The organism is Comamonas composti DSM 21721 (genome assembly GCF_000429845.1).
GTDB lineage: Bacteria > Pseudomonadota > Gammaproteobacteria > Burkholderiales > Burkholderiaceae_C > Comamonas > Comamonas composti.
In genome coordinates this window covers 1-56,270 of sequence record NZ_KE386972.1, presented here as the reverse complement: position 1 = coordinate 56,270, position 56,270 = coordinate 1, and the positions used below count along the sequence as shown (strand labels likewise).

General features: G+C 63.5%; 52 protein-coding genes and 1 pseudogene (1 of these 53 running past the window's edge). 28 read left to right on the top strand and 25 right to left on the bottom strand.

All coding sequences use genetic code 11. The annotated features are described in order from the left end of the window. Positions 1-1,819: the 5' portion of a transketolase gene (gene tkt / locus G486_RS0118930; RefSeq protein WP_027016946.1), read on the bottom strand. It extends 230 nt beyond the left edge of the window; 1,819 of the gene's 2,049 nt are visible here — the first part of the coding sequence; the start codon lies at positions 1,817-1,819; its stop codon lies beyond the left edge, outside the window. A gap of 139 nt (positions 1,820-1,958) precedes the next feature. Between tkt and G486_RS0118925 the strand changes: the two genes are divergently transcribed. From G486_RS0118925 to pyk, 7 genes are all read left to right on the top strand, one after another. Next, positions 1,959-2,750 carry a nucleotidyltransferase family protein gene (locus tag G486_RS0118925; protein WP_027016945.1) on the top strand — a complete coding sequence of 264 codons (792 nt, stop codon included), beginning with the start codon at positions 1,959-1,961 and terminating at the stop codon, positions 2,748-2,750. Between the two features lie 145 nt (positions 2,751-2,895). Then, positions 2,896-3,690: a TSUP family transporter gene (locus tag G486_RS0118920; RefSeq protein WP_027016944.1), complete on the top strand. Its 795-nt coding sequence runs from the start codon at positions 2,896-2,898 to the stop codon at positions 3,688-3,690. 45 nt (positions 3,691-3,735) lie between these two features. After that, the gene (locus G486_RS0118915; protein ID WP_027016943.1) at positions 3,736-5,118 is read left to right on the top strand and encodes an aminopeptidase P N-terminal domain-containing protein; all 1,383 of its coding nucleotides are present in this window, start codon (positions 3,736-3,738) and stop codon (positions 5,116-5,118) included. Between the two features lie 388 nt (positions 5,119-5,506). Continuing rightward, positions 5,507-6,664, top strand: coding sequence for an RNA ligase RtcB family protein (locus G486_RS0118910; RefSeq protein ID WP_027016942.1), 1,158 nt, complete (start codon positions 5,507-5,509; stop codon positions 6,662-6,664). After that, the gene (gene prfH / locus G486_RS0118905; protein ID WP_027016941.1) at positions 6,655-7,263 is read left to right on the top strand and encodes a peptide chain release factor H; all 609 of its coding nucleotides are present in this window, start codon (positions 6,655-6,657) and stop codon (positions 7,261-7,263) included. Before G486_RS0118910 ends, prfH begins: the two co-directional genes overlap by 10 nt. Before the next feature lie 384 nt (positions 7,264-7,647). Continuing rightward, positions 7,648-8,424, top strand: coding sequence for a hypothetical protein (locus G486_RS0118900; RefSeq protein WP_051303677.1), 777 nt, complete (start codon positions 7,648-7,650; stop codon positions 8,422-8,424). Between the two features lie 207 nt (positions 8,425-8,631). Then, complete coding sequence (gene pyk / locus G486_RS0118895) at positions 8,632-10,077, top strand: pyruvate kinase (RefSeq protein ID WP_027016939.1); 1,446 nt, start codon at positions 8,632-8,634, stop codon at positions 10,075-10,077. An 86-nt stretch (positions 10,078-10,163) separates the two neighbouring features. Here the strand turns inward: pyk and G486_RS0118890 are convergent, their stop codons facing one another. Further along, on the bottom strand, positions 10,164-10,736 hold the full coding sequence (locus tag G486_RS0118890; protein ID WP_027016938.1) for a phosphatase PAP2 family protein: 573 nt from the start codon (positions 10,734-10,736) through the stop codon (positions 10,164-10,166). A 28-nt stretch (positions 10,737-10,764) separates the two neighbouring features. After that, the gene (locus tag G486_RS22835) at positions 10,765-11,541 is read right to left on the bottom strand and encodes a phosphatase PAP2 family protein (protein WP_084455445.1); all 777 of its coding nucleotides are present in this window, start codon (positions 11,539-11,541) and stop codon (positions 10,765-10,767) included. Positions 11,542-11,677: 136 nt separating this feature from the next. Between G486_RS22835 and G486_RS0118880 the strand changes: the two genes are divergently transcribed. From G486_RS0118880 to G486_RS0118860, 5 genes are all read left to right on the top strand, one after another. Then, on the top strand, positions 11,678-12,376 hold the full coding sequence (locus tag G486_RS0118880) for a response regulator transcription factor (protein WP_027016937.1): 699 nt from the start codon (positions 11,678-11,680) through the stop codon (positions 12,374-12,376). Between the two features lie 47 nt (positions 12,377-12,423). Further along, a complete protein-coding gene (locus G486_RS0118875; protein WP_051303693.1) occupies positions 12,424-13,737 on the top strand; it encodes a two-component sensor histidine kinase in 1,314 nt (437 codons plus the stop codon). 82 nt (positions 13,738-13,819) lie between these two features. Then, complete coding sequence (gene fba / locus G486_RS0118870) at positions 13,820-14,884, top strand: class II fructose-bisphosphate aldolase (RefSeq protein WP_027016935.1); 1,065 nt, start codon at positions 13,820-13,822, stop codon at positions 14,882-14,884. A gap of 191 nt (positions 14,885-15,075) precedes the next feature. Continuing rightward, complete coding sequence (locus tag G486_RS0118865; RefSeq protein ID WP_027016934.1) at positions 15,076-16,749, top strand: long-chain-fatty-acid--CoA ligase; 1,674 nt, start codon at positions 15,076-15,078, stop codon at positions 16,747-16,749. A 190-nt stretch (positions 16,750-16,939) separates the two neighbouring features. Next, on the top strand, positions 16,940-17,716 hold the full coding sequence (locus G486_RS0118860) for a 5'-methylthioadenosine/adenosylhomocysteine nucleosidase (protein ID WP_027016933.1): 777 nt from the start codon (positions 16,940-16,942) through the stop codon (positions 17,714-17,716). Positions 17,717-17,805: 89 nt separating this feature from the next. On the opposite strand, the gene corA is transcribed toward G486_RS0118860, so the two are convergent. From corA to tsaB, 4 genes are all read right to left on the bottom strand, one after another. Next, the gene (gene corA / locus G486_RS0118855) at positions 17,806-18,789 is read right to left on the bottom strand and encodes a magnesium/cobalt transporter CorA (RefSeq protein ID WP_027016932.1); all 984 of its coding nucleotides are present in this window, start codon (positions 18,787-18,789) and stop codon (positions 17,806-17,808) included. Positions 18,790-18,962: 173 nt separating this feature from the next. After that, a complete protein-coding gene (locus G486_RS0118850; RefSeq protein WP_342667347.1) occupies positions 18,963-19,718 on the bottom strand; it encodes a uracil-DNA glycosylase family protein in 756 nt (251 codons plus the stop codon). Between the two features lie 143 nt (positions 19,719-19,861). Next, positions 19,862-20,374 (bottom strand): ribosomal protein S18-alanine N-acetyltransferase, encoded by a 513-nt coding sequence (rimI, locus tag G486_RS0118845; protein ID WP_027016930.1) that lies wholly within the window; start codon positions 20,372-20,374, stop codon positions 19,862-19,864. A gap of 41 nt (positions 20,375-20,415) precedes the next feature. After that, the gene (gene tsaB, locus G486_RS0118840) at positions 20,416-21,102 is read right to left on the bottom strand and encodes a tRNA (adenosine(37)-N6)-threonylcarbamoyltransferase complex dimerization subunit type 1 TsaB (protein ID WP_027016929.1); all 687 of its coding nucleotides are present in this window, start codon (positions 21,100-21,102) and stop codon (positions 20,416-20,418) included. 172 nt (positions 21,103-21,274) lie between these two features. On the opposite strand from tsaB, the gene dacB reads away from it, so the two are divergent. From dacB to G486_RS0118825, 3 genes are all read left to right on the top strand, one after another. After that, positions 21,275-22,711: a D-alanyl-D-alanine carboxypeptidase/D-alanyl-D-alanine endopeptidase gene (dacB, locus tag G486_RS0118835; RefSeq protein WP_034388526.1), complete on the top strand. Its 1,437-nt coding sequence runs from the start codon at positions 21,275-21,277 to the stop codon at positions 22,709-22,711. Positions 22,712-23,007: 296 nt separating this feature from the next. Further along, positions 23,008-24,213, top strand: a complete 1,206-nt coding sequence (locus G486_RS0118830; RefSeq protein WP_027016927.1) for an SGNH/GDSL hydrolase family protein — start codon at positions 23,008-23,010, stop codon at positions 24,211-24,213. A gap of 13 nt (positions 24,214-24,226) precedes the next feature. Continuing rightward, complete coding sequence (locus G486_RS0118825) at positions 24,227-24,898, top strand: OmpW/AlkL family protein (RefSeq protein WP_027016926.1); 672 nt, start codon at positions 24,227-24,229, stop codon at positions 24,896-24,898. A gap of 67 nt (positions 24,899-24,965) precedes the next feature. On the opposite strand, the gene G486_RS0118820 is transcribed toward G486_RS0118825, so the two are convergent. The 5 genes from G486_RS0118820 to G486_RS0118800 form a co-directional block, all read right to left on the bottom strand. Next, positions 24,966-25,964, bottom strand: a complete 999-nt coding sequence (locus tag G486_RS0118820) for an L-threonylcarbamoyladenylate synthase (RefSeq protein WP_027016925.1) — start codon at positions 25,962-25,964, stop codon at positions 24,966-24,968. A 9-nt stretch (positions 25,965-25,973) separates the two neighbouring features. Continuing rightward, complete coding sequence (locus G486_RS0118815; protein ID WP_027016924.1) at positions 25,974-27,140, bottom strand: 5-(carboxyamino)imidazole ribonucleotide synthase; 1,167 nt, start codon at positions 27,138-27,140, stop codon at positions 25,974-25,976. Further along, the gene (gene purE / locus G486_RS0118810; protein WP_027016923.1) at positions 27,137-27,631 is read right to left on the bottom strand and encodes a 5-(carboxyamino)imidazole ribonucleotide mutase; all 495 of its coding nucleotides are present in this window, start codon (positions 27,629-27,631) and stop codon (positions 27,137-27,139) included. The genes G486_RS0118815 and purE overlap by 4 nt, the downstream gene beginning before the upstream one ends. A 112-nt stretch (positions 27,632-27,743) precedes the next feature. Beyond that, on the bottom strand, positions 27,744-29,108 hold the full coding sequence (locus tag G486_RS0118805) for a hypothetical protein (protein WP_027016922.1): 1,365 nt from the start codon (positions 29,106-29,108) through the stop codon (positions 27,744-27,746). After that, positions 29,105-30,082, bottom strand: coding sequence for an ABC transporter ATP-binding protein (locus G486_RS0118800; protein WP_027016921.1), 978 nt, complete (start codon positions 30,080-30,082; stop codon positions 29,105-29,107). Before G486_RS0118800 ends, G486_RS0118805 begins: the two co-directional genes overlap by 4 nt. Before the next feature lie 241 nt (positions 30,083-30,323). Between G486_RS0118800 and trxA the strand changes: the two genes are divergently transcribed. Beyond that, the gene (trxA, locus tag G486_RS0118795) at positions 30,324-31,280 is read left to right on the top strand and encodes a thioredoxin (protein WP_027016920.1); all 957 of its coding nucleotides are present in this window, start codon (positions 30,324-30,326) and stop codon (positions 31,278-31,280) included. A 60-nt stretch (positions 31,281-31,340) separates the two neighbouring features. Here trxA and G486_RS0118790 read toward each other — a convergent pair whose 3' ends face one another. Both G486_RS0118790 and G486_RS0118785 read right to left on the bottom strand, forming a co-directional pair. After that, entirely contained in the window at positions 31,341-31,928 is a 588-nt protein-coding gene (locus G486_RS0118790; RefSeq protein WP_027016919.1) for a DJ-1/PfpI family protein, read from the bottom strand. A gap of 217 nt (positions 31,929-32,145) precedes the next feature. Beyond that, positions 32,146-33,069, bottom strand: a complete 924-nt coding sequence (locus G486_RS0118785) for a phosphoribosylaminoimidazolesuccinocarboxamide synthase (RefSeq protein ID WP_027016918.1) — start codon at positions 33,067-33,069, stop codon at positions 32,146-32,148. 343 nt (positions 33,070-33,412) lie between these two features. Here G486_RS0118785 and hpf point away from each other — a divergent pair, with 343 nt between their 5' ends. From hpf to hprK, 3 genes are all read left to right on the top strand, one after another. Beyond that, the gene (gene hpf, locus G486_RS0118780) at positions 33,413-33,775 is read left to right on the top strand and encodes a ribosome hibernation-promoting factor, HPF/YfiA family (protein ID WP_027016917.1); all 363 of its coding nucleotides are present in this window, start codon (positions 33,413-33,415) and stop codon (positions 33,773-33,775) included. Positions 33,776-33,936: 161 nt separating this feature from the next. Then, the gene (locus tag G486_RS0118775) at positions 33,937-34,410 is read left to right on the top strand and encodes a PTS sugar transporter subunit IIA (RefSeq protein ID WP_027016916.1); all 474 of its coding nucleotides are present in this window, start codon (positions 33,937-33,939) and stop codon (positions 34,408-34,410) included. An 18-nt stretch (positions 34,411-34,428) separates the two neighbouring features. After that, complete coding sequence (gene hprK / locus G486_RS0118770; protein ID WP_027016915.1) at positions 34,429-35,385, top strand: HPr(Ser) kinase/phosphatase; 957 nt, start codon at positions 34,429-34,431, stop codon at positions 35,383-35,385. Here hprK and G486_RS0118765 read toward each other — a convergent pair. The 3 genes from G486_RS0118765 to fur all read right to left on the bottom strand — a co-directional run bounded on the left by G486_RS0118765 (position 35,382) and on the right by fur (position 38,757). Further along, on the bottom strand, positions 35,382-36,599 hold the full coding sequence (locus G486_RS0118765; RefSeq protein WP_027016914.1) for a DUF1501 domain-containing protein: 1,218 nt from the start codon (positions 36,597-36,599) through the stop codon (positions 35,382-35,384). The genes hprK and G486_RS0118765 overlap by 4 nt on opposite strands. 11 nt (positions 36,600-36,610) lie before the next feature. Continuing rightward, positions 36,611-38,173, bottom strand: coding sequence for a DUF1800 domain-containing protein (locus tag G486_RS0118760; protein ID WP_027016913.1), 1,563 nt, complete (start codon positions 38,171-38,173; stop codon positions 36,611-36,613). 158 nt (positions 38,174-38,331) lie between these two features. Beyond that, entirely contained in the window at positions 38,332-38,757 is a 426-nt protein-coding gene (gene fur, locus G486_RS0118755; RefSeq protein WP_027016912.1) for a ferric iron uptake transcriptional regulator, read from the bottom strand. A gap of 154 nt (positions 38,758-38,911) precedes the next feature. Between fur and G486_RS0118750 the strand changes: the two genes are divergently transcribed. The 6 genes from G486_RS0118750 to G486_RS23195 all read left to right on the top strand — a co-directional run bounded on the left by G486_RS0118750 (position 38,912) and on the right by G486_RS23195 (position 44,398). Beyond that, complete coding sequence (locus G486_RS0118750) at positions 38,912-39,457, top strand: outer membrane protein assembly factor BamE (RefSeq protein WP_027016911.1); 546 nt, start codon at positions 38,912-38,914, stop codon at positions 39,455-39,457. Positions 39,458-39,580: 123 nt separating this feature from the next. Then, a complete protein-coding gene (dapB, locus tag G486_RS0118745) occupies positions 39,581-40,423 on the top strand; it encodes a 4-hydroxy-tetrahydrodipicolinate reductase (RefSeq protein WP_027016910.1) in 843 nt (280 codons plus the stop codon). A gap of 15 nt (positions 40,424-40,438) precedes the next feature. Next, positions 40,439-41,116, top strand: coding sequence for a MotA/TolQ/ExbB proton channel family protein (locus G486_RS0118740; RefSeq protein ID WP_027016909.1), 678 nt, complete (start codon positions 40,439-40,441; stop codon positions 41,114-41,116). A gap of 20 nt (positions 41,117-41,136) precedes the next feature. Beyond that, positions 41,137-41,568: an ExbD/TolR family protein gene (locus G486_RS0118735; RefSeq protein WP_027016908.1), complete on the top strand. Its 432-nt coding sequence runs from the start codon at positions 41,137-41,139 to the stop codon at positions 41,566-41,568. Positions 41,569-41,750: 182 nt separating this feature from the next. After that, positions 41,751-42,746 carry a DUF2157 domain-containing protein gene (locus G486_RS23200; RefSeq protein ID WP_051303676.1) on the top strand — a complete coding sequence of 332 codons (996 nt, stop codon included), beginning with the start codon at positions 41,751-41,753 and terminating at the stop codon, positions 42,744-42,746. Then, the gene (locus tag G486_RS23195; protein ID WP_051303675.1) at positions 42,743-44,398 is read left to right on the top strand and encodes a GDYXXLXY domain-containing protein; all 1,656 of its coding nucleotides are present in this window, start codon (positions 42,743-42,745) and stop codon (positions 44,396-44,398) included. Before G486_RS23200 ends, G486_RS23195 begins: the two co-directional genes overlap by 4 nt. 77 nt (positions 44,399-44,475) lie before the next feature. Here G486_RS23195 and G486_RS0118720 read toward each other — a convergent pair whose 3' ends face one another. After that, entirely contained in the window at positions 44,476-45,666 is a 1,191-nt protein-coding gene (locus tag G486_RS0118720) for a mechanosensitive ion channel family protein (protein ID WP_034388459.1), read from the bottom strand. A 373-nt stretch (positions 45,667-46,039) separates the two neighbouring features. Here G486_RS0118720 and leuS point away from each other — a divergent pair, with 373 nt between their 5' ends. From leuS to holA, 3 genes are all read left to right on the top strand, one after another. Continuing rightward, a complete protein-coding gene (gene leuS, locus G486_RS0118715) occupies positions 46,040-48,748 on the top strand; it encodes a leucine--tRNA ligase (protein WP_027016905.1) in 2,709 nt (902 codons plus the stop codon). 189 nt (positions 48,749-48,937) lie between these two features. After that, complete coding sequence (locus G486_RS0118710; RefSeq protein ID WP_027016904.1) at positions 48,938-49,447, top strand: LPS-assembly lipoprotein LptE; 510 nt, start codon at positions 48,938-48,940, stop codon at positions 49,445-49,447. 195 nt (positions 49,448-49,642) lie between these two features. After that, a complete protein-coding gene (gene holA / locus G486_RS0118705) occupies positions 49,643-50,704 on the top strand; it encodes a DNA polymerase III subunit delta (protein WP_027016903.1) in 1,062 nt (353 codons plus the stop codon). 713 nt (positions 50,705-51,417) lie between these two features. Here the strand turns inward: holA and G486_RS24180 are convergent. The 7 genes and pseudogenes from G486_RS24180 to G486_RS23800 form a co-directional block, all read right to left on the bottom strand. Next, complete coding sequence (locus G486_RS24180) at positions 51,418-51,864, bottom strand: hypothetical protein (RefSeq protein WP_156920101.1); 447 nt, start codon at positions 51,862-51,864, stop codon at positions 51,418-51,420. 7 nt (positions 51,865-51,871) lie between these two features. Beyond that, entirely contained in the window at positions 51,872-52,357 is a 486-nt protein-coding gene (locus tag G486_RS23805; protein WP_281171923.1) for an RHS repeat domain-containing protein, read from the bottom strand. Positions 52,358-52,486: 129 nt separating this feature from the next. Next, on the bottom strand, positions 52,487-52,879 hold the full coding sequence (locus G486_RS24175; protein ID WP_156920100.1) for a hypothetical protein: 393 nt from the start codon (positions 52,877-52,879) through the stop codon (positions 52,487-52,489). Positions 52,880-53,157: 278 nt separating this feature from the next. Beyond that, on the bottom strand, positions 53,158-53,631 hold the full coding sequence (locus G486_RS0118690) for a hypothetical protein (RefSeq protein WP_211233815.1): 474 nt from the start codon (positions 53,629-53,631) through the stop codon (positions 53,158-53,160). A 178-nt stretch (positions 53,632-53,809) separates the two neighbouring features. After that, positions 53,810-54,897 (bottom strand): annotated as a pseudogene (locus G486_RS22820) (IS5 family transposase). 51 nt (positions 54,898-54,948) lie between these two features. Next, positions 54,949-55,401 (bottom strand): hypothetical protein, encoded by a 453-nt coding sequence (locus G486_RS24170; protein ID WP_156920099.1) that lies wholly within the window; start codon positions 55,399-55,401, stop codon positions 54,949-54,951. 6 nt (positions 55,402-55,407) lie between these two features. Then, positions 55,408-56,270, bottom strand: an 863-nt coding sequence (locus tag G486_RS23800; protein ID WP_211233814.1) for an RHS repeat domain-containing protein, incomplete at its 5' end; no start/stop codon positions are given.

Sequence of the window (56,270 nt, the reverse complement as noted above, 5' to 3'; positions counted from 1 at the left end):
CGAAGGTGGTGGTGCTGGGCATGGAGACCACGCGCACGGCAATCTTTTGCGTGGCCAACTGCTTTTGGGCGGCCAGGGCCAGTTGCACTTCCGAGCCGGTGGCGATGATCACGGCCTGGGCCTTCTTGCCCTTCAGGCCCACATCCTTGGGCTCGGACAGCACATAGGCGCCGCAGGCGATGTTGTCCAGCGCTTCCTCGCTTTTGGGCGAGTAGGCGAGGTTCTGGCGCGAGAGCAGCAGGGCTGCGGGCTTGTTCTTGCGGCTCAGGGCCACGGTCCAGGCGACGGCGGTCTCGGTGGTGTCGGCGGGGCGCCACACGTCCAGGCCGGGGATCATGCGCAGCGAAGCGGCATGCTCGATGGACTGGTGGGTGGGGCCGTCTTCGCCCAGGCCGATGGAGTCGTGGGTGAACACATGGATTACGCGCTGCTTCATCAGCGCCGCCATGCGTATCGCATTGCGGCTGTAGTCGCTGAAGGTCAGAAAGGTGCCTGCATAGGGGATGAATCCGCCGTGCAGCGCAATGCCGTTCATGATGGCGGCCATGCCGAATTCGCGCACGCCGTAGTTGATGTGGCGGCCGATCTTGCCGTCCTCGGTCTTGACCACGGCACCCTTGGCATCCACACGGAAGGCGGGCGTGCTCTTGGTGTTGGTCAGGTTGGAGCCGGTCAGGTCGGCCGAGCCGCCCAGCAGTTCGGGCAGGGCTGCCGTGAGGCCTTCCAGGGCCAGCTGGCTGGCCTTGCGGCTGGCCACGGTGGCTGCCTGGTCATGCGCGTCCGAGGCGATCTGGGCGGCGATCTCGCCGAAGTTGACGGGCAGCTCGCCGGCCATGCGGCGCTTGAATTCAGCCGCCTGCGCGGGGAAGGCCTTGGTGTAGGCCGCGAATTTCTTGTCCCAGGCGGCTTCGGCCTTCTTGCCCGCGGCCTTGGCATCCCAGTCGGCATAGACCTCGGCGGGGATTTCAAACGGGCCGTGCTCCCAGCCAAGGGCTGCGCGGGTGAGTGCGATTTCCTCGGCGCCCAGAGGCTCGCCGTGGGCCTTGGCCGTGCCTGCGCGGTTGGGCGAGCCCTTGCCTATGCTGGTCTTGCAGCAGATCAGCGTGGGCTTGCTGCTGCTTTTCTTGGCGGCGGCAATGGCCTTGTCCACGGCTTCCACGTCGTGGCCGTCCACGGCGCGGATCACGTTCCAGCCGTAGGCCTCGAAGCGTGCCGGCGTATCGTCGCCAAACCAGGGCGTGACCTGGCCGTCGATGGAGATGCCGTTGTCGTCCCACAGCGCGATCAGCTTATTTAATTTCCAGGCGCCAGCCAGGGCGCAGGCCTCGTGGCTGATGCCTTCCATCAGACAGCCGTCACCGAGGAACACGAACGTGTGGTGATCGACGATGGCATGGCGCGGCTGGTTGAACTCGGCGGCCAGCAGCTTTTCGGCCAGCGCAAACCCCACGGCATTGGTAATGCCCTGGCCCAGGGGGCCGGTGGTGGTTTCCACGCCAGGTGTGATGCCCACTTCAGGGTGGCCTGCGGTCTTGCTGTGCAACTGGCGAAAATCCTTGAGCTCCTGCAGGGGCAGGTCGTAGCCCGAGAGATGCAGCAGCGCGTAGATCAGCATGGAGCCGTGACCGTTGGAGAGGATGAAACGGTCGCGGTTGGCCCATTGGGGGTTGGCCGGGTTGTGCTGGAGGTGGCGGCTCCACAAGGCCACAGCCATATCGGCCATGCCCATGGGGGCGCCGGGGTGGCCGGAATTGGCTTGTTGAACAGCATCCATTGCGAGTGCGCGAATCGCATTCGCCATTTGTTGATTGTTGGCCATCGAGCGCTCCGTAAAGGAGGGTGTTGTCTGAGTAAGCCCGGCATTTTAAGGGAGGCCGTTTTTGAGTGCGCATTGCGCGGGCAATGGTCTACAGTCGTGCATCCTGTAAATGCCTATGGTTGACTTTTGCCTGCAGCGTATGAGCGTCTCTTTCACTTCTCTTGCCGTCCCTTCTGTCGAGTTGCGCCAGCAGCCTCCGGCCATGCTGCTGGCCGCCGGGCGGGGCCAGCGCATGCGGCCGCTGACCGATGCCATGCCCAAGCCTTTGCTGGCCGTGCACGGGCGCTCGCTGCTCGAGCACCAGTTCGAGGGCCTGAGCCGTGCCGGCGTGGCGCGCGCAGTGATCAACACAGGCTGGCTGGGCGAGCAGATTCCTGCACGCTTTGGCCATGAGTACGAGGCGCCAGGCCCGGATGGCCAGCCTTGCCGGCTCACGCTCGACTACTCGATCGAGCCTCAGCAGGCGCTGGAGACCGGCGGCGGCATTGCGCGTGCCCTGCCCATGCTGAGCCAGGTTTTCTGGCTGGCCGCAAGCGATGTCTATGCGCCCGATTTCGGCTTTCCCCTGGCGCGCGCCAAGGCCTTTGCGGCCAGCGGCAAGCTGGCGCACCTGTGGCTGGTTCCCCGGCCCGACTACCTGCCGCGTGGCGACTTCGGCCTCGGCGAAGACGGGCTGGCGCTGGACCTGCCTGCCGATACCTCGCAGACCCTCTACACCTACAGCACGCGCGCCCTGCTGCGGGCCGAGCTGTTTGCCCGTCCCTGGTGCGACATACCTGCAGGCAATCCCGATGGGATCATCACCTCGGTCGTGCCCCTGCTGCGCGCCGCCATGGCCCAGGGCCTGGTCAGTGCCGAGATCTACGGCGGCCGCTGGATGGATGTGGGCACCCCCGAGCGGCTGGCGCAGATCAACCGGAATGCGTTCTAGTGTTCTGAGTCGAGGGTTTGAGCGCAGAGCTTTTACTCCAGGGCACCTGGGGCGCTGCCAGCGGCCTTAACCCTGCCGCAAGTCCGCTCCCGGACAATGCGCCCACCTTCACCATTTCGCCTGCTGGGCGTCTGCGCGAGTTTTCATGACCGTTGTTCAGTACCTGCTGTTTCTGGCCCTGGTGGGCCTGGCCACGTTCTGCCAGAACCTTACAGGCTTTGCATTCGGCCTGATCTTTGTGGGCGTGGCCGGCGCCAGCGGGCTCATGAGCATTGCCGATGCGGCCAATGTGGCCTGTCTGCTGTCCATCGTGAACGGCGTGGCCTATCTGCGCGCCCATCAGGCCAAGGAGAACAATCCTCTGCTGCGGCCCATGCTGATCAGCAGCGTGGTCGGTGTGGTGGCTGGCGTCTTGCTGCTGCAGTGGCTCAGTGGCAATGCCTTGAACGTCTTGAGCATGTTGCTGGGCGTGGCCATCGTCGCCTGTGCCTTGCTGCTGTTGCTGCAGCAAAAGGTCAATGCCCAGGTCTCGGGCCCGCTGCCGCTGTGGATTGCCGGCCTGGCCTCGGGCCTGCTGGGCGGTCTGTTCGCGACACCGGGGCCGCCCATGGTCTACCACCTGTACCGCCAGCCTCTGGACAGAATGCTGGTGCGCCGCTGCCTGTTCGTGATGTTCGTCACCTGTGCCGTGTTGCGCCTGGTGCTGGTGGCACTGGACGGGCAGATCACAGGCCATGTGCTGCTGGCGGCGGCCCTGGCCTTTCCCGTGGTCACCGGTGTGACCTGGCTGCATGTGCGCCGCCCGCCGCAACTGCCCAAGCAGCTGGTGGAGTGGCTGGTGTGTCTGCTGCTGGTGCTCTCGGGTCTGAGCCTGCTGGCCTCGGGCTGGAATGCGGGCCGGGTTGCAGGCGGGCAGATGGCCGTTGGCAGCACTTTTTAGCCCCGGGACGTTCGGGGTGCGCGCCTGCGCATTACGATAGCCGGCATGACTTGCGTATATGCCCAACGCCGTGCGCTCCTGGCCGCCCAACTGGGCGCAGGTGGCGTCGCCATCATCCCTACTGCGCCCGAACGCGCGCGCAACCGGGACACCGGTTATCTCTACCGCCACGACAGCTATTTTTACTATCTCACGGGTTTTTCCGAGCCCAATGCCTGTCTGGTGCTGGGCGCGGACGGCACGAGCGTGCTGTTTTGCCAGCCCAAGGATCTGGAGCGCGAGATCTGGGATGGCATACGCCTGGGGCCCGAGGCCGCCGTGGCCGAGCTGGGCGTGAGCCAGGCGTACTCCTGCACCGAGCTCGATGCGCGCCTGCCGCGCCTGCTCGAAAACCGCGAGCGTGTCTGGTTTCCGTTCGCCACGCATGAAGGCCTGGCGGCACGCGTCGAGGCCTGGCTTGGCCAGGTCAAGGGCCGCGTGCGCTTCGGCGCCCAGTGTCCGGCCGAGCAGGCCGACCTGTGTGCGCTGCTCGACGAGATGCGCCTGGTCAAGGACGCGCACGAAATAGCCATTCTGCGCCGTGCAGCGGCCATCAGCGCCCGGGCGCACATGCGCGCCATGCAGCGCTCGGCACGCATGCTGCGTGCAGGCCAGGAGGTGCGCGAGTATCACCTTGATGCCGAGCTGTTGCACGAATTCCGCCAGCAGGGCTCGCAATATGTGGCCTATGGCTCCATCGTCGCGGCCGGCGCTAACGCCTGCGTGCTGCACTACCAGGCCGACAAGGCGCCCGTGCGCGCGGGCGAGCTGGTGCTCATCGATGCGGGCTGCGAGCTCGACGGCTATGCGAGCGACATCACGCGCACCTTCCCCGCCGACGGGCGTTTCACCGGGCCGCAGCGCACGCTCTACGATCTGGTGCTGGCCAGCCAGAAGGCGGCGGTGGCGACCACGCGGGCGGGCGCGCGCTTCGACGATGTGCACGACGCGGCCGTGGCCGTGCTGGCCCAGGGCATGCTGGATCTGGGTTTGCTGGACAGGTCCAAATACGGCAGCGCCCAGGACGTGATCGAGTCGCGCGCCTACTTCCAGTTCTACATGCACCGCACCGGCCACTGGATGGGCATGGATGTGCACGACTGCGGCAGCTATGTGGAGCCCGGCGAGCCGGGACCGGACAGCGAGCGCAGGGATCCGCTCTCGGGTGAGCTCATCATCCACCGGCCCAGCCGCATTCTGCGCCCCGGCATGGTGACCACCATCGAGCCCGGCATCTATGTGCGGCCCGCGCCCGGCGTGCCCGAGCCGTTCCACAACATAGGCATTCGCATCGAGGATGACGCCGTGGTCACGGAAACCGGCTGCGAGCTCATCACGCGCGGCGTGCCTGTGGAGGCCGACGAGATCGAGGCCTTGATGCGCGACTGAGGGCGCCAGGCCGCCGTGCGGCGCGGGCGCAACAGTTGCAGCCTGCCGGCGCTGCAAAACCTGGTCAGCTGCATCGGCTCTGGCTAGACTTGGCGCCTTCATCCCCAAGCCACCCGGCGCGCGCAAGCACCCGGGGCCGCGCTTGCAGAACATCTCTCACCCATGCAAAGGAGCAGCGCCATGACTGCACAACAGCCAATCCATTTCCTTTGCTGCAACACGCTGGCCGCGCTGGCCTGACTTTTCCCTGCCGGTCATGCGCCGGCTTTGCCCCAGGCCCTGTGCCTGAAGGCCTGACGAAAGAACCAGCGCAACAGCTTCGCAGCGCTTGTCCGGGCTCCCGCCAATGCCGGGTGCCCGGGGCTTTATTTCGCTTCAAGGTTTTTCAATGGGCCATTTTTCCCATCACGGCGAGGCGCGCGTCAGCGTCATCGCCAACCAGCGCGTGTGGATCGAGGATGCCGCGCTGGAGCAACTGCGCATCACGGCCAGGCTGCCCCATGTGCGTGCCGCTGTAGGTCTGCCGGATCTGCATCCGGGCCGGGGCTATCCCGTGGGCGCCGCGTTCTTCTCCACAGGCCACTTCTACCCGGCCCTGGTCGGCGGCGATATAGGCTGCGGCATGAGCCTGTGGCGCACGGACATGCGCGCGCATGCGACATCGGCCAGCAAGCTCGAAAAGCGGCTGGGCTGCATAGACGGACCCTTGCCCGAGGCCCTCATGCAGGAGGCCGCAGCCGAGCTGGCCCTGCTGCCCATGGCGCAACTGCCGGCCACGGCCGACATGCTGGCCCAGAGCCTGGGCACGATTGGCGGCGGCAACCACTTTGCCGAGCTGCAGGTCGTGGACACGGTCTACGGCGAGCAGCCGGGGCTGGATGCGAGGCAGGTCCATCTGCTGGTGCACAGCGGTTCGCGCGGCCTGGGCGGTGCCATCTTGCGCGAGCATGTGGATGCGCACGGTCATGCAGGCCTGGTCCAGGACTCGCCCGAGGCTCAGGCCTATCTGGCAAGACACGATGCGGCCCTTGCCTATGCGGTCCTGAACCGCCGCTGGATCGCGCAGCGCATTCTCCAGGCCTTGCGCTGCAAGGCCGAGTGCCTGCTCGATGTCAGCCACAACCATGTGCTGCCTGCACGCGTGGACGGCGAGGCCGGCTTCTTGCACCGCAAGGGAGCCACGCCGGCCGATCAGGGCCTGGTGATGATTCCGGGCTCGCGCGGGGATTACAGCTACCTGGTCCAGCCCTGTGCGGACCGCCATGAGGCCCTGGACTCCCTGGCCCATGGCGCGGGCCGCAAATGGGCGCGCAGCGACTGCATGGGCCGCCTGGCCCACAAGTTCCGTGCCGATGCGCTGCGCAAGACGCGCTTTGGCAGTGCCGTGATCTGTCACGACAAGGGCTTGCTGTTCGAGGAGGCGCCCCAGGCCTACAAGGATGTGGACTCCGTGGTCGCTTCCCTGGTCGAGGCCGGCCTGGTACAGCTGGTGGCGCGCTTCAAGCCCTTGCTGACCTACAAGAAAGGCCTTGCCGCATGCTGCTAGTTCAGATCACGGCGGCCCGCGGGCCTGCCGAATGCGAGCGCGCCGTGGTGCAGGTCTTGCAGGCCATGCAGGCCGATGCACGGGGGCAGGGAGTGAGGCTGGACGTGGTGCAGGAGCAGGCCACGCACGCCGGCTTCAAATCCCTGCTGCTCAAGCTGGAGCCCGAGGGTCCGGGCTCCAGTGCCTGGCTGACGGGCTGGCTGGGAAGCGTGCAATGCGTTTTTTCCAGCCCCTTCAGGCCAGGTCACCGGCGCAAGAACTGGTTCGTGGGTGTGCAGCGCTGCGAGCTGCCGCCGTCGCGCCTGCTGGCCGTGGAGGACGGCTCCATTGCCTATCAGGCCTGCCGCGCCTCGGGCAAGGGCGGCCAGCATGTGAACACCACGGACTCGGCCGTGCACGCCGTGCATGTGGCCAGCGGCATCAGCGTCAAGGTCATGTCCGAACGCAGCCAGCATGCGAACAAGCGCCTGGCCCGGATCCTGATCGCGCTGAAGCTGGCCGAGCTGGCCCAGGAGAGCGAGGGCCGGGCACGGCGCGCGCTCAATCTCCAGCACTGGTCCGTGGACCGCGGAAGCCCCTGTCGGGTGCTGCGAAATTAAGCAAATACATAGGAAAGTTTGATGTAATAGTTGAAACTAAATTCAATCAATCTGACAAGGTATTTCTCCGTGCTGCAAGCCTCGGGTCAAGGACGGCATGCTGGTTCCAAGGGCATTCACCTGCTGCGACGCGAAGGCCAAGGGCCGCAAAGGGCGCTGGTTTTCAGCGGCTAGCGCATAGACTCGGAGCCCTTGGCAACAGGTTTTGATGCGCTGCCGATTGACCCGCTTGGTCATGGGCATCCAACGTGGCTCCGTGCTTTGCACGGGGCGCGTTCAGGAGCAGGTTGCCGGCCCCATGTTTTCCCCATGTCCTGCAAGAAGATCCGCTGCGGTCCTGCCAGGGATGGGCCTTGTTTCACTTGCCAATCGACTGCGTTGCACATGACCGCTTCGCCGAGCACAACCCAGGCCTGTTGCGATCTGACCGACAGGGGCTGGCGCAGCTGTGTGCTGCTGTGGCTGCTGGGCTTGCCGGGGGCTTCGGCCCTGGCCTGGGGCATGCTGCCCGAATGGCTGGCCGATCTGGGGCTGGTCGGTGTTCCTGTTGATTTCTCGCTGCTGTGCATGGGGGGGCTGGCCGTGGTGCTCGCCATGTGTGTGGCGCTGGGCTGCCGGCTCGGCCCAGGTCTGGGCCTGAGGGCGCCTGTGCTCACGGCCTGGGCCTCGGGGCGGCCGGTTCGGCACTTGATGGCGCAGCAGGTACTACCGGGCATGGCGGGCGGCATTCTGGGCGCCGTGCTGCTGATCTCCCTGGCCCTGATCTGGCCCGAGAGCCTGCCGCTGATCGATCCCGTGTATGCCATGCCCTTGAGCGTCAAGCTGCTGTACGGCGGCATCACCATGGAACTGGTCACCCGCCTTGGCGGGCTCACGCTGGTGATGTGGCTGCTGTGGCGTCTGGCCGGCAGCCCGGAGCAGGCGCCGGACTGGCGGCTGGGCGCGGCGGCAGTACTGCTTTGCGCACTGCTCTGGGGCGCGGCAGAGCTGGCCCTGGCGCTGGCCCTGGCCGGCGACTGGCCCATGCACATGGGCTGGCCGCTGCTGCTGTGCGAGACCATTTATGGCGCGCTCGCAGGCTTTCTGTTCTGGCGTCATGGCCTGGAGTCGGCCATCTTTGCGCACCTGATCACCTATCTGTTGTCACACGGGCTGGGCTAAGAGCCTGTTCTCTCATAACGATAGCTGGTAGCGCTTGCTGCTGGCTGATTCCAGTATTGATGAGGCTTGAAATCAAGCAAAGGCAAGCGCTAGCAGCTCCTGAATTGATTGTGAAATACTCGGGCCTGGGTTTGTGCCTGGGGATCGATGTAACCGCATCCATGTAAGATCCGAAACTCGATTACCAACCCTCGAGAAAGGCACTGCATGCAAGTTCGTCGCGCCACCAAGATCGTCGCCACTCTGGGGCCGGCTTCCAGCGATCCGCAATTGCTGGAGCAAATGGTGAACGAGGGCGTGAACGTGGTGCGCCTGAACTTCAGCCATGGCAAGGCCGAGGACCATGTCGAGCGCGCGCGGCTGGTGCGCGAAGCGGCTCAGCGTGCGGGCCGCGAGGTGGCCATCATGGCCGATCTCCAGGGGCCCAAGATACGCGTGGGCAAGTTTGCCGAAGGCCGTGTCATGCTCGAGCCCGGAGCGCGCTTCGTGCTCGACGCCTCGCGCACCGAGCCCGGCGACATCCACGGTGTGGGGCTGGATTACAAGGAGCTGCCGCGCGATGTGAGGGCCGGCGACGTGCTGCTGCTCAACGACGGTCTGATCGTGCTCACCGTCGAAGCCGTGCGCGCCGAGGCCGTGCACACCGTGGTCAAGCTCGGCGGCGAGCTGTCCAACAACAAGGGCATCAACAAGCAGGGCGGCGGCCTGACGGCACCGGCGCTCACGGCCAAGGACATGGAGGACATCAAGACCGCCATGAGCTTTCAGGCCGACTATGTGGCGGTGAGCTTTCCCAAGAACGCCACCGACATGGAAATGGCGCGCCAGCTGTGCAATGTGGCGGCCGCCGAATATGGCCACCGGCCGGGGCTGATCGCCAAGATAGAGCGGGCCGAGGCGATTCCGCGGCTTGAGGAAATTCTTGGTGCCTCGGACGGCATCATGGTGGCGCGCGGCGATCTGGCCGTCGAGGTCGGCAATGCGGCCGTGCCCGCGCTGCAGAAAAAGATGATCCGTCTGGCGCGCGCCATGGACAAGGTGGTGATCACGGCCACGCAGATGATGGAGAGCATGATCACCCACCCCGTGCCCACGCGCGCTGAGGTCAGCGATGTGGCGAATGCCGTGCTCGACGGCACGGACGCGGTCATGCTCAGCGCCGAGACCGCAGCCGGCAAATACCCGCTGGAGACGGTGCAGGAAATGGCCAAGATCTGCGCAGCCGCCGAAGCGGCCGAGGCTGCGGAATGGACACAGCGCGATGCCGACTACAGCGACCGTCACTTCAAGCGCATAGACCAGTCGATCGCACTGGGCGCGCTGTTCACGGCCGAGCATCTGGGGGCCAAGGCCATCGTCGCCATGACCGACAGCGGATCGACGGCGCTGTGGATGAGCCGCCACCGCATCCACATACCGATTTACGCGCTCACGCCCAAGGTGAGCACCCAGCGCAAGATGGCCCTGTACCGCAACGTGCGGCCCCTGCTCATGGACACCAGTGCCGATCGCGACACGGCCCTGCTCCAGGCCGAAGGCCACTTGCGTGCGCGCTCCATCGTGCAAAGCGGCGACGTCTACGCCATCACCTGCGGCGAGCCCATGGGCCAGCCCGGTGGCACGAACATGCTCAAGATCTGCAAGGTGCAATAGACCGCATCAGACGGCGCCAGGGCCGTCCGACTGCGCTGTGGCAAGGCAGAGGCGCAGCCGCATATGGCCCGCACCCGCATCTCAGCCTATAGCGGCAAGCCCATGCGCAGGCCGTGGCGCTGGCGGTTGCTGCGCCGGCGCAGCCACAGCCAGGCATGCCAGACCATGCTCGCGCTTGCCATGCCGACCAGGGCGCCGGCCATCACATCCGAGGGAAAGTGCACGCCCAGGTGCACGCGGCTCCAGGCGATGGAGGCGGCCATGAACCAGGCGACACCTGTCATCCAGGGCCTGCGGCGCGTGCAGCCCAGGCTCAGGGCCTGGGCAAAGGCAAAGGCCCCGGTCGCATGCAGGCTTGGAAAGCTGGCGCGCAAGCCATGCTCTATCCATTGCAGGCCCATGCCGAGCTGGGCCGGCCGGGGCGCAGGAAAGCCCCAGCGGATCAGGCGCGCAACCACCCAGGCCAGCAGCATGGAGGTCAGCACCAGCACGATGCTGCGGCGCATGGCCCGCGTGCCCAGCAGCAGGCCCCAGGCAACGGGAGCGATGCACAACAGCGGCAGCCAGGCAGATGCGGCGCGCGCCACGGCGATGGAGACGGCAGGCGTTTGCGCATTGGCGTTGAGCCATGCATACAAGGCAGGGTCGATGGGCAGCATGGGTGTGGAAAAGAGCGGCAGGAAAGTTTCAGCGACCAGGGCGGCGCGAGCGTGAGCAGGCGTTACGTGCACGTGAGGCCCGGTGGTGCTCTTGTATGCGCGCTGTAGCAGCCGGCTTGCGCGGTGCAAGATGCGTGACGGCCAGATCGCAAGCCCAGGCCGTGAGCCAGCACAGCCAGCCGGTCCAGAGCGTGTGGCTCATGAAATGGGCACCGCGCATCTGCTGGGCCAGACCCATGGCCAGGCCCAGCACCAAGGCTGTGGCAAGCCAGATGCAGGCCGCGCGCGCCGCATGCCGGCGCAGCGCGAAATAGCCGCTGAGGAGGGCAAAGCCTGTGGTCGCATGGCCTGCAGGAAAGCAGTGGCCGCTGCCGCCATCGGCCTGGCCCAGCGCCCAGTGCGAGACATGGCGGGCCAGGCCGCCGAACTCCGCCAGATCCCAGGGACAGCTTGTATCGCTGATGTACTTGAGGGCGGAGATAACAATCAGCGACATAAAAATGCCGGCCACGAGCTGCTCCCGCCTCGCATGCGGCAGCCGGCGCAGCACGCCCACCGGGCGCCATACGCAGAGGGTGAGACCGAGCACGGCCAGCCAGGCCAGGCGGCGTGCTCCTTCATGCGCGATCTGGAGCAAAAACCAGTTGGAGCGCAGCGCAAACCCGTCGGCGCTGCCAGACCAGTGCGCGAGCGCCAGATCCAGGCCGCTGGCATCCCAGGCCAGAACCAGAAGCAGGCCGGCCAGAGTCCATCTCAGGGTGCGCATCGGACTGGATGCGGTCAGGGTCAAGGAACTAGCGGACATGGTGGCGGCAGCGGTGGTTTCCCATGCCCGCGCAGCCTAGGTGGCGCGACTTAAGTCGGTCTTAACGTGTACCGGCGCCGCAGGGCAGCGGGGGGAGCAGCGCGCACCAGCGTGTACCAGCGCGCACAATGGCCGCATGAGAATCCTGGTGGTCGAAGACAACGAAGGCATTGCCAAGGGCTTGCAGGTCAATCTGCAGCAGCGTGGCTATGCGGTGGACTGCTGCAGCTGTGTGGCCGATGCCTGGCACGCGCTGGAGCTGGAGCATTTCGACGCCGTGCTGCTCGATTTGGGCCTGCCCGATGGCGACGGCAGCGAAATCCTGCGCAGGCTGCGCGCGCAACGGCGCAGCCTGGCCGCGCGCAGCCTTCCGGATCCGGCGCTGCCGGTGCTGATCCTGACGGCGCGCGATCAGGTCAGTGAGCGCGTGGCCGGACTCAATCTCGGCGCCGATGACTATCTGAGCAAGCCTTTCGACATGGATGAGCTCGAGGCCCGGCTGCGCGCCCTGCTGCGCCGGGCCGGGGGGCAGGCCTCGCCCGTCATCCATTACCGCGGGCTTGAAATCGACCCGGCGGCGCGCAGCGTGCGCCAGAACGGACAGCCGGTGGAGATGTCGCCGCGCGAATTTTCCGTGCTCTGGGTGCTGCTTCAGGCGCGCGGGCGCGTGCTCTCGCGTTCGCAGATCGAGGAGCACCTCTACGACTGGGGCTCGGCCGTGGAGAGCAATGCGGTCGAGGTCCACATTCACCACCTGCGCAAGAAGCTGGGCAGCAGCTGCATCGTCACCATGCGCGGCGTGGGCTATTTCCTCGCGCCCGAGGACGCCGCGTGAACGCTCTGCCCCGGAGCCGCCGCAGGCCCTCGCTGCTCTGGCATCTGATGGCCTGGATGCTCGGGGCCCTGGTCCTGGTCTGGGGCAGCTTTGTCATCCTGGGCTACAAGACCGGCGTGCACGAGGCGGACGAGCTCACGGACGGGCAACTCGCCAGCGTGGCCTCGCTGCTTCTCAATGTGCGTGTTCAAGGCGGGGTGGGGCAGGAGCTGATCACGCCCCTGCATGAACCTCATGGCCTGCATGCCCATGATTACCAGCAATCGTTGAGCGTGGTGCTGTGGGACGAGGGCGGACAACTGGTCTTGCGTACCGGTGAGGCGTCCGTGCCCGACTTCGGAATAGGCCAGGGTTTTGCGACGCTGAGCCTGGGGCCGGACGGGCGGGCCTGGCGCAGCTTCACGCAATGGAGCCGGGACCGTACGCGCAAGATCTGCGTGATGCTGGAGCTGCAGCAGCGCGATGAACTGGCCAAGGACATCGCGGGGCAGATGATAGAGCCGGGACTGTGGCTGCTGCCGGTGGTGGCCCTGGCGCTGGGCCTGGCCATCCGCCGCGGCATGCGACCTTTGCACGAACTCTCGGACGAGGTGGAAAAGCTCGACCTTGGCCGGGACGAGCGCGTCTCCGGCCGGCATGCGCTGCAGGAGTTTCTGCCCGTGGTCCATTCCATCAATACCTTGCTCGATCGACAGCAGCAGGCACTGGAGCGCGAACGCAATCTGGCAAATGAAGTCGCGCATGAGCTGCGCACCCCCTTGTCCTCCATCGCATTGCAGGCCAAGGCCCTGGGCGGCGAGCTCGATGCCCAGGCCCGGCATCAGGCGCTGGAGCGCATAGGGCGCGATGCCTTGCACGCCGGCCATGTGCTGAGCCAGTTGCTGGCCCTGGCGCGTGCGGACCGCAGCATGCAGGCCGAAGCACCCGAGACGGTGGACCTTGCGGCGCTGGCGCGCCAGGTCGTGGCCGACCACGGGCAGGCCGCATGGAGGCGTGACTGCACGCTCGCGGTTCAGGCGCCCCGGCGGCTTCTGGTCCAGGGCAATGCCGTGCTGCTGGAGATGGCCGTGCGCAACCTCGTGGAAAACGCGATCAAGCACACGCCGTCGGGCACGCGCATCGAACTGCAGGCCGGCATGGGAGCCCAGGGTGGTGCCTGGGTACAGGTCTGCGATGACGGGCGCCGCGAGGAGCGGCCCGGCACGGCCAGTCCGGCCGACAGCCTGCATCTCGGCCATGAGATCGTGGCGCGGGTCATGCGCGCCCACTTCGGGCGCTTTTCCCAGCCTGCCGCTCCCGCAGGTTTTACAACCTGCTACAGGGTGGAGATCCCCGGGGGGGCTTTTGTATCCGCTGGTTAGAATCAAGACCTGTCTGCGCACGCCCCCGCGACCATTGCCGCGCCAGGACACCGCTTTTCAAACCTTAGAACGGACTCTAGACATGCCTCTTATCTCGATGCGTGAAATGCTCGACCATGCTGCTGAAAACGGCTATGGCATCCCCGCCTTCAACGTCAACAACCTGGAGCAGGTCCAGGCCGTGATGTCGGCGGCGGACGAAGTCGGCGCACCCGTGATCCTGCAGGCCAGCGCTGGCGCCCGCAAATACGCAGGCGAGCCCTTCATCAAGCATTTGATCCAGGCCGCCGCCGAGATGTACCCCCACATCCCCCTGGTGATGCACCAGGATCACGGCACCACGCCCGACATCTGCCAGGGTGCGCTGAACCTGGGCTTTGGCTCGGTGATGATGGACGGCTCGCTGATGAGCGACGGCAAGACCCCTTCGTCCTTCGACTACAACGTCGACGTGACCCAGCAGGTCGTGGCCATGGCCCACAAGATCGGTGCCACCGTGGAAGGCGAGCTGGGCTGCCTGGGCAACCTGGAAACCGGTGAAGCCGGCGAGGAAGACGGCATCGGCGCCGAAGGCAAGCTGGACCACAGCCAGATGCTGACCGACCCCGAGGAAGCTGCCCAGTTCGTGCAGGCCACGCAGCTGGACGCGCTGGCAATCGCCATCGGCACCAGCCATGGCGCCTACAAGTTCAGCCGTCCCCCCACAGGGGACATCCTGGCCATTTCCCGCGTCAAGGAAATCCACGCCCGCATCCCCAACACCCACCTGGTGATGCATGGCTCGTCTTCCGTGCCCCAGGAGCTGCTGGCCATCATCAACCAGTACGGCGGCAAGATGAAGGAAACCTATGGCGTGCCCGTCAAGGAAATCCAGGAAGCCATCAAGTTCGGCGTGCGCAAGATCAACATCGACACCGACATCCGCCTGGCCATGACCGGCGCGGTGCGCAAGTTCATGGCCGAGAACCCCGACAAGTTCGACGCCCGCGAATGGCTCAAGCCCGCGCGCGAAGCGGCCAAGCAAGTGTGCAAGGCCCGCTATCTGGAGTTCGGCTGCGAAGGCCAGGGCGGCAAGATCAAGGGCTATACGCTGGAGCAAATGGCCGCAAGGTATGCTTCAGGGGCACTCAAGCAGCTCGTGAACTAAGAAGACTTGGCAACCAGGGGCTGTTTGGGTCCCTGGTGGGTCAACCCGCCGGCCTTGCCTGCGGGTTTTTTTTTGCAGCAGCCACCTTCGCGACATGAACCTAGGGTAAACCTGGGTTTAGCCTAGTATCGAACGATCGTGCTTTTTATCAGAATCGCGGAATTCGTCAATGACATCCGGAGAGACCTTGTATGAGTGAACGTCCATGGTTGAGCGCTTATCCAGAGGGCGTGCCCGCCGATATCGATCCTTCGCAATACCCATCGCTGGTAGCGCTGATGGAGGAAGCCTTCGGCCGCTATGCCAACAGTCCTGCCTATTCCTTCATGGGGCAGGAATTCAGCTATTCCAGGGTGGATGAGCAAAGCCGCTTGTTGGGCGCCTATCTGCAAGGCCTGGGCCTGGAGCGCGGCGACCGTGTGGCGCTGATGATGCCCAACGTCGTGCAGTACCCGGTAGCCGTGGCGGCCGTGCTGCGGGCAGGCTTTGTCGTGGTGAACGTGAATCCGCTGTACACCTCGCGCGAGCTGGAGCACCAGCTCAAGGATTCGGGCGCCAAGGCTATTGTCATCATCGAAAACTTCGCGCACACGCTGCAGCAGTGCATTGCGCAAACCCAGGTCAAGCATGTGGTGCTGTGCTCCATGGGCGATCAGCTGGGCCTGCTCAAGGGTCTGATCGTCAATTACGTGGTGCGCAAGGTCAAGAAGCTGGTGCCGCCGTTCTCACTGCCTGGTGCGGTGCGCTACAACGACGCCTTGCGCAAGGGCGCAGGTCTGCGCTTTGCGGCGCCCCAGCTCCAGCCCGACGACATGGCCCTGCTCCAGTACACGGGCGGGACCACGGGCGTGAGCAAGGGCGCCGTGCTACTGCACCGCAACATCCTGGCCAATGTCCTGCAGGCCGAGGCCTGGAACGAGCCGGTGATGAAGAAGGTGCCCGCAGGCGAGCAGCCCACCAGCATTTGCGCGCTGCCGCTCTATCACATCTTCGCGTTCACCGTGAACATGATGCTGGGCATGCGCACGGGCGGGAAAACCATTCTGATTCCGAACCCGCGCGATCTCAAGGCCACGCTCAAGGATTTGTCCAAGCAGCGCTTTCACAGCTTCCCGGCGGTCAATACCCTGTTCAACGGCCTGGCCAACCACCCCGACTTCAATACCGTGGATTGGTCTCACCTCAAGGTCTCCGTGGGCGGCGGCATGGCCGTGCAAAGCGCGGTGGCCCAGCTGTGGCTCAAAAAGACCGGCTGTCCCATCTGCGAAGGCTACGGGCTCTCGGAAACCAGTCCCACGGTCAGCTGCAACCCCGTGACCTCGACCGAGTTCACGGGAACTATTGGCGTGCCCCTGCCCAGCACCTATGTGAAGCTTGTGGATGACGAAGGCCGTACCGTGACCGAGCTTGGCCAGCGCGGCGAGGTCTCGGTCAAGGGCCCCCAGGTCATGAGCGGCTACTGGCAGCGCCCGGACGAGACCGCCCAGGTCTTCACCGAAGACGGCTACTTTCGCACGGGCGACATAGGCACCATGGACGAGCACGGCTATATCAAGATCGTCGATCGCAAGAAGGACATGGTGCTGGTCAGCGGCTTCAACGTCTATCCGAACGAGGTCGAGGACGTGGTCGCCAATCTGCCCGGAGTGCTGGAATGTGCGGTGGTTGGCGTGCCTGACGACAAGACCGGTGAAGCCGTGAAGCTGGTCATCGTGCGCAAGGATGAAAGCCTGACCGAACAGGCCGTGCGCGACTACTGCCATGCGAATCTCACGGGCTACAAGCGGCCACGCATCATCGAGTTCCGCACCGAACTGCCCAAGACTCCCGTGGGCAAGATTCTCCGCCGGGAGCTGCGGGGGTGAAATAAAGCACTCCCTGGCCCGCCTCCGGCACCTTCCCGGGGCTGCTCAGGGGGGCGGAGTGGCCCTCCTCGGTGCCCCTGGCTGGGGGCACGCCAGCTTTTGGCGCCGTACCCTGGGATCCCCATATTGAAAGAGCGCCCTGGAGGCGCTCTTTCAATATGGGAAGCGACAGTTTTAGTTTGAGAAATTTATGAAGATTGCGATTTTGAGCGCCTTGGCCGAGGAGCAGAAAGGTCTGGTTCAGACCATGGCCGATGTTCGGAGCGTGGCCCATGCGGGACGCGTGTTCTGGCAGGGGCAGCTGCATGGGCACGACGTGGTCTGTGCGCTGTCCGGCATAGGCAAGGTCGCTGCGGCGACCACGGCCACGGCCTTGATCGAGCGCTTCGGCGTCAGGCGCATCGTCTTCACGGGCGTGGCCGGAGGCCTGGGTCAGGGCGTGCAGGTTGGCGACATCGTGATTGCCGATGCATATCTGCAGCATGACCTCGATGCCTCGCCCATTTTTCCGCGCTGGGAAATGCCGGGTTATGGGCGCACGAGTCTGGCCTGCGATGCGGATATGACGCCGCTCTTGCTGGCTGCTGCCCAGGCCTGCGTGGACGGCAGCACCGAGGACTTGCGCGCCCGCCATGCAAGCACGCCGCCGCGTGCCCATCTGGGCCTGATTGCGAGCGGCGACCAGTTCGTGAGCCAGGCCAGAGCCTCGCAAGCGCTGACGCAAGAGCTGCAGGCTGCAGGCCATGCCGTGCTGGCGGTGGAGATGGAGGGTGCAGCCGTGGCCCAGACCTGCCTGGATTACGGCATTCCCTTTGCGGCCATGCGCACCATTTCCGACCGGGCCGATGACAGCGCCCATGTGGACTTTGCCGAGTTCGTGCGCAGCGTGGCCAGTCGTTATGCACAGCGCGTGGTGCTCGATTTTCTGCAGCGCCTAGAGCGGCTCCCCAGCGTCGAGGCCCGTTGAGCCATTGCCGGATCTCGCGGCCTGGCGAGGCCAGGTGAGCCCGGGCAGCCTGCCTGCCAGGGCTCCCTCTGGAGCTCAGGAGGGCGGGGCTACTTCAGCCATCCGCGCTTGCGGAAGTACAGCATCGGACCCAGGGCGCTGGCAATCATCAGGATGACGACATACACATAGCCGTATTCCCAGTGGAGCTCGGGCATGTGCGCGAAGTTCATGCCGTACACGCTGGCGATCAGCGTGGGCGGCAGCAGGGCCACGCTGGCCACGGAGAAGATCTTGATGATCTTGTTCTGGTTGATGTTGATGAAGCCCACGGTGGCATCCATCAGGAAGTTGATCTTGTCGAACAGGAAGGCGGTGTGGCTGTCCAGCGACTCGATGTCGCGCAGGATCTGGCGCGCCTCCTCGAACTGCTCGGCATTGAGCATCTTGGAGCGCATCATGAAGCTCACCGCGCGGCGCGTGTCCATGACGTTGCGACGTATGCGGCCGTTCAAGTCCTCCTGGCGCGCAATGGCGCCCAGCACCTGGCGTGCGACTTCGTCGGTCACATCGCCCGAGAGCACGAGCTTGCTGGCTTTTTCGAGGTCGTCGTAAATGCCTTCCAGCGTGTCGGCCGAGTATTCGGCATCGGCGTCGAACAGGTTGAGCAGTACGTCCTTGGCTTCGTCGATGAGGCCGGGCGCGCGGCGTGCGCGCATGCGCAGCAGCCGGAACACGGGCACGTCCTCATCATGGATCGAGAACAGCACGCCGCAGCTGCGCAGGTTTTTGTTGTGTTCGTTGAGGATGAAGGCCACGCGCACCGAGCGCGGATTTTCGTCATCGATCAGAAAGTCGCTGCGGATGTGCAGCTCGCCATTATCTTCTTCGTAAAAGCGCGCCGACTCCTCGATGTCGTCGTCCATGGCGTCTTCGGGAATCGACAGCTCGTAGTGCTGTTTGATCCAGCGCTTTTCTTCCAGGGTCGGAGACTCGAGATCGACCCATATGGGCTGAAAGTGGGACAGCTCTTCCAGCGACTCTATTTCTTCTTGCACCAAGCGGCCATTGGCCAGCGTAAAGATGTTGAGCATAGGCTCACTCCCAGGATTTCTTCTCAGGCTTGCGGTGATTCAGGGCTGCTTTCAACCCCGCAGACTGGCTGGGAGTTGAAAGCTACCAACTGGGGTAGGTTTCCACGGAGCTCTCTCCTTGTTCAAAGCCCGCAATTATGCAGCGTTGCACTGCAGCATATGGTGTGTGGATGTCAATCTGCAGGCGTACCAGGGGGCATGTAGCTCTTTGTCACCAAATTGTGCGCCCGGCACAGATCGGCCCAGGCTCCGGCCTTGGCCTGGGGGGCTCGCAGCAGGTAATGCGGGTCGTAGCTGACCACGGTTGGAACCTGGCCCAGGCGGTGAGGCTCGGCGCGCAAACGGCCCAGGGCGTCGCTGCGCCCCAGCACGGCCCGCGCCACGGCCAGACCCAGAATGAGCACGCAGGCGGGTTGAAGCTCTTCAAGCATGTGCGCCAGGTCCGGGCCCAGGGCCTGGCCCGTGGCGCCCTGTTCCGGTGTGCTCGCACGCTGCAGGGCGGCGCTGAAAACACGCGGGTGTTCGTGCAGCCTGAGGGCCCGCAGCATATTGTCCAGAAGTCTGGCGGCATCGCCTTCGAGCACGGAGCGAGCGCACTCGAGGCCGGGGCGCTGGGCCGCAGACTGCGGCAAGGGGTGGGCCGAGGCATCGACCAGGATCAGCCAGCCTGCATCGGGCGCGGGCCGGCCTGCCGCTCCAGGGTAGACCAGTTGGGCCGCGCCCAGTTGCCAGCCCGAGGCCTGAATTGCCTGGCTGGCCGGGGCCTGGCGCTGAATCGCAGAGGGGGGGGGGGGTACTGGATGGGCCTTCGGGTGCTGGGCAGATGCCGGGGGCGGCTCCTGCAAGGGCGGATGCTCTGCCCTTGCCCGCTGCTGGTCATGGCTTTGCGGCGCGCCGGCACTGGCCTGGTCCAGGGACGGCTTTCGCATGCTGCCTTCTGGGGGCGGGAGTGCTTCTGCGTTGGCCGGCAGCCCGTGAGCGGCTGCCGTTTCTGCAAGCCGGGTCACGGGCCCGGGCTGCCAGACCGTGATGCCCATGGCTTTCAGCATGGCCTGCTGTCGGGCGTCCAGATTCAAGACCATAGTTCGAGACTCATGAGCACCGCATGCTCGCGCGGGCCGTCGTGCATGGGGTAGTAGTTCTTGCGCAGGCCCACTTCCTGAAAGCCGTGGGTGCTGTAGATTGCGCGCGCACGCAGATTGCTCTCGCGCACCTCCAGCCAGATCCAGCGGGCCTGACGCTGGCGGGCCCACAGGGCCAGGGCGTCGAGCAGGATCCTGGCCCATCCCTGGCGCTGGTATGCGGGGGCAACGGTGATGTTGAGCAAGTGGACTTCGTCGAGCACGACCATGGCGACAAAGTAGCCAACCAGCTCTCCCTGGTCGCTGACCAGCAGCTGGGTCTCGTTGCCGGCTGCCATGGCATCGATGAAGTTGCCGCGCGACCAGGGGTGGCTGTAGGCCTGGTGTTCCACGGGCAGCAAATGATCCAGCCACAGGGCATTGAGTGGCTCGAAGCGCACGCGCTCAGGGACCGATCCCTGGCGGTCGGCCGGTGTGGAGGATGTGCTGGGCGAGAAGGTCATGCGGCAAAGTGCGGTGCGAAGGAGCGGGAGAAAACGCCGGCTCAGGCCGCTGCCGCCTGGCGCGCAGCCGCTCTTTCGGCCGTGGTCTGTGCGACTTTATCGCGGATGTAGTGCGGCAGAGCCTGGTCGGCGGGGACGGCCAGGCCTTGTGCAAGCAGGGCCGGCGCCAGCCGCAGCATGGCCTCGGCCGTGGGCAGAGCCTGCAGGTGACGAGCCTGGGGCGCGAGCCTGCTGCCGTAGGCGGCCTGGGCGTTGCCCGCAACCACGGTGCCGGTCGGCAGGTCCAGGGCCTCGGGCGCGCAAAGACCGAAATCGGCCATGCTGCTCCATTTGCCTTGTCGCCAGTGAAAAGCCGCATGGTAGACCTCGTTCATGCGTGCATCGAGCACGGCAACCAGGGCCTCGCAGCCATGCTGGGCGCGCGCCTGCTCGGCCACGGCCAGCAGGCTGTCCACGGGGAGAACGGGAATGCGGGCCGCAAAGGCCAGGCCCTGGGCCACGGCGCAGGCCGTGCGCAGGCCCGTGAAGGAGCCTGGGCCCCGGCCGAAGGCAATTGCCTGCAGCTCTGAAAATCCCAGGCCCGCCTGGGCCATGAGCGCCTTGATGGCAGGAATCAGCTGGGCCGAGCTTTGCGCACCCCCAGGCCCGCTCGATTGCCAGTTGGCCTGGCCTTTCTGCACGGCGATGGAAAAGGTATCGGTACTGGTGTCTAGGGCAAGAAGATTCATGGCTTGAAAAGGCTCCCGGCGGCCGGGGCAAGCCCTGGATTATCCGCGCCAGGGCCGGAGTCCGCGCATCTTGCCCGCAATGACCGTCGTAGACTCGGTGCTCATGCTCAATCGTTTGCTCTCTTCATCGCGCCAGGGGCGCGGCGCCGGCGCGCGCCTTTTGCCTGGTCGCATGCCTTCTTGTCGCGCAGCTCTGGCGGCGGCCTGTCTGACCCTGCTGTCGTTTGGCATCTCTGCCCCGGCTGCAGCGCAGGCGGACAGCCGTCTGCCGCCCAAGGTCGAGGCTGCGCTGGCACGCGTCAAGCTGCCGCGCGAGGCGGTGTCCGTGTTTGTCGTCCAGGTCGATGCGGGCGCGAACACCCGGCCACGCCTGGCATGGCAGACCCAGCTGCCCATGAACCCTGCCTCGGTCATGAAGCTGGTCACCACCTATGCTGCCATGGACTTGCTGGGGCCGGCCTATGTCTGGCGCACTCCTGTTTATCTGGGTGGGCCTGTACAGCAGGGCGTGCTCAACGGCCCCCTGTATATCCAGGGTCAGGGCGATCCCAAGCTGGTCATGGAGCGGCTATGGCTCATGCTGCGCCATCTGCAGTCCCTGGGAGTGCACAGCATCCATGGCGACATCGTGCTGGATCGCAGTGCGTTCGCCTTGCCCGAGCATGATGCGGCCAGCTTCGACAATGAGCCCTGGCGGCCTTATAACGCGGGGCCTGATGCTTTGCTCATCAATTACAAGTCCATCACCGTAAACCTTGTTCCGGATGCTGCAGCCGGCATGGTCAGGCTCAGCTATGACCCTCCTCTGGCAGGCCAGCAACTGCAGGCCACGGTGCCGCTGGCCCCAGCAGGCACGGAATGCGGTGACTGGCGCACCAGGCTGCAGCTGGATATGAGCCAGCCGCAGCGCATAGGCTTTGCCGGGCAATACTCTGCGGCCTGCGGGAGCCGGGCCTGGTCTTTGGCGCCGGCTCAGCCTGAAGCCTATGCGGCCCGTGCCGTGGAAGGCATGTGGCGCGACCTGGGAGGCAAGCTCACGGGTGTGGTGCGTGAAGGTGCCGTGCCCAGGGGGCTGGCTCCGCTGTTCGAGGCCGAGTCGCCAGCCTTGGCCGAAGTGGTGCGTGATATCAACAAATACAGCAACAACGTCATGACCCAGCAGGTGTTTCTGACCCTGGGCATGGGGCGCGGCAGCCCTGCCAGTTTCGAGGCTTCGCGTCAGGTTCTGGGTCAATGGTGGCAGTCCCGCCTGGGCGGCGCAGAACCACCGGCGATTGGCAATGGCTCGGGCCTGAACCGCGAGGCGCGCATCACGGCAGCAAGCCTGGGGCTGATGCTGCAGCAGGCCTGGGCGTCGCCTGTCATGCCCGAGTTTTTGGCGTCCATGCCCGTGGTCGGCGTGGATGGGACGCTGCGCAAGAGCCAGAGCCGCTTTGCCGGACTGGCCCATCTCAAGACCGGTACGCTGCGCGATGCCTCGGCCCTGGCCGGCTATGTCCATGGGGCCAGCGGCCATCGCTATGTGCTGGTGGCTTTGGCCAACCATGCGAATGCGCCCGCTGCGCGCCCTGCATGGGATGCGCTGGTCGACTGGGTGGCGGCCCAGTAGCGTGCCGCACGGATCGTGGCGGCACAGGACTGCTGGTCGGGAAGTGCCGCCGCTGTCGGGTAGTCGGCCGCATCACCCGATCCCGCATATGTCTACACGCTTGGATCGCAGTCTGTTTCTCGCTGTACGGGGGGAATCCCCCTTGTTTCCGCAGTTTCCGGATATGTTTTCGCCCTCATACTTTTGTATATCGGTGTTTGCCCTCGTTAGTGAGCAAAAGATGCAGCGCTAACATCGGGGTCACCATAAAAGCACGATCGTGCGATTTTCTAACTCAAGGTGAGGAGCTCCATATTTTGGCAAATTCACTTCGTATCCTGGCTGCAGCGCTTGCTACAGCGGGCCTGCTGGCCGCCTGCGGCGGTGGAGACGGCAGCGACACTACGCCGCGTGCCTCCATAACCTCGGTCAAGGTGGTTGGCGACAGCCTCTCCGACAGTGGCACTTTCGGCTTCAAGTTCACGGTGCAGGCAAGTGCATCCACAGGGGCCGCTTCTTTCCAGGTCTGGACCGAGCGCGTGGCCGGCCTGTATGGGCAAACGCTGTGCGCCCATTATTCGGCCGCAGATCTGCCCTCCATTGCCAATCCGGCGATCAATGCCAGTTGCACCAACTACGCCGTGGGTGGCGCGGTGATCAACAGCGCGAATGCGGCCCTGCTGCAAACGCCCATGTCGATTCGCAAACAGTTGCAGGATGCAGCTGCAGCGGGCTTTTCTGCAACAGATTTGCTGGTGGTCGACGGCGGCTCCAACGACATGTCGGATCTGATCACCGCCTCTTTGGACACCACGAATCCGCTGGCACTGCCGGGGCTGGCCGCGACCTTGCTGGACAGCGCCACGCTGGCCGCGCTGCAGACCCAGGCCGGCACCGATACGCTGAAGTTCGGCGCTCTGGTTGGCGCTGCCTATATGCAGGCCCTGGCCAAGCAGTTTGCGGCCTCGATCACGGAAAACGCCTTGGCCAAGGGCGCAACCCATGTGGCCGTGCTCAATATCCCTGCGTTGACCCTGACCCCGCGCATCAAGGCTGTACAGGCCGGCGTCAAGCTGCAGGTGGCGGCTGCGGCGACGGCCGCCGGTGCGGATGCGGCAAGCGCCGCAGCCCAGGGCGAGGCCATGGCCGCGCAATTGGCCGTGCTCATCGATACCTGGGTGCAGGCTTACAACAGCCAGCTTGCCAGCAGCTTTGCCGGTGACGCGCGCGTGGCCATCATCGACTTCTATACCGAGCTCAAGAACCAGGTCAGCGATCCCGTGCAGTACGGATATACGAATGTGACCGATCCTGCCTGCCCGGCCTCGGGGACCGATCCGACCACCCATCTGCCTGTCTACAGCCTGCCGCTGTGCACCACGGCAGCCTTGCTGGGCAAGGATGCCACGGCCAACTGGTGGGATGGCTATTCGTTCTCGGACGACTTGCATCCCACGCCATATGGCCATACGCAGATGAGCCAACTGGCGTCGCGTGCCCTGGCCCGTGCGGGCTGGCTGTAACCGGAGGAAGCGTATGAAAGCTCTTTGGCAAACAAGCCTGGGTGTGGCGGCTTTGGCCGCATGCACGCTGGTCAGTGCGCAATCGGCGGGCTCATGGAGTGGGCGCGTGGGCGCAACCCGCATCGACCCCCAGACCAGCAGCGGCAGGCTGTCCGCGCCCTCCTTTCGGGACACGCGGGTAGACGTCGAGGCTGCCAATCAGGTCTCTGGCGGCATTTCCTACATGGTGACTGACAACTGGGCGCTGGATCTTCCGCTGGCGCTGCCGTTCAAGCACGACTTCGTGGGTGACGGTGCGATCGCTGGCGTGGGCAAGCTGGGCCAGACCAAGGTCTTGCCCATGACCTTGTTCGCCGAATATCGCTTTGGCGAGGCGAATGCGCGCTTCAGACCCTATCTGGGCCTGGGCATTACCTATGCGTGGTTCTCGAAGGAGCGCACCACGGCGGCCATGAACGGGTTGACAGGTGGCACGCTTGCCAATCCCACGACGGCCTCGATCGACAACAAGTGGGGCATTACGCCCAAGATCGGCCTGATCTACAGTATCAATGAGCGCTGGTTCGTGGATGCTGCTTTCTACAAGAGCTATCTCAAGACCACCACGCATTTGTCCACGGGCCAGAGCATCAACATCAAGCTCAATCCCAATGTGTATGCGATCTCGGTGGGCTACCGGTTCTAGGGCTTGATACTTCGACAAAAGAGGGCGCCGGCGGCGCCCTCTTTTTCATGCAGCAGGTGTCCTGTCTTCAGGCCGCAGCTGCGGCGCGCGTCAGGCGGTCGCGCACGCCTTCCCACTCGGGTGTGTCGGGGGGGCTCTCTATCCAGATGAGCTGGACGCCCAGTTGGTCGAATTCGCGCAGCATGCCGAACAGCTCGCGTGCTGCGGCCTGAGGCTCGCCAGGCATGAGGCGCAGCGTGATGTTGCGCGAGGCTGTGCTCAAAGGGCTGCGGTGGTAGACGGCCAGGTTCCGGGCATCGGCACCCAGAATATCCAGGCCCGCCTGTAGTTGCTTGTATTCCATCAGCCGCACCTTGGCGTTCGGTGCGTAATGCGCCAAAAGCGTGCCGGAGGCGCGCGGGGTATGCGCTGGCAGCTCTTCTTTGGAGAGCGGGCGCAGGCCGCAGGCGCGTTCTATGTCGTCGCGGGTGATGGCGCCGGGGCGCAGCAGCACGGGCACGCCGCGCGTGCAGTCGACTATTGTGGATTCAATGCCCACTTCGCAGGCGCTGCCGTCGAGCACCAGCAGAGCGTCGCCAAACTCGCTGGCCACATGGGCGGCCGTGGTGGGGCTGACGCGGCCGAACTTGTTGGCGCTGGGCGCGGACACGCCCCACACCGGCGGGTTCAAGCCCTGGCAGGCCTGGAGCACGGCATGGGCCACGGGGTGGGAGGGGCAGCGCAGGCCCACGCTGTCCTGGCCGCCGGTGGAGGCCTTGGCCGCATGGGGCAGGCGCGGCAGGATGAGGGTCAGCGGGCCGGGCCAGAAGGCGTCGATCAGCTGCTGGGCAAACAGCGGCACTTCCTTGGCATAGCGGGTGATGGCCGCGCTATCGGCCACATGCACGATCAGGGGATGTGAGGCCGGCCGGCCCTTGGCCGCAAAAATCTGCGCCACGGCGGCATCGTTGTCGCTGTCGGCGGCCAGGCCGTACACGGTTTCGGTGGGCAGGCCCAGCAACTGGCCTGCTTGCAGGGCTGCGGCAGCGGCCTGGACCGAGGCGTCCAGCTTTCCATCCAGAATCACATGACTTCCTTAGAACGCGGGGATGCCGAGGATTTCAGCGGCACGCAAGGCGGTGGCGCGGGCCTGCTGCGCCGTGGCGGCGGTGATGTTGAGGTGGCCCATCTTGCGGGCGCGTTTGGCGTCCGTCTTGCCATACAGGTGCAGATGGGCGCCGGGCAGGGCCAGAATCTGGTCCCAGGCCGGGGCCTGGGCGGTGTCGCTGTGCTGGAACCACAGATCACCCAGCAGGTTCAGCATCACGGTGGCGCTGTGCTGGCGCGGCTGCACCAGGGGCAGATTGGTCATGCAGCGCACCTGCAGCTCGAACTGCGAGACATCCATGGCGTTCTGGCTGTAGTGGCCGCTGTTGTGCGGGCGCGGGGCGATCTCGTTGACCACCAGCTGGCCGCCTTCGAGCACAAAGAACTCCACACACAGAACGCCCACATAGTTCAGGCCTTCTGCTACGGACTTTGCAGCAGTAATCGCTTGCTCCACCTGCGCTGCAGGCAGATTTCCTTCATACACCTCGGTCACGGCCAGAATGCCGTCGCGGTGCAGATTGCGCTGCACGGGCAGGTTGACGATGGCGCCGCTGCGGCCACGGGCCACGATGACCGAGCATTCATGGGCCAGGGGCAGCATCTTCTCCAGCACGCAGGCCACGTGCTGCAGCTCGTCCCAGGCGGCCACCAGCTCGGCGCGGGTCTTGACGCGGATCTGGCCCTTGCCGTCATAGCCCATGCGGGCCGTCTTCAAAATGCCGGGCAGCAAGCCGTCGCTCACGGCCGCCAGCTGGGCCGGCGTTTCGATGACGGCATAGGGTGCGCAGGGCACGCCGCACTTCACAAAGTGGGCCTTTTCGGCGGCGCGGTCCTGGGCAATGGCCACGGCAGAACCTGCGGGCGACACGGGCATGCTGCTGGCCAGCTGGTTCAGCGCGGCGGCGGGCACGTTCTCGAATTCGGTGGTCACCGCGGCGCAGGTCTGGGCCAGCTCGGCCAGGCCTTGCGGGTCTTCATAGCCGGTGCGCACATGGCGGTGGCTGACCAGACCGGCTGGGCTGGTGGCGTCGGGGTCCAGTACGGCGGTGAAATACCCCATGGACTGGGCGGCATGCACAAACATGCGGCCCAGCTGGCCGCCACCCAAAACGCCGAGGGTTGCGCCAGGCAGGATCACGTCGGTGGTATTCATTCGTTCACCGGCAGCGTCATATTGCGGGCGGCTTCGGTCTGCTCGGTGCGGAAATCGTCCAGTTTCTTGCGCAGCGCTGCATCCTCATTGGCCAGCATGGCCACGGCAAACAGGGCTGCATTGGCGGCGCCGGCATTGCCGATGGCAAAAGTGGCCACGGGCACGCCCTTGGGCATTTGCACAATGGAGTGCAGCGAATCAACCCCCTGCAGATGGCGGCTGGCCACGGGCACGCCCAGCACGGGCACGGTGGTCTTGGCGGCAATCATGCCCGGCAGGTGGGCGGCACCGCCGGCACCGGCGATGATGGCCTTCAGGCCACGGCCTGCGGCTGCCTCGGCAAAACGGAACATGTCGTCCGGCATGCGGTGGGCCGAAACGACCTGGGCCTCAAAGGCGATACCGAACTGCTGGAGGATGGCAACTGCGTGCTGCATGGTGTCCCAGTCGCTGCTGGAACCCATGACGACACCGACTTGGATGGGGTTCATGTGGTCTTGTGAGGGCGGTTGCCGCCCAGCCTGGTCCTGAAGGAACCCGGGATTTTACGATTTCGGGCCGGCTACTCCCCGCAGGCCGGCCCATAGACCCTAGGCTGCAGTCTTAGGAGCGCTGTGCCCGTGCAAAGCCCAGCACCCGCGAGCGGAACAGGTAGAGCACCCAGCCCAGGGCCAGTACCAGCTGCAGGCCCAGCGAGGCCCAGGCGATGCCAAGGCTGATGGTGTCGTCATCCAGGGTTGCGATCATGGCCGCACCCAGCGGCTGCAGGGCCGCCGCGCCCATAGGCCCCGCAATACCGAAAGCCAGCAGAGGCAGGGCGATATTGATCACGACCCAGCTCACGCAGAAGGCCGCCATCGGCGACTTGAGCCGGCCCGCGAGAAAGGCAAAGCCTGTGAGGATCAGGCAGTCGCGCAGCAGTTGCAGGCTGAGCAGCACGCCCAGCTCCCGGGTGTTGAGCAGCGCGCAGGCCAGGGCTGCGACCAGGCTCAGCAGCCAGCTCACCGTCCACAGCGGCAATGCCTCCAGGGCCTGGCGCCAGCGCCCCTGGCTGGCCGACCATTGCACCTGGCGCCAGCTGCGCAGACTGGAGTGCATGGCATGCAGTGCGGTAAATCCCGTGCCGGCCAAAGCCAGCCAGAGGCAGGCCCTCCAGGCTGATTCCAGCGTGGGGGTGTTGAGGCCGCCTACGGCAAAGCCGGCCACCAGCAGGCCCAGGGGCCAGGCCCAGGGCAGGGTGCGTATGTCCAGCCGCGCGCACAGCAGGCGCCACAGGGTCAGCAGGCCCAGTGCCAGCGTCAGCAGGCCAAAGAGATAGGTCAGGCCCAGGCTGCCGACGCGTATGCCCCACCACAGCAGGTCGGTGCTGCCGTTGTCAAAGACCGCACCCGACACCAAGGACCAGAACGGCCCGGGCAGCACAAACAACACCAGCAGCAGAGGCAGCAGCACGGCGCGGTTGCGGTGCACGGGCTGCTCCTGCTGGCCCCAGCTCAGCAGCACGGCATTCATGGCCCAGGTCTGCAGGGCCAGCCCCCAGAGCACGGCCAGAAGCACGGCATGCAGGCCCAGGCGAATGTCCAGGCGCATGGGGCCGCTCCAGACCGCAGAGGCCACGAGCACGGCCAGGCCGAACCACAGCGTATACAGCCAGGCGGGCAGGGTCGCGCCCAGCAGCTTGCCCCAGGCCATCTGCCAGGGGCTCAGGGCTGAGAGCCGTTGCCAGTCCCAGGTGTTCTGGCGCGCCTCCTCGGCCAGGCTTTGCCCGGCCAATACGCTTCCGTAGAGCACGGCTGCGGCCCACAGGCCGGTCAGCGCCGTTGCGGACAGCCCGTAGGCCTGGTTTTTGGGCGAGGAAAGAACCAGGGGCAGAGCCAGTACGAGCAAGGACAGGCCCAGGCTCCACAGAGCCAGTGATGGGCGCCAGTTGAGCCAGAGCTGGCGCTGGAATTCGGGGTTGTGCGTCATGGCTGCTCCTGGTGGGGGTGTTCTCGGCTCTGGCGGGTGCGGGCATAGCGGTCCTGCAGCCGCTCGCGCAGCGGCGACAGCGCGGCGACGGGAATGCCGGCCTGCACCAGCCGGGCCAGCCAGGCGGCGCGGGCTGCGGCGCTTGCGGGCAGCCACAGCTGGATGGGGCGGCTGCCCGTGGCATCAAAATCCTGCACGGTGCAGTCCTGCAAGGCCTGGCGCAAGTGGGCTTCGAAACCTGCGGACTGCGGCGGCGCAACCTCCAGCGCATACAGCGCCAGCGATTCGGTGGCTGCGGCCTGCTCTTGCGCCATGCCATCGGCCTGCAAGGCCTCGTGACTTTCGATGCGGCCGTTGCGGATGCTCAGAATGTGCGTGCAGTACTCGTCCAGCTCGCTGAGGATGTGGCTGGACACCATCAGCGTCATGCCCTGGGCCTGCAACTGGCGAAACAGCTGCGACAGGCTGCTGCGCGCTTCGGGGTCCAGGCCGCTGGCGGGCTCGTCGAGCAGCAGCACGCGTGGCTGGTGGACGATGGCCTGGCCTATGGCCAGGCGCTGGCGCTGGCCGCGCGAGAGCTCGGTCGGGCTGCGCCCCAGCAGGTCCAGCAGATCAAGCTGACCTGCGACCTCCTGGGCGCGGGCCTGCGCCTGCCCGGACGCGAGTCCCATGGACAGGGCTGCATATTCGAGGCAGCGCAGCACGTTCAGCCGGTCATAGAGGCCGTAGAAGTCGGACAAATAGCCCAGATGCCGGTGCACCTCGCGCGGCTGCTCCTGCACCGAGAGGCCATGCACCTCGATCCGGCCCGACAAGGGCTGCTCCAGCCCCGCAATGCAGCGCATCAGCGTCGACTTGCCCGCGCCGTTGGGGCCAACCAGGGCCGTCACGCTGCGTGCGGGAATCTCCAGGCTGACCCCGTCCAGCGCGCGATGGCCAGGGTACTCAAACACCAGTTGTGAGACTTTGATCAAGATGAGCGCCTCCTTGCGCAAGAGGCCCCAGGGCTGAGGTCTGGGGCAAACCCTGGGAACTATAGTGGAGTGAGCTTGGGCCAAACCTTGACAGGTGCTCTTTTGCGGTAATCGGGGGCTATCGCCGGCGGGCCGCCGAATTGCTGGAGAATCGGGCGGTCTGCGTCTGTCGGCGGGCTCGTCCGGGCGCCTGCCGATTCTTCGCGCCCCGCTTGCGCCACTTGTCACAGGGTTTGATCACATGATTGACGTCACCATAGAGAATTTTGAAGCCGAAGTCGTCGCCGCCTCCATGCAGGTGCCGGTCCTCGTCGACTTCTGGGCCCCCTGGTGCGGCCCATGCAAGACCTTGGGGCCTTTGCTCGAAAAGCTGGAGGTTGCCTACGAAGGCCGCTTCAAGCTGGTCAAGATCGACTCCGATCAGGAGCAGCAACTGGCCGGCATGTTCGGCATACGCTCCATCCCCACCTGCATTCTGATGATCGGCGGGCGGCCCGTGGACGGCTTCATGGGCGCTCAGCCCGAAGGCAAGCTGCGCGAGTTTCTGGACAAGCACCTGCCCTCCGAAGGCGAGCTGGTGGCCGAAGCCGAGGCCGACGAGGCCCATCAGTTGCTGGAGTCGGGCGATACCCAGGCAGCGTTGCAAAAACTGGCCGATGCGCTGGCCGCCGACCCCGCCAATGACGATGCCCGCTTTGACTATGTGCGCCTGCTGATCGCCACGGGCGGCTACGAGGAAGCGGCCGCCTTGCTGGTCGAGCCGCTCAAGCGCATCCCCCAGGCCACGCGCTTCGAGGCCTTGAGCCAATGGCTGCAATGCATGCTGTTCGTGCAAAACGACGAGCGCGGCAACTGGGAACTGGCCCGGTTCGATGCCGCCATTGCCCAGAACAAGCGTGATTTCGATACCCGCTTCGCCAAGTCGCAAGCCCTGGCCGCCGAAGGCCAGTGGACGGCCTGCATGGACGAGCTGCTGGAAATCATCATGCGCGACAAGGAGTGGAGCGGCCAGGCCGCGCGCAAGCTCTACGTGGGCATTCTGGAACTGCTGACCCCACCCAAGCCCAAGAAAACCGATGCCGTGCCGGGCAAGACGGCGGGTGGTATCGAGCTCACGGGCAAGAACGGCGCCCAGGAAGACGAGACCACGCAAATGCTCAACAGCTACCGGCGCAAGCTGAGCATGGCCTTGAACTGATCTGCGGGGCCGGGGCCGTCTTCAGCCCCGCGCCCGGCGGGAACGGGCGGGCAAGGTCGCTCAAGGCGTATGCGTGATCCTGGTGCCCAGCAGCGCCAGAAACTGCGCAATCCAGGCCGGATGTGCGGGCCAGGCCGGGGCGCTGACCAGGTTGCCTTCGGTATGGGCCTGATCCACGGGAATGTCCATATAGATGCCGCCCGCGAGCTCGACCTCGGCGCGGCATGCCGGGTAGGCCGAGCAACTGCGGCCCTTGAGCACGCCGGCCCCGGCCAGCAACTGGGCGCCGTGGCAGACGGCGGCCACGGGCTTGCTGGTGTCGAAGAAGTGACGCACGGCCGCGCGCACGGCGTCGTAGTTGCGCAGGTACTCGGGGCCGCGCCCGCCGGGAATCACCAGGGCGTCGTACTTCTCGGGCTTGATCTGCTCGAAGCCGGCATTGAGCGTGAAGTGGTGGCCGGGCTTCTCGCTATAGGTCTGCGCGCCCTCGAAGTCGTGAATCGCGGTCTTGATCTGCTCACCCGCCTTCTTGTCGGGGCAGACCGCATGCACCGTATGACCCACGGCCTGCAAGGCCTGGAAGGGGACCATGACTTCATAGTCCTCGCAGTAGTCGCCGCAGATCATCAAAATCCTCTTGCCAGTCATGAGCGCCTCCATAGATGTGGAAGATCCATTGTGGCAGTGCAGCATGCATCTGGATATGAAATCAAAAAAGTGAGCTGTTAGCGCCTGTTAATGCTTGATCTCAGCATGAAAACCATCTGAACTCAAGAGTAGGCAAGCGCTAGCAGCTCACTTTTTCTTCAGGCCCTGCCTGAAACCTCAGACAGACCGGAGTCGCCGTGCGGCGGCCGGGGCGATCTCAGCCCGTCAGGCGCTCCAGCGCCTCGCGGTACTTGGCCGCAGTCTTGTCCGTGACCTCCTTGGGCAGGCGCGGAGCCGGGGCCTTCTTGTCCCAGAGCTTGCCGTTGACCTGGGCCTGCTCCAGCCAGTCGCGCACGAACTGCTTGTCGTAGCTGGGAGGGTTCTCGCCCTTGGCCAGTGCATCGGCATAGCCTTCCACGGGCCAGTAGCGTGAGCTGTCGGGGGTCAGCACTTCGTCCATGAGCACCAGCTGGCCGCTCTCGTCGAGGCCGAACTCGAACTTGGTGTCGGCAATGATCATGCCCTTTTCCAGCGCAATGGCGGCGGCTTCCTTGTAGATGCGGATGGATGTGTCGCGGATCTGGGCGGCCAGCTTCTCGCCGACCATCTCCACGGTGCGCTCATAGGTGATGTTCTCGTCGTGGTCGCCCATCTCGGCCTTGGCCGCCGGGGTGTAGATGGGCTCGGGCAGTTTGGCGGCATTCGTCAGGCCGGCGGGCAGGGGCACGCCGCAGACCGATTGCGAGGCCTGGTATTCCTGCCAGCCGCTGCCGGCCAGGTAGCCGCGCACCACGGCCTCGATGAGCACCGGCTTGAGGCGCTTGACCAGCATGGAGCGATCTTTGACCTGGGGCAGCTCGTCGGCCGTGACCACGGACTCGGGCGCCTCTCCGGTCAGGTGATTGGGACAGATGTGTCCCAGCTTGTCGAACCAGAACAGTGCCATCTGCGTGAGCAGCTTGCCCTTGCCGGGAATGGGCTCGCCCATGATGACGTCGAAGGCCGAGAGACGGTCCGATGCCACCATGAGAATGCGATCTTCGCCCACGGCATAGTTGTCGCGCACCTTGCCGCGCGCGAGCAGCGGCAGCGAGGCGATGTTGGAAGTGTGCAGGGCGGTAGAGCTGGGCTGGCTGGTCATGTATGGGAAATCAGCAAAAAAGCCATGGTGCATGGCATGCAAGACCTGAATGAGGCAAAGCAAAAACGCGATTTTAGCGGCCTTGCAAGAACCTGTCGGGAGGGCCAGGGCGTAGGCAAACCGGCCTATTGTGCGCGCATTCATTCGCTGCCACAAACCCCCGGGCATGGCCCTGCGTGAGCCTACGCTATCGCGCACCGGCGTTGCGTTCGGGATCGGCGCAGCGCATAGTGGCCCGGCAAGCACATGAATGCGCATTCCAGCCTGCAAGCGCCAAGCCCGGCCTGATCCAGGTCGTGTCGGGAGGTGGCGAATGTTACCCAGAGCACAGGAGTGTTGAGATATGAATCTGACGATTAACGGTCGCCACATGGAGGTCACCCCCTCGCTGCGCAACTACGTCATGGCCAAGCTTGAACGCATTCTTCGGCATTTCGACCAGGTCATGGAGGTCCGCATCCTGCTGGCCGTTCACAAGCAAAAGGAGAAGGAAAAGCGCCAGCGCGCAGGCTGCATGCTGCGCGTCAAGGGGCAGGATTTGTTCGTGGAGACATCGCACTTCGATTTGTATGCGGCGGTGGATGCCCTGGCCGACAAGCTCGACAGAGCTGTTGTGCGCTACAAACAGCGTACCCAAGGCAGCCGCCATGGCTCGGCCAAGCGCCTTGATGACATGCGGCTGACGCCTTCCATGCAGTCTGCCTGAGGCCTGGAGCTGGCTATTCACGAGCGGGCGTGTTATTTTTTGAGCTCCAGCCTATAACTTCCGCGCCTTGTTCTTCAAGCCGCCCTCCGGGGCGGTTTTTGATCCGAGTCAGGGTTTCCCCACAGTTTTCGGGATAGCGGTGCATAATCGTTTCTCGAACCATGAACCGTCTTGCCACCATACTGCCCGCCGCTCAAGTGCTTGTGAGCGTCGATGTCACCAGCAAAAAGCGCGCCTTTGAAGAAGCCGGCTTGCTCTTTGAGAGCCTGCATGGCCTTTCGCGTGCTCTGATTACCGACAGCCTTTTTGCACGTGAGCGCCTGGGGTCCACGGGCCTGGGTCACGGCGTGGCCATTCCTCATGGGCGCATCAAGGGTTTGACTGCCCCCATGGCTGCCGTGTTCCAGCTGGAGCGGCCCATTGGCTTTGATGCTCCTGACGAGCAGCCGGTAAACTTGCTGATCTTTTTGCTGGTTCCCGAGGCCGCCACGCAAAAACACCTGGAAATCCTCTCCGAGATTGCAGAGCTGCTCAGCGACAGCCAGTTGCGCGAGCGGCTCAAGTCCTGTACCGATGCCGATGCCCTGCACGGCATGATTGCGGGCTGGCAATCCTCGATCGCTCCGCTGGTCTGAGCCGCAGCCTGCCTCGCCATGCGACACAGTGCCATCAGCGCCGATGTCCTGTTCGAGGAGTTCCGCACCAGTCTGCGCTGGGAGTGGGTTGCAGGGCTGGGCGCATCCGAGCGCCGCTTCGACGAGATGGCCGTGCGCTCGGCGCGCTCGGGCGCGGATCTCGTCGGCTATCTGAATTACATCCATCCCTACCGGCTGCAGGTTCTGGGCGAGCGCGAGGTCGCCTACCTGACCAATGCCACGACCCAGGATTGCGAGCGCCGCGTGGCACGCATCGTCACGCTGGAGCCGCCCGTGCTGGTGCTGGCCGATGGACAGACCGCGCCTGACGAGCTGCTGTCCATGTGCGAGCGCGCGCATATCCCCATGTTCGCCACCCATGAGCAGTCGGCCTTTGTGATCGATGTGCTGCGCGCCTACCTGTCCAAGCATTTTGCCGACCGCACGACCATGCACGGCGTGTTCATGGACATTCTGGGCATGGGCGTGCTGATCACCGGAGAGTCCGGTCTGGGCAAGAGCGAGCTCGGGCTGGAGCTGGTCACGCGCGGCAACGGCCTGGTGGCCGACGATGCCGTGGACCTGTACCGCATCAACCAGACCACCATCGAGGGCAAGTGCCCGGATCTGCTGCAGAACCTGCTGGAGGTGCGCGGCATCGGCCTGCTCGATATTCGCGCCATCTTCGGTGAGACGGCGGTGCGCCGCAAGATGCGGCTCAAGCTCATCGTGCACCTGGTGCGCAAGGAGACCATGGAGCGCGAATACGAGCGCCTGCCCTCCGAACCGTTGACCCAGGACGTGCTGGGCGTGCCCGTGCGCAAGGTCATCATCCAGGTGGTCGCTGGCCGCAACATCGCCGTGCTGGTCGAGGCCGCCGTGCGCAATGCCATCCTGCAACTGCGGGGCATAGACACCTACCAGGAGTTCGTGCAGCGCCATCGCCGCGCCATGGAGAGCGGCGACACGTTCTAGACCAGTTGCAGGTCTCTGGGGGAAACCCCTGAAAACACCTGTTGCATGTGCTGTGCATTCAGCCCGTACATGCGCGCAAACAGGCCGCCGAGCACGGCGCGGTATTCGTTGAGCACCGGGTGGTCGCGGTTCTGGAACAGGCTTTTCTCGCCCAGCTCGATCTGCTCGCCGACGATGCGCCCGCCTGCGCTGGAGGAGAGCCCACCGCCCAGCAGCCAGTACACCGTGCCATGGCCATGGTCCGTGCCCTGGCTGCCGTTTTCGCGGAAGGTGCGGCCGAACTCGCTGAGCACCACGACCACGGTATGGCGCCAGGGCTCGGGGCCTATTTCCTGGGCAAAGCTGCTCAGGCCCTGACCCAGCTCGCGGAGCCGGTTGGCCAATGGGCCTCTGGATCCGCCCTGGTTGATATGGGTGTCCCAGCCGCCCACGTCTACAAAGCCGAGGTCGAAGCGCTCGCGCATGAGTGCGGCCATGCGCCGGGCCACGAGCGCAAAGCCCCGGGGGCTGATGGCGTTGCGCCCGGCCTGCTCCATTTCCTGCTGCACGCTGTTTTGCACCGCGTGGCTCACGGCAAAGCCTTCGTGCACGGCAGCCTCCAAAGGTGTGCCCTGGTACATGGATGCGATCAGGCGGCTGCGCGCCTCGTCTATGCCGGGCTTGGTCACCGAGCGCAGCTCCATGTTCGCCACCTGTTGCCGGCCACGCAGCACCAGCGGCAACTGGCTGGTAAAGGCCATGGGCATGACGGGGGTGCTGGGGCGGCCCCGGGCCAGCACCTGGGCCAGGCGGTTCAGAAAACCGGATGGGTAGTTTCTGTGGCCACCGGGCGGCTGGCCCAGTTCGATGGCGTCCTGGGTCTCGAAATGGCTGCGCGACAAATCGTCAATGCCTGCAAACGGGATGAAACAGGCTTGGCCGTTTTGAAACAGCGGGTAGATGCAGTCCTCCAGCACCGGGTGCAGGCCCCATTGCCCGTCCAGGGCCAGGGCGCCGCAGGCCTGCCCGGGCCGGGCAATGGCGATCGTTGGCCTTGCCGCCCAGTAATAGTCGCTGTGCGTGGGTACCAGCAGGCTGCAGCAGTCGTAGGCACCGCGCAGAAAGACCACGAGCAGGCGCGGTGTGCCGGCACCGGGCAGGGCCGCCTGCAGACGGTCCATGTATCCGGTCAAGGGCAGGGCGCTGGCCCAGTGCAGCAGGTGACGGCGTTGCATGAAGATAGGCCTCAGCGGTACATCATCTCGGGCGTCGACAGGAGCAATGCGCTCCAGTCGACAGGATCACGTGCCTGGGCGAGTGCTGCCTGGCTTGCAGGGCTCCATTGATCCAGGCGTTGCCCAAGCCAGTCCTGCTCTGAAAGCAAAGCCTTTGGATCGGCGCGAAACAGCAGCGTGCTGCGCGTGGCAATCTGGCGTGCGACTTCAAAGCGGGCCGCCATTTGCCCGGGTCCGGCCCAGTCTGATTGGCGCAACGGATAGCCTTCAGGTGTTTCGTGGGCATAGGGTGCTTGGCCCAGGCGCCGGACCCAGTTGAGCACTGGCATGGCATCGGCCGCGATCCGCCCATTGGCGACCAGGCGCGTGCAGGCCAGCACATAGTGCAGCGGGTCGCGGTATTTCTGGCCGAAGTGCGCGGCTTCCGGAGCCGTGAGCAGGGCCGCCACTGTGGCCGCGATATCCGCATGGCTTGTCCTGAAGGCCAGGGCCGTGCGCTCCACCAGGGCGGGCGGCGGCTCGTCGGCCACAAGGAATACGGCCAGCTTGTATGCAATCAGCCGGGCCGTGGCGGGCGAGGCAACAATCCGGTCCAGGGCTTCCTCGATCTCTGCCATGCCATGCGCCTGCATGGGGCGGCCCAGAAAGCGCTTGGGGCCGTAGTCGTGGCGGGCCGGGTTGAACTCGAAGAATCCGCTGCGCAGATAGTCGGCTTGCCGCTTGGGCTGGAGCCTGGGGGGAGGCGTTCCGGCTGGCTGAAGATTGATGCCGGCGCCCGTGAGAATGCGCGCCATTGCTTGTACATCCGCCTGGGTATAGCCGCTGCCCACGCCCATGGTGTGCAATTCCAGCAGCTCGCGTGCATGGTTTTCGTTGATGCGGCCCACGGCGTTGCTGGCGTTGTCCAGGTAGCGCAGCATGGCCGGGTGGCGCAGCGTGGCTCCCAGCAGGTCGCGGAAATTACCGAGGGCATGGGGTCGTATGGCCTGTTCTTCATAGTCGCCGGCCCAGGCACGCAAGTCGGCCTTGCGCATGCTGATGCTGAAGTGGTTGAGCCAGAACCAGCTCATTTTTTCCTGCAGTTGTGCCCGGGAGTAGAGAGCGCGCAGCACAAAGCGTTGCTGGGCTTCGGTGCCCAACTGGTTGAGCCTGCGCTGCAGCGCCTGCTGCAGTCTGGTCTTGTCCTCGGGGGATACAGCGTTTTTCACGGCCAGGCGCCGGGCATCCAGCTCCTGGAGCAGGGCCGGCATGGGCTGGCGGCTGATGCTCAGGGAGGCTATTTGCTGTTCGACTGCGGGGGGCAAGGCATCTGGCGCAGGCGCGAGCTGCCAGGCCAGCCAGGACTTGAGGCCCAGGTGCTGAAGCTCGACCAGGTCCTGCCCGGTGGCGCCCCAGCCCACGCGATCCAGCCACTGCAGGGCTTCGGTGGGGCTGAGCCGCGTCTCGGGCAGGCTGGGGTGCGCGGCCTGAAGTGCAGGCGCAGCGCCATGCATTGCCGGCAACGAAGTGCAGCCGGCGGCTAGGCTCAGGCCAAGGGCGCAGCTCCAGCGGGCAAGAGGTGACATCTGGCGCATGAGGATGCGGGGCAGGTTGATGCACGATCCGGGCATGGACCGCCTGGATATTCAACGCCAGTGGCCGGCCCGTGTCCACGGTTTTGCGTAAACCTCGGGTAAAGCCAAAAAAAGCGGAGCCATTCAGGCTCCGCTTGGGGTTCTGTGTCCGGTGCTGCTTACTTGCTGGCGCGTGTGGCACAGCTGGCGCACTGGCCGTACAGGGCCATGGAGTGGTCCTGAATGACCCAGCCCATGGACTTGGCGATCAGGGTCTGGCGCTTTTCGATTTCGGCGTCGTAGAACTCCTCGACCTTGCCGCAGCTGGTGCAGACGAAGTGGTCGTGGTGCTGGCCTTCGTTGAGCTCGTAGACGGCCTTGCCACTTTCGAAGTTGCTGCGTAGCAGAATGCCGGCCTGCTCGAATTGCGTAAGAACGCGGTAGACCGTGGCCAGGCCGATGTCCGAGCGTTCGTCCAGCAGTACGCGGAACACGTCTTCAGCCGTCATGTGGCGCTGAGTGCCTTTCTGGAAGATTTCCAGAATCTTCAGACGGGGCAGGGTTGCCTTGAGGCCGGTGCTTTTGAGTTCGTCGATGTTCTTCATGTCAGGGTCTCTTGAGGTGCCGTATGCCGGTGCAGCTCCGATGACAGCTGCCGGGTGGCTGACAAATGGCCCTGGCGCCGGGGTCGTGGAATCATCGGGAGCCCTCGGGACCAGCCGCTACAATGGCTCAGATCATATCCTTATGCCAGTACCCATGCATATTCAAGCTCGTTGCCGTGTAGCCCTTGCCTTGCCGATCCTGGTCACTGCAGCGCTGGCGGGCTGCAGCAGTCTCAATGGCGCGGCCCACAATGTTGCCTCCATGGTCACTCCCTACAAGGTGGAGGTGGTGCAGGGCAACTTCGTCTCGAGCGAGCAGGTCGAGGCCTTGCAGCCGAACATGAGCCGCCAGCAGGTGCGCGATATTCTGGGCACGCCCCTGGTGACCAGTGTGTTCCATGGCGACCGCTGGGAATACATATTCACCATCAAGCGCGCAGGTCTGGAGCCCCAGGTGCGCAAGCTCACGGTGTTCTTCGAGGGCGATTTGTTCACGCGCTCCGAAGGCGATGAAATGCCTTCCGAAGCCGAGTTCGTGGCCAGCCTGGGCTCCAAGAAAAGCCAGGGCAAGGTGCCGGTGCTCGAAGCCACCGATGCCCAGCTCTCCCGCTTTCCCGCCCCCCAGCCCGAAGAGCTGGCGCAGCCCGAGCCGCCTCCAGCGGCGACCAGCTATCCCCCGCTGGAGTCCGGAGCCTACTAGGCAGGACGCGCAGCCTAGGCCCATGGCCTGAGACAAGTCTGGCGTCCGCCAGCAGGTTGCTAGTTGGCCGCCCGCGCGGAATTTCACCTTGCAACCCATCCGGTTTTTGCCCTGCCTCTTGATATGACAGTCATCTCCCCTTCCTCTTCTTCCAGCAACCAGCAGCCTTTGCGCGTGGCCGTGGCCGGTGCCTCGGGGCGCATGGGACGCATGCTGATCGAGGCCATACTGCAAAGTCCGGACTGCGCTCTGACTGCTGCCCTGGACCATGAGGGCAGTGCTGCGCTGGGCAGTGACCCCTCGGCCTTTCTGGGCCAGCCCAGCGGGCTCCAGATCGAGAGCGACCTGCGCTCGGCCCTGTCCAAGGCCGACTTTCTGATCGATTTCACGCGTCCCGAAGGCACGCTGGCCCATCTGGCCGTGGCGGCCGAGCTGGGCGTGAAGGTGGTGATCGGCACCACGGGCTTTTCCGAGGAGCAAAAAGCCCGCATCGCCGTCCATGCGGACAAGACGGCGCTCATCCTGTCGCCCAACATGAGCGTGGGCGTGAACGTAACCTTCAAGCTGCTGGAGATGGCGGCCAAGGCCTTGCGCGAAGGCTATGACATCGAGATCGTCGAAGCCCACCACAAGCACAAGGTGGATGCGCCTTCGGGTACGGCGCTCAAGATGGGCGAAGTCATTGCTGAAGCCCAGGGCACCCGGCTTGCGGACCGTGCGGTCTATGAGCGCTACGGCGATACGGGCGAGCGCAAGGCCGACACCATCGGCTTTGCCACGGTGCGCGGCGGAGACATCGTGGGCGACCATACGGTGCTGTTCGCAGGCACGGGCGAGCGCATCGAGATCTCGCACAAATCCAGCAGCCGCGCGGGCTATGCCCAGGGCAGCCTGCGTGCCGTGCGCTTCCTGGCCGACAAGAGCACGGGGCAATACGACATGTATGACGTGCTGGGCCTGAACTGATCGGAGCCATGCAGCATGGGCGGCGAACTCTGGCACTGGTTCTCGCAGGCGGATGCCGTCGCACGTGCCACGGCGGCCCTGCTGCTGCTGCTGTCGCTGGCCAGCTGGGTGGTCATGCTGTCCAGGTTCTGGCTGCTGCTTCAGGGGCGGCGCAGCCTGCCCCAGGCGATTGCCGCTTTCTGGCAGGCGCCCGACAGGGCCCAGGCTGCGGAGCAGGCCAGGGCCTGGGACCGGCAGGAGCTGGTCATGCCGCTGGTCCAGGCCGTGGATGCGGCGCTGGCTGCCACGACCACCGAAGCCCTGGCCGGGCAGGGCGCGCTGTCTGCCCGGCTGACGCGCGGCCTGCGCGAAGGGCTGGGCCGTGCGAGCCGCCAGATCCAGTGGGGCCAGACCCTGCTGGCTACCGTGGGCGCCACGGCGCCCTTTGTGGGCCTGCTGGGCACGGTCTGGGGCATACACCAGGCGCTGGCCCAGCTCGCGGGCAGCGGTCCGGTCGGCATCGAGCAACTGGCCGGGCCCGTGGGCGAATCCCTGGTCATGACGGCAGCCGGCCTGGCCGTGGCCCTGCCTGCCGTGCTGGCCTACAACCTGTTCGGGCGCTCTGCGGCCGAGCTCGAAGCCCTGCTTGAGGGCTTTGCCCATGATCTGCAGGCCATGTTCGGCAGCGCCGAGGCCGCCTCGCCGGCGCCCTAGTCGCAGGCGCAGCCCAGGCCATGGCATTCGGACGGTTCGGCAACCAGGGCAGGGGGCATCAGCCTCTGCATGCAATCAACGTCACACCCCTGGTCGACGTGATGCTGGTGCTGGTGGTGATCTTCATTCTGGCTGCGCCCATGCTCGCAGCCAGCCTGCGGCTGCAGCTGCCCAGGGCCGAGGGCGCCAAAGCCCAGAGCCAGGCGGGTGGTGCGCATGCACTGCTGGTCGAGATCGATGCCGGGGGCGAGATCCGGCTGCAAGGCCAGGTTGTGGACGAGCAGGGCCTGAAGCACAGGTTCGAGCAGTTGAGTCGCAGCGATGCGGACGCCGAGATCCAGTTGCGCGCCGATACCCGGCTCGCCTATGGCCGGGTGGTCGAGCTCATGGGCTGGGCCCATGCCGCGGGGCTGACGCGCATCGCCTTTGTGACCGAGCCCGAAAAGCCCTGAGATCGTGAACACGCTCTGAGAACGTGAGCACGGCCTGAGCGCCGGGTGCGGTGCTGCAGTGCCTTGCGTATCTCCTGACAATACTTGCCCGATGCGGCCTGCCGGTGGGTGGCGGGCCTTGTTACAGTGCGCCGGTATTGCGCATGCACTCAAGGCATGCGCGCAGAGAGGAGCTGATTTCAATGGATCAAAGCTTGTACAAGGCCGCTGCAGGGCTGGATGCGGCAGATGCCCGCCAACTCTACGCGCTGGCGACTTCGCCCGGCGAGCCTGCCGCCCTCGCGCACCGGCTGCGCTGGGGCCTGCTGCTGGTGGCCGGGCTGTTGCTGGCCTCGGGGCTGATTTTCTGGATTGCCGCCAATTGGCAGGAGCAGACGCGCATGTTCAAGCTGGGGCTGATCGAGGCCGCCCTGGCGTTGAGCATTGCCGCCGCCTGCCTGTGGCCGCGCGCGCGTCTGGCGGCGCTGCTGTGCGCGCATCTGGTGCTGGGCGGCTTGCTGGCCTTTGTGGGCCAGACCTACCAGACCGGCGCCGATGCCTGGCAGCTGTTTGCGACCTGGGCCGCGCTGTCGCTGCTCTGGACGCTGATCGCGCGCAGCGATCTGCTGTGGACTTTGTGGATGCTCGTGGGCGCCATGGGCTTGGCCAGCTGGCAGGGCCGTATCCATGGGCTGGATCTGCTGCTCTCCGACCCCGAGCCGCTGTCGGTCGTGGTGCCGCAAATGCTGCTGTGGCTGGGCCTGGCCCTGGTGCCCTGGCTGGTCTCGCGCCTGCGGGGGATTGCCTGCGCCCGGGGGCTGGGGCGCATCTCGCATCGCCTGGGTCTGGCGCTGGTGCTCATGATCTGGTGTACCTACGGCGTCAGCCACTGGTTCCATGAGGCCCGGGGCTTTGTGGTGTTCGCCATGGCCTGTGCGCTGACGGCGGGCACGGCCTATCTGTCGTTGCAAAGCCGCCTGCAGGATTTTCCCAGCCTGTGTCTTGCTACCCTGGCCGCGAATGTGCTGGCCATGAGCGCCTTGCTGCGTGTGATCGAGTTCCACGATGTCGCGGGAGCGCTGTTTCTCTGCCTGATGCTGGGTCTGGCCGGCCTGTGGGCCTCGGTCACGGGTTTGCTGGCCGCCCAGCGGCGCATGCGTGCCCAGGCCTGGGCGCGTGAAAAAGAGGAGGCCGCATGAAGTTCTTTTCCCATACGCCTGTCTGGTGGGAGGCCGCGCGCAGCCGTGGCCTGGTGCAAGGCGATGCCGAGGCAGATGCGGCAGCGGCGGACGAGCCTTCGGTGTTCGTGATCGTTCTGGCCATGCTGGGTGCCGTGGTCTGCTCGGCCCTGCTGCTGGGGCTGCTCTTTCTGGGCCTGGGCATGGAGCGCTTGCTGACCCAGGGCCTGGGAGGGGTTGTGCTCGGGACCCTGATGATTGCCGGGGCAGCGGCCATGCTCAGGGGGGAGGCGCCGATCTTCGTGCTGTGCCTGGCCCTGGTATTCCTGGGGGCGGGCCAGATTCTGGTGGGCATACGCATTGGCGACTGGGTGCGCCATGAAATGCTCGGTCTGACGGTGATCTGCGGCCTGGTCGCCCTGGTCCAGCTGCTGGCGGCGTCCATGACGGCGGCGCTGTGGGTGCGGCAGATCCTGGGAGTGGTCTTCGGCGCGGCTTTGTATGCGGGCCTGCTGGCGGCTGCGGGCAAGTTCATGCTGCTGGCCCCGCTGCACCCGACGGGCCTGATCCTGGCCCTGGCCTGGGGCGTGTGGATCATGCGCGAGCCCGGGGTGCTGCAAAGGCCGGGCGCTGTCGGCTGGGCGGTGTTTGCCGATGCGGCTGTCGTCGGTCTGGTGGCTTCGGTGATGGCCGGCTGGGGCAAGTCCGCAGTCTTGCTGAGCTTGGCAGAGGATTGGCATGCCGTGGGGTCCAGGTCGTTCTGGCAGGCGACCTCGGCCCTGCTGACCCTGGGCGTGCTGGCCGGGCTGCTGTGGCGCTGGCGCAAGACCGCGAGGCTGGAGCCCCAAGCCCAGGCCTTGCTGGTCCTGGCGGGCCTGGCGCTCGCGGTCTGCGCCTGGTTCAGTCCCTCCATGGCCGTGCTGGCGGCGGTTGCGGCCGTGGCCGCCGTCGGCGCGCGCTGGCGCATTCTGGTGCTCTGTGCGCTCGGCGCTCTGTGGCAGCTGGGGCAGTTCTACTATCTCTTGAGCTGGCCGCTGGCCTACAAGGGCCTGGGCCTGGCTCTGCTGGGCGGGGCCTTGCTGCTGGGGCTGGGCCTGACGCGGGTCTGGATGCGGCCCGCCGCCGGGGAGCCGGTCTTCGCTGCCGGGCCTGCGACCCGCCAGCGCCATGTGCTCGCAGGACTGCTGCTTGGCTCCGTGCTGGTTTTCGGCCTGGTGAACTGGGACGTGGCAGGCAAGGAGGCGGTGGTCGCCAAGGGCCAGCCGATTCTGATGCCACTGGTGCCCGTGGATCCGCGCTCCCTGATGCAGGGCGACTATATGAGTCTGCGCTTCGATCTGCCTTCGGCCATCGTGCAGGCGCTGGACGAGCAGGGTCTGGCGGCCACGGCCCAGGTGGTGGCCAGCCTGGACGACAAGGGCGTGGCTACGGTGCTGCGCCTGGCCAGGTCCGGCAAGGCCTTGGGAGCGGGCGAGATCCTGCTGCCGCTCAAGCGCCTCAAGGGCGGCTGGGTGCTGGTCACCGATGCCTATTTCTTTCCCGAGGGCCAGGGCCAGCGCTTCGAGCAGGCGCGCTATGGCGACTTCCGGGCCCTGCCCGACGGGCGCGCGCTGCTGGTGGGCCTGGCCGACGACCAGGGGCGGCCGATTCCCGTGGAGATGAAAAAAGAATAGCTGCTAGCGCTTGTCATCATTGGTTTTCAGATGCATTTATTGCTGAAATCAAGTGAGAGCAAGCGCTACCAGCTCACTTATTCATTGGCTTCGAGCTGTTTGTAACGCTCTGCATAGGACGGTGCCGGGTAGTGCTGGTTGTAGTCCGAGGAGCGCTGGTACAGGCACAGGCCGAACTCGGGCAGCATGCTGATCAGGTGATCGAAGACCTGGCCCTGTATGGCCTCGTACTCGACCCAGACCGTGGTTGCGGTGTAGCAGTAAATTTCCAGCGGCACGCCCATGGCGGTGGGCTCCATGGTGCGCACCAGCATGAACATGTTGGGCGCCTTGTGGATGCCGGGGTGGGCCACGAGATAGGCCTGGACATAGGCCTTGAAGGCCGCGAGATTGCTGGCCTGGCGCGGGTCGGCGCCATGCAGGCTGCTGTTCCAGTAGTTCTGCAGCAGCTCCAGCGATGCGAGCCGCTGGTACTCGGCCGGGGTCAGCAGGTGGATGCTGTGGGCATCGATGCTCATGGCGCGGCGTATGCGGCGTCCGCCGGACTCGAACATGCCGCGCCAGTTCTTGTAGCTGTCGCTCATCAGGCGCCAGGTGGGCACCGTGGTGATGGTCTTGTCCCAGTTCTGCACCTTGACGGTGTGCAGGGCGATGTCGATCACGAAGCCATCGGCGCCGACCTGGGGCATCTCTATCCAGTCGCCCACGCGCAGCATGTCGTTGCTGCCCAGCAGCACGCCGGCCACGAAGGACATGATGGTGTCCTTGAAGACCAGCATGAGAACGGCCGAAGCTGCGCCCAGTCCCGAGAGCAGCAGCAGCGGCGAGCGGTCCACCAGCGTGGCCACGATGAGCACCGTGGCCAGCATGTAGACCAGCAGCTTGCCCAGCTGCACATAGCTCTTGATGGAGCGGGTCTGCGTGGCCTTGCGCGCTTCCTCGCGCTCGTGGGCCTGGTTCATGGCATCGAGCAGGGTGCCGATCACGCGTGCGAAGTGGTAGATCGTGAACGAGACCGCGAGGTTGCCGATCAGCGTCCTCCACTGGGGCTGCAGGTAGGGAATGGTCTGCACGCCCAACTGCACCATGAGCGAGGGCGTGGCCTTGGCCAGGCGCTTGAGCACCTCTTCGTGCAGCATCATGCGCGCCCAGTTGGCGGTCTGGACCGAGCGCAGGCGCTGGACCACGCGCAGCAGCAGCCATCGCGCCACAAAGCCTGTGGCAAAGGCCAGCAAGGCCAGGGCGCACAGCGCGGTCAAGGTTTGCATCCAAGGTTCCCAATCGGAAATCAAAGACCAGTTCAGCAAGAAACGACTCCTGAGGGTGGGGTTTGAGCAAGGCGCCGGTTGCATCGCGTCGCAACCGCAGCCCATGTGTTCCATGGCCTGTAAAGCGGGCAGTCTCCCTGCGCAAGCCTGGGTCGGCGATGGGGGGAGGCGGGCGCGTGGCGCCAAAGACAGCCCCAAGCATAAGCAAAACCGGCTTTTCCCAGCGGCGCGTCGGGGCAAGTCCGGCCGGGGGCATGCTGGAGCCAGGGCTGCGGGCTTGTGGCCCCGCACGTACGGATTCGGGCCTGGGGCCTAAAATCGCCGGTTGAATCCGGCCATCCACCTATGTCCGGCCCCAGGGGGCCGCCGCAACATGCAAGAGAAATACAACCACATCGAGGTCGAGCGCGCTGCGCAAGACCACTGGAATGCCCAGGACGCCTACCGCGTGACCGAGGACCAGTCCAAGCCCAAGTTCTACGCCTGCTCCATGCTGCCCTACCCCAGCGGCAAGCTGCACATGGGCCATGTGCGCAACTACACCATCAACGACATGCTCACGCGCCAGCTGCGCATGAAGGGCTTTAACGTCTTGATGCCCATGGGCTGGGACGCCTTCGGCCTGCCGGCCGAGAACGCGGCACTGAAGAACAAGGTGCCGCCGGCGAAGTGGACCTACGACAACATCGCCTACATGAAGGGCCAGATGCAGGCCATGGGCCTGGCCATCGACTGGAGCCGCGAGTTCGCCACCTGCGACCCCGACTACTACAAGTGGAACCAGTGGCTGTTCCTGAAGATGCTGGAAAAAGGCATTGCCTACCGCAAGACCCAGGTCGTCAACTGGGACCCGGTGGACCAGACCGTGCTGGCCAACGAGCAGGTCATCGACGGCCGTGGCTGGCGCACCGGCGCGCCCGTGGAAAAGCGCGAGATCCCCGGCTACTACCTAGCCATCACCAACTATGCCCAGGAGCTGCTGGACCATGTGCAGGTCGGCGGTGAGCAAGCGACCTTGAACGGCTGGCCCGACAAGGTGCGGCTGATGCAGGAGAACTGGATTGGCAAGAGCGCCGGCGTGCGCTTTGCCTTTACCCACGACATCCGCAATGCCGATGGCGAGCTGATCCAGGACGGCAAGATGTTCGTCTTCACCACGCGTGCCGACACCATCATGGGCGTGACCTTCTGCGCCGTGGCCCCCGAGCACCCGCTGGCCGCCCACGCTGCCGTCACCAATGCCAAGCTGGCTGCCTTCATTGAAGAATGCAAAAAAGGCGGCACCACCGAGGCCGAGCTGGCACTGAAGGAAAAAGAGGGCATGCCCACGGGCCTGTTCGTCACCCATCCCCTCACCGGCAAGCAGGTCGAAGTCTGGGTGGGCAACTATGTGCTGATGAGCTATGGCGACGGCGCCGTGATGGGCGTGCCCGCCCATGACGAGCGCGACTTTGCGTTTGCCAAGAAGTACGGCCTGCCGATTCAGCAAGTCGTGGCGGTCGCGGGCGAGACCTTCAGCACCGACGCCTGGGCCGAGTGGTATGGCGACAAGCAAAAATGCGTGTGCGTGAACTCGGGCGTGCTCGACGGCCTGAACCATGTGCAGGCGGTGGACAAAGTGGCCGAGCTGGTCGCCGCCAAGGGCCTGGGCGAGAAGAAAACCACCTGGCGTCTGCGCGACTGGGGTGTGAGCCGCCAGCGCTACTGGGGCACGCCCATCCCCATCATCCATTGCGAGGACTGCGGCCCCCAGCCCGTGCCGGAAAAAGACCTGCCCGTGGTGCTGCCCGAAGGCCTGGTGCCGGACGGCTCGGGCAACCCCCTGGTCAAGAGCGAGGAATTCCACGCCGGCGTGGTCTGCCCCTGCTGCGGCAAGGCCGCGCGCCGCGAGACCGACACCATGGACACCTTTGTGGACTCGTCCTGGTATTTCATGCGCTATTGCGACGCCAAGAACAGCGAGCAAATGGTGGGCCAGGACGCAGCCAATTACTGGATGCCCATGGACCAGTACATCGGCGGCATCGAGCACGCGATTCTCCACCTGCTGTACGCGCGCTTCTGGACCAAGGTCATGCGCGATCTGGGCCTGGTCAAGGCGGACGAGCCCTTCTCCAAGCTGCTCACGCAAGGCATGGTGCTCAACCACATCTACAGCCGCCGCACGGCCAAGGGCGCCAAGGAATATTTCTGGCCCAAGGATGTGGAGCATGTGCTGGACGAGACGGGCAAGATCATCGGTGCCAGGCTCAAGGTCGAAGTGGACAGCGCCGACGGCATGCTGCCCGTGGGCACAGCCATCGACTACGAGGGCGTGGGCACCATGTCCAAGTCCAAGAACAACGGCGTCGATCCGCAGGAGCTGATCGGCAGGTACGGCGCCGACACGGCGCGCCTGTACACCATGTTCACTTCGCCACCCGAGCTGACGCTGGAGTGGAACGACGCCGCCGTGGAAGGCAGCTACCGTTTCCTGCGCCGCGTCTACAACTTCGGCAGCAAGCTGCTGACGCTGGACTATGAAGCCGCCAGCGCCGCCACCAACGGCCTGACCGACTTGTCGCAGGTGCAGTTCGGCAAGGACGCCAAGGCGCTGCGCCTGGAGATTCACACCGTGCTCAAGCAGGTGGAATACGACTACCAGCGCATGCAGTACAACACCGTGGTGTCCGGCGCGATGAAGATGATCAACGCGCTGGAGGCCTTCAAGGCCACGGACACGGCCGACGGCCAGATCGCCGCCATCGAAGGCTTTGGCATCTTGCTGCGCGTGCTCTACCCCGCCACGCCCCACCTGGCCCACGTGCTGTGGAGCGAGCTGGGTTACGCCAACAAGCAGGGCGATCTGCTGGATGCGGCCTGGCCGCAGGTGGACGCATCGGCCCTGGTGCAGGACGAGCTGGAGCTGATGCTGCAGGTCAACGGCAAGCTGCGCGGCTCCATCCGCGTGCCGGCCCAGGCCGACAAGGCGCAGATCGAAGCTGCGGCCCTGGCCAACGAAGACTTCCAGAAGTTTGCCAATGGCGCCGCGCCCAAGAAGGTGGTGGTGGTGCCCGGGCGTCTGGTGAATGTGGTGATTTGAATATGCACCCCCTGAGGCTGTGCAACGCCCCCTCTCTCGCTTGGCGGAAGAGGGAGGACACCCTGGCTGCGGGGCCGCCCTTGCCCTGGATGTCTCTGGCGACAGTGGCGATACCGGTGCTCAGGGGCAGCCCGGTACCCAAGGCCTGGCGTGCTCGCCTGTAGGGTGCTTTGAATGAAAGAACAGTTCATGCAAAAACGTACGCTGCTCACCGCCCTGGCCCTGGCGCCCTTGCTGGGGGCCTGCGGCTTTCGCCTGCGGGGCGTGCCCAGCTTCGTGTTCAGCTCGCTCTACATCCAGGCGCCGCGTGGCTCCCTGGTGGCGCGCGAGCTGCAGCGCAACCTGGCCAGTGCCAGCGACAAGCTCAAGCTCATGCGCGACCCCGATTCGCCCGACCAGGCCGAGGCCATCTTCGAGCTGATCAGCGAGCGCCAGGAGCGCTATATCGTGGGCATGAACGCTGCGGGCCAGATCCGCGAGCTGCAATTGCGGCTTTTTGTGCGCTTTCGGCTCAAGACGCCCAATGGCGACGAGCCCATTGCCGAGACCGAAATCCGCCAGCACCGCGACGTGACCTATAACGAAACCCAGGCCCTGTCCAAGGAGGCCGAAGAGGCCATGCTCTACAAGGACATGCGCACCGACATCGTTCAGCAGTTGCTGCGGCGGTTGGCGGCGGTAAAGAGTTTGACCCCCTGAGCGGCTGCGCCGCTTCCCCCGCTCTCTTCGGGCGGGGGACGACATCCTCGCTGCGGGGCGGCCCTTGCTCGATGTCCCGGAGCCGAGCCTCGCCGGTATCAAGCCATGTGCCGGGCATAAGCGGCTGGGTTTGATTATTTTGATAGCTGCTAGCGCTTGATGGACGGGCGCTACAGCCGTATTTGACGAGTATTCATGCAACTTGCCCTGAACCAGTTAAGCGCCCATCTGGCCAAGGGCCTGCGCTCGCTCTACATCCTGCATGGCGACGAGCCTTTGCAGCAGCAGGAGGCGGCCGACGCCATACGCGCAGCCGCGCGCACGGCCGGCTATACCGAGCGCAGCAGCCATACCGTGGCCGGTGCGCATTTCGACTGGAGCGGGGTGCTGGCAGCCGGAGGTTCGCTGAGCCTGTTTGCCGACAAGCAGATCGTGGAAGTGCGCATCCCCTCGGGAAAGCCCGGCAAGGACGGCAGCGCGGCCCTGCAGCAACTGGCCCAGGGCGCGCGCGGCAACGATTCAACCCTGACCCTGGTCATGCTGCCCCGCCTGGACAAGGCCACGAAGACCGGCGCCTGGTTTTCGGCCCTGGATGCCGAGGGCGTGAGCATCCAGATCGACCCCGTGGAGCGCGGCCAACTGCCGGCCTGGATCGCCCAGCGCCTCGCAGCCCAGGGCCAGCGCGTGGTCGCGGGCGAGGAAGGCCAGCGCGCCCTGCAGTTTTTTGCCGACCGCGTGGAAGGCAATCTGCTGGCCGCCCACCAGGAAATACAAAAGCTGGCCTTGCTGCATCCTGCGGGCGAGCTGGGTCTGGCGCAGATCGAGCAGGCCGTGCTCAACGTGGCGCGCTACGACGTGTTCAAGCTCTCCGAGGCCGTGCTCGCAGGCCAACTGGCACGCGTCTCACGCATGCTCGACGGCCTGCAGGCCGAAGGCGAGGCCGAGGTGCTGGTGCACTGGGCCCTGGCCGAGGACATACGCGCCATCTGCCGCGTCAAGGCCGCCATAGCCGCAGGCCAGCCCCTGCCCATGGCGCTGCGCGCCCAGCGCATCTGGGGCGCCAAGGAAAAGCTCTATGAGCGCCTGCTGCCGCGCCTGAGCGACAAACAGGCAGCCGAACTGCTGCAAGCCGCCCATGCGGTGGACGGCATAGTCAAAGGCCTGCCCAGCGAAGGCTGGCCCCGCGACGGCTGGCAGGCCCTGCGGCGCCTGGCCATGGAGCTGGGGCAGGCTTGTGCGCCGGACTTGCATGCCTGATTTCGATTCATTGAACTGGAATATCTGCTGTGGTGTTGCACTTCGGATTTAAAGCCGCTCGCTCTTGTCGTTGAGAATTTTTCTTAATTTTCTCAAAAATGTTCTGCGCAATCGACTTCCATATGAGATGGAACATAAACCAGCCGATTCTTGAAAACAAGTTTAAATTATATTATTCGTTTTTTTATGTTGTCCAAATAGCGCAAATTCAATACAGAGAAGTAATAGCAAGCCTATTAGCCAGCATGGGAAAGTGCTCACGGTAAAAGCAATAATTTGAAATCCAACACCATTTGCATAAACCTCATCACTCGGAGGATGCTTGCCCCAAACGATGAGATCGTATATCAAATGAATTAAAACAAAAACACTCCATATGATGGTCGTTCGCTTGTAAATAAGTGGATTGTGAGCGGTCTTTGTTTTCATGGCACATTGGGTGGCTCAAATGGAGTTAAGGCATCAAGAACCTCGGGTGGTATTGAGCCTCCTCATGGGATCGCATAGGTTTGAGCTCCAGGCAATTGAACTGCGCCTCTTGCCACGCACCGACACCTCCAAGGCAAAGGGCAAGAAGGTATAGCGCACAACCACCCAGCGGCTAAAAGAAGAAGCCACCTGCAATCCCGCAAATTTTACCGCTGACGGGGTGCAGGTGTCTTTTTTCTAGTGGCTCACTATTAATTTTTCAGAGTTATTATTTGGAGTACGCCCTATAAAACTTCAACGATTTCACGATACCAGAGAGAGGGGCAAATACTGATAAATTCATTCTTGACTTCATGGGCCTCAGCTATTTTCCCCATGCTTCTTAAAGTGTAAAACCGATCAATGACGATTTGGGACTTTTTATTCCATTCACTATCAGCGCGTGCCATTTTATGAATTAGAACATCCAGGTCATCCAAGGAAAAAATCTCCCCTGGCAAAAGATCCTTGCAAAGCGAATCCAGCAATAGCACTTGTTCATTGCTAATTTCTGTACCTGGCTCAAATTCTCCACTCTTAAAGTCCGACAAAAGCTTGAATGCAGATCGAAGATCATTGAGACTCACACATACCTCCGTTATTTTTGGGCTTGCACTGGTGAAATGGCCAGTCTCCCGAGCCGGATGCAATGCATTTATCAAGACACGCTTGGCAATTTCCTCCCCAGCCATAGTTCACTCAATTCGCATAGGTACGAATACAAGCCTCCTTGTTTTTCTTGGGGCAAGGTTCGCCGCCAGTATTCTCATCGCCACCGCCCCATGGCGGCCAACGGGGTTTTTTTGTCAATCCCCAGACGATTCCGTCAACGATTGGGAGGCCCCAAACAATTACTGGGGCAATGGCAATTTCTCCTGTTGGATAAACGAAGCTCAACGGATTGCCATCCACATAGCCAAACTGATTTTTACCCCTCTCCAACCCAATCGGATCCTTAGATAAATACCTCCCCGTCTCCGGCTCGTAATACCGATAGCGGTTGTAATGCAGTCCTGTTTCCTCGTCATGGTACTGGCTCGGGAAGCGAATATGGTTTTTTATCCTGCTGCCTGCATCTACCCTGGCTCGCCCAAACGAGCCGTAGTCCGCTTCCCAGATGGTTTTCCCTTGGGCATCGGTGAGCTCCATGGGTGTTCCCAGATGGTCGCACTGGTACCAGGCCAGCTCTGGTAGGGGGTCATCGGCGCTTTATTTGCTTTGCATGCCTGGCGCATAAAGGTAATCAGTTTGCCCTTGGGGATCGCGCTCCAGCGCCAGGGTGTCATCATCATGATCAAACCCCTTCTTGCAGCTTTATAGAACCTGAAAATTTTTCTCTGTGCACACCCATGGTCTATAAGAACTTAAAAAGAAAACGAAGCGCTTGTCTTCCGCTAGGTTTAAATTATCGACATTGAGCTTTCGAATAAATTGAATTTTTGTTGTCGCAATGACGATGCTATCACCTCGCCATAAGGTCGCGGAAGATAACGAGCCTGTAACTAAATTAAGCCTCCCAACCTTGAATCCTACAGCCATATACCAATGAAAGCCTGCAGCCAGCAAAAATATAAGAGCGGACACTCCTAATATAGTAAATCCTGTTATATCGCCGATTGTGTTGAAATAAATCCAGGATTTCCATGCGAAATAAAGGAAAAAAGCAAAGCCTCCGCTTCCCACCGCTGCAGATATTTTCCAATGCATGTCAGTATTCATTGTTGCATCCACACTTTTTATCGCTTGCTCTCATTCGATTTTCAGTCAAGCTAATCGTTGAGGAGAGCCCAGATCCTGGGAGCCCTGCGATAGCTCTTTGCGTCACTTCGCTGCCCAAAGACCCTGTGAACCTAGTTCCCCATGCTCCTGGGGCAATTACGCCACAAAGCGCATCACCTATTGCTGAGCTCACAATTGCACCAACATTAAATTTGGTGAAATATGGGGGCAATGCTTTGCATTTGCCTGATAGCTATATTGCACATTCATTTATTTTGCTTCTTTATTTGATAAAAAATATAAAAAAGCAATAAAAAAGTATTGAAAAAAGTAAATATGATTATCGATTTTCTATATTCTTGAAAAGTAACTTTTAAAGATACGATAAAGTCTGTAAAAAAACAAATTAAAAATAATAAAATTGCTTTAATTCTGAAAACTGATCTGAGTTTTGAAATTATCAAAAAAAGTGAAATGAAAAATGCAATATAGGTAATTAATGCATCATATAGAGCAATTATATCCCCCAGAGCGAATGCATAATTAAAATGGGAAAAATAAAATAATAAAAATAATAATAATTTTGTGTGAAGTCTATTCACACGGACATGAAAATCCATCAATATCTTCTCTTTTAAATGCCTCCCAAGCTCTCCTTGTAACTTGAAAAATTGCACTGTCTTCATCTGGAACAAATATTTCTTTTCTTGCATGATTAATTTGCTCAATTTTTCCTTCATTTCCGCTCCACTCTTGAAATCCTGCGTGAGCAGGAGATGTTGCATCCTGAAGTGCATGTAAAGGGAAGCTCCAAAAACCATTGTTTGTATCGCAGCGAAGGCCAAAGTCAGCATGGAGCCTTTGCGTTGCTCATGTTTTAAGCAATTGAAGGCCATCCAGAGGCATTTATTGCCTCTTCTATCCGCCAATGCTCCCTAGCAGGCGAACCTCGCTCTTTTGGGGCCTGCTCTTGTAGAACGCATCCACCTCGTTTTCCAGAAACATGGCCAAGCTCTTGAGGTTGTAGCAGGTGGCCATCATGGTCATGGCCACCGTGGCACGGGCCTGGCCGATAGTACGAATGAGCTTGCCGCCCATGTGATGCACTTGAGCAAACGGATGCTCGACACGGACTCGGATTTTGGCAATGCGCTTGTTGCGCTGTTTCTGACATTCGCTCAAGGGCTGGCCAGGCTTGGCTTTGCGCTGGATGTGTTCACGATAGCCCAGCGTCTTGAGCATTTCGCTGCGCTGCGCGCTGGGGTAGCCCTTGTCGGCATAGGCATCGCGGCTCGTGTTGTGCTCGTCGAGCACCTCGTCAAAGTGCGTGCTGTCGTGCTCGCTGGCCGTGCCGGTGACGATCTTACGGATGAACTTGTGCTTGACGTCCACGTTGATGCTGAGCTTGTAGCCGTGGTAGCTCTTGCCGTGCTTTTTAGTGTGGGTGGCGCCCAGGTCTTTTTGCCGGCGCTTGGCTTGACTTCAATCCTCGGGCGTCTTGCCCTGTGCAAGTTGCTCTTTGTCCTCCTTGGTGAAGCGCTGGATAGGAGCCGGCACCAAAGTGGCATCGATGATTTGGCCGCAGCGTGCCAGGTAGCCGTGAGCGAGCAACTGGCCATTCACTGCTTGCAGGAGCGCCGTTACACCATCAACGCCCAGGCGCTGCTGGTAGAGCCAGATGGTGTTGCGATCCGGGATGGTGGGCAGGCAAAAGCGCTGGTAGCTCATGCAGTCAAGCAGTTGGTATTCGAGTTGCTCGTCGCTGAGATTGTTCAGGTACTTGAGCACCAGAATGCGAACCATGACCGCCGTGGGGTAGGTTGGACGTCCGCCCTTGCGAGCATCACCACGGGGCAGCAACTCGTCAATGACCTGTGTGAGATGGTCAAGTCGATGTGTCCGGCAATGCGCTGCAGCGGGTCACCCAAGGCCGCCATCTTTTGTTTGTGCGCTGCGCTGGCAAACAGGTCAACTTTGACGGCACTGCGCGAAGGTAGATGGCTCATCTGAGGATTGTCGGGCTTGCTCTGAGCGTTGCGAAGTTTTTAGAGGTTCCCTTAATAAATACTTATTTCCAGTGGAATACGATGTTTTGTCAAAATATCGGCTAACTCTGGTGAAATCATTGGGCCATATGCAGTTCCAAGCCCTCCCCACCAAGCGAACGATAGCTCGTAGCTAGCACCTGAACTACTCCACTCCGTTAATTTAAATTCTGGTTTGAAATTAGAAAAAATCCACTCTATATGCGCCAGTAAATTAGGCCCCTTGACAAACCCCGAAGAGGAGAGAATTCCAGAATATCGAAATGGAATTGACAAGGCGGGAAATCCAAGGCTATATTTTTTTGCAAGAGCCACCATCTCTTCAGGAGAGTCGCGATCCTTTATTTTCATACGCTTCACTCGTTTTGGTAGCATTGCTTGTAATATTTCATTACAATCATTTGATTCAACAACCAAGATACAATGATAATTATCATTTCTTGCCGAGATATTTTTGAAGCTCATTATTAATTACTCCAGACCCCTTACTCCACGCCCCCCACCTCTTCCACCACGGAGTAAATCATTAGTGGAAGGATGCTTGGGTTTCTTCTCGCCACGCATCCGCTCAGGACGAGGCCCATTACTTTGTCGCCTTTTTCTCTCCGCCTCCTCTTCAGATTTTTGCCAATCATAATACTCTTTTACTCTATCTGCACACTCTTTATTTGGAATATCATATGGTTTCTTTTTATTAAAACCTGGCTCTGAAGATTCAAACCATGGGGATTTTTTATTTTTATGCCACCAATCTTGAAATTCTTTATCCGATTCATAACCATACCATTGATCGACGCCTTCAACCAATCCGAGAGGATCAATAATCAGAAGAGGACTTCCACTAACATATCCAAACTTATTTATACCCCCCTCCAATCCAATCGGATCCTTAGATAAATACCTCCCCGTCTCCGGCTCGTAATACCGATAGCGGTTGTAATGCAGCCCTGTTTCTTCGTCATGGTACTGGCCCGGGAAGCGGATGTGGTTACTGGTGGTGCTGCCTGCATCCACCCTGGCCCGCCCAAACGCTCCGTAGTCTGCTTCCCAGATGGTTTTCCCTTGGGCATCGGTGAGCTCCATGGGCGTGCCCAGATGGTCGCACTGGTACCAGGCCAGCTCTGGTTTGGGGTGATCGGGGCTTTGTTTGCTCTGCACCATGGGCGTAAAACTGCCTGGCGCATAAAGATAATCGGTCTGGCTTTGGGAGTCGCGCTCCAGCGCCAGGGTGTCTCCGTCCCAGGCATAGAGCGTGGTGCCATAGCCGCGCTCGGCATTGCGCTTGTTGATCTGGGCTTTTTCATAGCCCGAGCCGGCGCCCGGTACGGGCGGTA

Bases quoted from the DNA above. Each gene is read 5' to 3' on its own strand.
- G486_RS0118925 (WP_027016945.1), top strand. From the start codon at position 1,959: ATGAGCGTCTCTTTCACTTCTCTTGCCGTCCCTTCTGTCGAGTTGCGC.
- G486_RS0118920 (WP_027016944.1), top strand. From the start codon at position 2,896: ATGACCGTTGTTCAGTACCTGCTGTTTCTGGCCCTGGTGGGCCTGGCC.
- G486_RS0118915 (WP_027016943.1), top strand. From the start codon at position 3,736: ATGACTTGCGTATATGCCCAACGCCGTGCGCTCCTGGCCGCCCAACTG.
- G486_RS0118910 (WP_027016942.1), top strand. From the start codon at position 5,507: ATGGGCCATTTTTCCCATCACGGCGAGGCGCGCGTCAGCGTCATCGCC.
- prfH (WP_027016941.1), top strand. From the start codon at position 6,655: ATGCTGCTAGTTCAGATCACGGCGGCCCGCGGGCCTGCCGAATGCGAG.
- G486_RS0118900 (WP_051303677.1), top strand. From the start codon at position 7,648: ATGACCGCTTCGCCGAGCACAACCCAGGCCTGTTGCGATCTGACCGAC.
- pyk (WP_027016939.1), top strand. From the start codon at position 8,632: ATGCAAGTTCGTCGCGCCACCAAGATCGTCGCCACTCTGGGGCCGGCT.
- G486_RS0118890 (WP_027016938.1), bottom strand. From the start codon at position 10,736: ATGCTGCCCATCGACCCTGCCTTGTATGCATGGCTCAACGCCAATGCG.
- G486_RS22835 (WP_084455445.1), bottom strand. From the start codon at position 11,541: ATGTCCGCTAGTTCCTTGACCCTGACCGCATCCAGTCCGATGCGCACC.
- G486_RS0118880 (WP_027016937.1), top strand. From the start codon at position 11,678: ATGAGAATCCTGGTGGTCGAAGACAACGAAGGCATTGCCAAGGGCTTG.
- G486_RS0118875 (WP_051303693.1), top strand. From the start codon at position 12,424: ATGGCCTGGATGCTCGGGGCCCTGGTCCTGGTCTGGGGCAGCTTTGTC.
- fba (WP_027016935.1), top strand. From the start codon at position 13,820: ATGCCTCTTATCTCGATGCGTGAAATGCTCGACCATGCTGCTGAAAAC.
- G486_RS0118865 (WP_027016934.1), top strand. From the start codon at position 15,076: ATGAGTGAACGTCCATGGTTGAGCGCTTATCCAGAGGGCGTGCCCGCC.
- G486_RS0118860 (WP_027016933.1), top strand. From the start codon at position 16,940: ATGAAGATTGCGATTTTGAGCGCCTTGGCCGAGGAGCAGAAAGGTCTG.
- corA (WP_027016932.1), bottom strand. From the start codon at position 18,789: ATGCTCAACATCTTTACGCTGGCCAATGGCCGCTTGGTGCAAGAAGAA.
- G486_RS0118850 (WP_342667347.1), bottom strand. From the start codon at position 19,718: ATGCGAAAGCCGTCCCTGGACCAGGCCAGTGCCGGCGCGCCGCAAAGC.
- rimI (WP_027016930.1), bottom strand. From the start codon at position 20,374: ATGACCTTCTCGCCCAGCACATCCTCCACACCGGCCGACCGCCAGGGA.
- tsaB (WP_027016929.1), bottom strand. From the start codon at position 21,102: ATGAATCTTCTTGCCCTAGACACCAGTACCGATACCTTTTCCATCGCC.
- dacB (WP_034388526.1), top strand. From the start codon at position 21,275: ATGCCTTCTTGTCGCGCAGCTCTGGCGGCGGCCTGTCTGACCCTGCTG.
- G486_RS0118825 (WP_027016926.1), top strand. From the start codon at position 24,227: ATGAAAGCTCTTTGGCAAACAAGCCTGGGTGTGGCGGCTTTGGCCGCA.
- G486_RS0118815 (WP_027016924.1), bottom strand. From the start codon at position 27,140: ATGAATACCACCGACGTGATCCTGCCTGGCGCAACCCTCGGCGTTTTG.
- purE (WP_027016923.1), bottom strand. From the start codon at position 27,631: ATGAACCCCATCCAAGTCGGTGTCGTCATGGGTTCCAGCAGCGACTGG.
- G486_RS0118805 (WP_027016922.1), bottom strand. From the start codon at position 29,108: ATGACGCACAACCCCGAATTCCAGCGCCAGCTCTGGCTCAACTGGCGC.
- trxA (WP_027016920.1), top strand. From the start codon at position 30,324: ATGATTGACGTCACCATAGAGAATTTTGAAGCCGAAGTCGTCGCCGCC.
- G486_RS0118790 (WP_027016919.1), bottom strand. From the start codon at position 31,928: ATGACTGGCAAGAGGATTTTGATGATCTGCGGCGACTACTGCGAGGAC.
- G486_RS0118785 (WP_027016918.1), bottom strand. From the start codon at position 33,069: ATGACCAGCCAGCCCAGCTCTACCGCCCTGCACACTTCCAACATCGCC.
- hpf (WP_027016917.1), top strand. From the start codon at position 33,413: ATGAATCTGACGATTAACGGTCGCCACATGGAGGTCACCCCCTCGCTG.
- G486_RS0118775 (WP_027016916.1), top strand. From the start codon at position 33,937: ATGAACCGTCTTGCCACCATACTGCCCGCCGCTCAAGTGCTTGTGAGC.
- hprK (WP_027016915.1), top strand. From the start codon at position 34,429: ATGCGACACAGTGCCATCAGCGCCGATGTCCTGTTCGAGGAGTTCCGC.
- G486_RS0118765 (WP_027016914.1), bottom strand. From the start codon at position 36,599: ATGCAACGCCGTCACCTGCTGCACTGGGCCAGCGCCCTGCCCTTGACC.
- G486_RS0118760 (WP_027016913.1), bottom strand. From the start codon at position 38,173: ATGCGCCAGATGTCACCTCTTGCCCGCTGGAGCTGCGCCCTTGGCCTG.
- fur (WP_027016912.1), bottom strand. From the start codon at position 38,757: ATGAAGAACATCGACGAACTCAAAAGCACCGGCCTCAAGGCAACCCTG.
- G486_RS0118750 (WP_027016911.1), top strand. From the start codon at position 38,912: ATGCATATTCAAGCTCGTTGCCGTGTAGCCCTTGCCTTGCCGATCCTG.
- dapB (WP_027016910.1), top strand. From the start codon at position 39,581: ATGACAGTCATCTCCCCTTCCTCTTCTTCCAGCAACCAGCAGCCTTTG.
- G486_RS0118740 (WP_027016909.1), top strand. From the start codon at position 40,439: ATGGGCGGCGAACTCTGGCACTGGTTCTCGCAGGCGGATGCCGTCGCA.
- G486_RS0118735 (WP_027016908.1), top strand. From the start codon at position 41,137: ATGGCATTCGGACGGTTCGGCAACCAGGGCAGGGGGCATCAGCCTCTG.
- G486_RS23200 (WP_051303676.1), top strand. From the start codon at position 41,751: ATGGATCAAAGCTTGTACAAGGCCGCTGCAGGGCTGGATGCGGCAGAT.
- G486_RS23195 (WP_051303675.1), top strand. From the start codon at position 42,743: ATGAAGTTCTTTTCCCATACGCCTGTCTGGTGGGAGGCCGCGCGCAGC.
- G486_RS0118720 (WP_034388459.1), bottom strand. From the start codon at position 45,666: ATGCAAACCTTGACCGCGCTGTGCGCCCTGGCCTTGCTGGCCTTTGCC.
- leuS (WP_027016905.1), top strand. From the start codon at position 46,040: ATGCAAGAGAAATACAACCACATCGAGGTCGAGCGCGCTGCGCAAGAC.
- G486_RS0118710 (WP_027016904.1), top strand. From the start codon at position 48,938: ATGCAAAAACGTACGCTGCTCACCGCCCTGGCCCTGGCGCCCTTGCTG.
- holA (WP_027016903.1), top strand. From the start codon at position 49,643: ATGCAACTTGCCCTGAACCAGTTAAGCGCCCATCTGGCCAAGGGCCTG.
- G486_RS24180 (WP_156920101.1), bottom strand. From the start codon at position 51,864: ATGGCTGGGGAGGAAATTGCCAAGCGTGTCTTGATAAATGCATTGCAT.
- G486_RS24175 (WP_156920100.1), bottom strand. From the start codon at position 52,879: ATGCATTGGAAAATATCTGCAGCGGTGGGAAGCGGAGGCTTTGCTTTT.
- G486_RS0118690 (WP_211233815.1), bottom strand. From the start codon at position 53,631: ATGAAGGAAAAATTGAGCAAATTAATCATGCAAGAAAAGAAATATTTG.
- G486_RS24170 (WP_156920099.1), bottom strand. From the start codon at position 55,401: ATGAGCTTCAAAAATATCTCGGCAAGAAATGATAATTATCATTGTATC.